Raw genomic sequence first — 57,671 nt, 5'->3', positions numbered from 1 at the left:
ATTAATGCGTGATACGCTGGATGGCGATCCCGTTCAAGCAGGCGAGAATGAGCTGCGGGAATTTGAAGCCATTATGGCCGCAAGGGAAGCGGTTGTACCGATTCTGCGCAAATTCGGCAGAGAGATGAAGAAAGCCGGCAGCGTCAGACAAATGTGCGAGGCCATGTACAGACTGCTGGTTACCATTGAAGCGCCGGATCGTATGGAGCGCTGGAGCCGCAAAGCCATTGCGGAAGGCATTCCCCTTCGGGCGAGAGAGCATCGGCAGCTGTGGGACGGCGTTATGGATTTGCTCGATCAGCTGACCGAAATGACGGGAAGCGAAGCGATGCCGCTAGAGCTGTTCACAGGTATGGTAGAGACAGGTCTTGAGAGTTTGAAGCTAGCATCCGTTCCGCCTTCACTTGATCAAGTACTGATCGGAAGCATGGATCGTACGCGCTCCGGCCAGATCACAATCTGTTATTTGCTTGGCGCGAATGACGGCGTCATGCCGCAGCGCATGCAGGAAGACGGCGTATTGACCGAGCAAGAACGCGAAACGTTGGAATACGGCGGTCTTGTCATGGCGCCTGGCGTACGGCGCAAGCTGCTCGATGAGCGGTTCATGATCTACAATGCGCTTACGACACCGAGCGAGCATCTGTGGATAAGCTGGCCGCAATCGGATGAAGAAGGGAAGAGCTTGCTTCCTTCGGAAATTATCCGCCATATTAAAGGACTTTTCCCCGGCATGATGGAGAAAGGAATCGCAGGCGAGCCTGTCCCGGCTATGCCAGAGTCTGAGCAGCAATCGTTTATGGCACATCCGGAACGAACGCTCTCCTATCTGATTACGCAATTGCGGCTTTGGAAGCATGGAGGCGACATTGCTCCGCTATGGTGGGAAGCTTACAACTGGTTTGCCGTTCGGCCGCAGTGGCAGGACAAGCTGCAGCGTCTTGTATCTTCCTTGCAATATACCAATGAAGAAGTGAAGCTCTCGGCGGAAACCGCTGAGCGATTATATGGAACGCTGCTGCGAGGAAGCGTGTCGCGGATGGAACGATTCGTTTCGTGTCCGTTTCAACATTTTGCGATACATGGACTGCGTCTTCGTGAGAGAACCCTCTACAAACTAGCCGCGCCGGACATCGGACAGCTGTTCCATGCTGCTCTAAACCGGCTGACGGAATCGCTGGGCGACAGCTGGGCTTCGCTCACACCGGAGCAGCTGCGTGAGGCATCGACGGAAATCGTAAACGAGCTGGCTATGAGGCTGCAATCACAAATTCTATTCAGCAGCAACCGTCATCAATATGTAGCGCGCAAGCTGCGCGATATTATTAGCCAAGCTGCGGTTATTCTTGGCGAGCATGCGAGGCGAGCACAGTTTAAACCGGTTGGACTTGAGATCGGCTTCGGGCCGCAAGGTCCTCTGCCGCCGGTTACGATTCCGCTGTCTGATGGCAAAATGCTGGAGATGGTCGGTCGAATTGACCGCGTTGACGCCGCGCAGACAACAGATGGACTGCTGCTGCGAGTTATCGACTACAAGTCTAGCGCGAAACAGCTTCGCTTAGAGGAAGTTGCCTATGGCATGGCGCTGCAAATGCTAACTTACCTGGACGTTCTGCTTACGCATGCGCCGGAATGGCTTGGTCAGCCTGCGAAAGCAGCCGGTGCGTTGTATTTCCACGTGCATAATCCGATGCTTTCTACCTCTAACGGTATGCCCCCTGCAAAGGCGCGCACGGAAATATTGAAGCGGTTCAAGCTTAAAGGGCTGGTACTCGCAGATGAGGAAACGGTCAGAATGATGGACGGAGCGCTGTCGACCGGTTATTCCGAGCTGTTGCCGCTTGCGCTGAAGCGTGACGGCGGCTTCTACAGCAGCTCTTCGGTCGTATCTGATGAGCAGTGGGGAACACTGCGTCGTTCGGTTAGAGGAACACTTCGCCGAATCGGTGATCGAATCGCTGGTGGAGATGTTTCGATTACTCCGTATCGACTGGGCAATAAGACGCCATGTCAATTTTGCGCGTATAAGCCGGTGTGTCATTTCGACCCATTGGTAGAAGGCAATTGCTATACAAGGTTGAACAAGCCGGGTAAAGATGAAGTCTGGGAGCTGCTTGCGAGCGGTGAGGATGCAGGCGATAACATGGATGTGCAAGAGGATACAGGGAAGGAGCAAGAGTAATGACGACAACGTTACCCGAGGGTTCGACAATTCCGCCAAAACCGATTGGCAGCACATGGACGGATGATCAGTGGAGAGCTATTGTGACAGGCGGCAGTAATATTCTGGTAGCTGCGGCAGCGGGCTCAGGTAAAACGGCGGTTCTGGTCGAACGGATTATCCGCAAAATATCGGCTGATACCGATGTCGATCGGCTGCTTGTTGCTACCTTTACGAAAGCAGCGGCCGCAGAGATGAAAGAGCGTATTCGAATTGCGCTTGAGAAAGAGCTGGATCGACATCCGGGTTCTGATCATCTGCGCCGACAGCTTGCCTTAATGGGGCGTGCCTCCATTACGACGCTGCATTCCTTCTGCCTCGATGTCATACGTCGCTACTATTCGCTCATCGGGCTCGATCCCGGATTTCGCATCGCTAATGAGACAGAAGCGGAGCTGCTTCGCATTGACGTGCTTGATGCCATATTCGAGGAGCGTTATGGGGAGCCGGAATCAGAGGAAGGTCAAGCATTCCTTCAACTGGTAGACAAGTTTGGCGGGGAACGCGGCGATGAACCGCTCTACGCGCTAGTAATGAAGCTCTATCACTTCTCGCAGAGTCATCCTTGGCCGAAGGTATGGCTGGAGGAAACAGCGAATGCATTCCAAGTTCAGGATGCGGAAGAGCTCAGTCAAACCGAATGGGTGACGAGCTTGACGGATGCCGTATCGTTGTCTCTGCAAGGCGCAGTTAGCCTGCTGGAACAAGCAGAAGCTTTATCCTACCAGCCCGGAGGTCCCGATGCTTATGGAGAGACGTTTCGAGATGATTTAGCGCTTGTTCGCTCGCTTCTTCATCGTGTTGAAGGTCAGCCATGGACGACATGGCATGAGGGATTTACGGCTGCAAGCTTCGGGAAACTGAAGAGCCAGCGCGGAGATGCATGTGATAAGGCGCTGCAGGAGCAGGCCAAAGATTTGCGTGACCGGGCCAAAACCATTATCGCCGATTTAACAGACGAGCTGTTTACTCGCACGCCGGAGGAGTTTGCTGCGGAGCTGGCTGAGATGGCACCGCTCATGAAGACACTGGCTTCGCTGGCTGATCAGTTCGGCAGCAGGTTCGAAGCGGCGAAGCTGGAGAAAGGTCTAATTGATTTTGGCGATATGGAACACTATTGCCTGCGAATATTGCGGGATGCTGAATCCACCGCCACATCGTTAGTCCCATCAGCTGCGGCTTTAGAGTATCAGCAGCAGTTTCAAGAAATATTGCTCGATGAATATCAAGATACGAATATGGTTCAGGAAGCGATCGTATCGCTGATCTCGCGTTCAGGCAGAGGGAACCGATTCATGGTTGGCGACGTTAAACAGAGCATCTATCGATTCCGCTTGGCGGAACCGGGATTGTTTCTGCGTAAATATAAGAGTTATGGCATGGCTGGTGAAGTGGACGCTGCAGCTTCGGAGATTGTACCTGACGAGCAAAGCAGCGGAGAGTTTGGCGTTCGGATCGATTTGGCGCGGAATTTCCGCAGTCGGCAGGAAGTCGTGGACGGCGTTAACAATGTGTTTCGCGCCATCATGCGCGAGAAAGCAGCGGAAATGGACTACGACGCACGTGCAGAGCTGGTGTGCGGCGCCACGTATCCGTCATCAAGCGAAGGTGGCCCAGCGGAGCGGTATTCGGTAGAGCTTGCCGTACTGGACCGTGGCAAAGGGGAAACGGCAGACCATTCCGCTGAAGCGCAAGAAGAGACAGACTCAGAAGGCGAAGGAATGTCGGCGGCTGATTCTGCGGAAGATTTGCAAACCGTTCAGCTTGAGGCGCGTTATATTGCAAGTCAAATTGTTCGGCTGAGAGGCATGCAGGCAGATGCCGCAAACGCAGAACCGTTCGAGGTGTACGACGGCAAGAAGGGGCGCAAGCGGCCGCTAGCTTGGCGAGACATCGTTATTTTGCTGCGGGCAGATAAGCAGTGGGCGCCGGTCATCATCGAGGAGCTCCAACATCATGGCATTCCTGCCTATGCAGAGCTCAGCAGCGGTTACTTTGAGGCGACAGAAGTCGAGACGATGCTCTCGCTTCTGCGCGTCATAGACAATCCTTATCAAGATATTCCGCTTGCAGGTACGCTTCGTTCACCGCTTGTCGGACTGACGGGGGAAGAGCTTGCACTTATTCGTATAGCAGCGGGTCGCGTTTCCTACTTTGAAGCGGTCAGGAATGCTGCGGATGATCCTAATATGCCTGAAGAAATGCAGCGGAAACTGCAAATTTTCTTAGCATCGCTTGAAGTGTGGCGGGGAGAGGCTCGGCAGGGATCACTGGCCGATTTACTATGGCGAATCTATCGCGAGACCGGCTATTACGACTTGGCAGGCGGCATGACAGGCGGCCTTCAGCGACAAGCGAATTTGCGCGCGCTTCACGACCGGGCCAGGCAGTATGAAGCGACAACGCTCAGAGGATTGTTCCGCTTTCTCAGATTTATTGATCGGATGCGCGAGAGCGGCGGTGACCTCGGAACGGCAAGAGCGCTCGGGGAGCAAGAAGATGTCGTGCGCATTATGTCTATCCACAAGAGTAAAGGGCTGGAGTTTCCGGTCGTCTTCGCCGCGGGTTTAGGCAAGCAGTTCAATAAACGTGATCTTAGCAGTCCGTTCCTCATGCACAAACAGCTGGGATTCGGGCCGCGTTATGTAGACACAGAGCTCAGAGTCAGTTATCCGACATTGCCGCACCTGGCGATCAAACAGCGTCTGGCAATGGAAACGTTGGCAGAAGAGATGCGGATCCTGTATGTAGCCTTAACACGGCCAAAGGAGAAAATGTTCCTTGTCGGAACGGTCGCAGACGCATCGAAGCAGCTGCAGCGCTGGGAGTCAGCACTGGATGCGGACGGCGGATTGGCGGATTTCCGTATCGCCGGGGCGTCGAGGTTTCTGGATTGGCTCGGACCGCTTGCAATGGGAGCGGGAATTCCGACGGTTATGGTGAGCGAGAAGGATGATTTCCCAACTGATGAAGTCGTAGAAGATGATGCAAAGATTATCTCTTTCCGAGATTGGCGGACTGCTGTCGTTCCGGCTTCAGTGCTAGGGCTTGAAGCGGCGGCCGGTACAGTGGAAGAAACCGAAGAGGCAGCAACAATCGCTGAGCGGATGCAGGCCGTTCAGGAGCTTGTTCCATTGCCTGAGTCGCCGGAGGCGGCAACCGAGATAGAAAGACGACTAGGCTGGCAGTATCCCTATACTGCGGCTACGATGACGGCAGCCAAAACATCCGTAACCGAGATGAAACGGCTGCATGCCGAAGCCGGCATGGATGAGGCGGCGTTTCTGCTGCCGGAGCTGGCGGGAGACGATGGCTTGGCCGGCTTTGGATCCGCGGAAGAAGCTGAACTTCATGAAGCCGTGTCTGAGGACGAGGCGCTACCATCACCACCTGGGATTGAGGAGCAGGTAGAGTTTCTTTTTGACTTGGAAACGGAAAGTTTGGTTCATGAAGAGCCGAAGGCAAGGCGTCAAGTAGATGAGACATTAGATAAGGGACAGCAAACCGGACATCGTGATTATACCTTCCGATTGCGCCGTCCGAAGTTCATGGAGGAAACGGCTTTAACGCCAGCCGAACGGGGGATGGTCAGCCATCTTGTCATGCAGCATATTCAGCTGGCGGATGAAATATCGGAAGATACGGTTCGTGATACGGTCGCAAGTCTTCGAGAACGAAATATGTTGTCTGCTCAGCAGGCGGCGGCTGTGGATATTACGGGTTCGGCGGCATTTTTTCTAAGTGATGTCGGCCTTAGACTGCTCCGGGCGCAATGGGTGCGACGTGAGACGCCGTTTAGCTGCACGTTTCCTGCGGATCGTGTGTATCCGAATGCATCTCATGTGCTGAGTGACGAACCGATCCTCATTCAAGGGGTTATCGACTGCTTGTTTCAAGATGAAGAAGGCAGACTTGTGCTGCTCGATTATAAGACAGACCGAATTACGATGAAACGATGGACGGAAGCGGCGGAGCGTCACCGTTTCCAGCTCACGCTGTATGCGGAAGCGATTCAGTCTATTATTGGACGCAAGATTGATGAATGTTATGTGTTTTTCTTCGATGGTGGAGAAGCGGTTAAATTGTTTTAAACAGAAGGGACGGGGAAACAAGCGATGCGTATACTGCATACGGCAGACTGGCACTTCGGGCGGTCGCTCGAAGGCCGCAGCCGACTAGAGGAACAAGCGGCTTTCGTTGATGAGCTTGCCTCTCTCGTCAAGGAAGAAGAGATTGATTTGGTGCTGCTTGCAGGTGATGTCTATGATTCAGTCAACCCGCCGGCAGCGGCGGAGCAGCTGTTCTACGAAGCGGTTGCCAGATTGGCCGAGGGTGGGAAGCGGACCGTTGCGGTTATCGCTGGCAATCACGATCATCCGGAGCGGGTGTCCGCATCTGCTCCGCTTGCAGCTCGAAGCGGCATTCGACTGGTCGGCATGCCGACAGACCAACCGATCATCGTCGATGTTGCCCGTACCGGGGAGCAAGCGGTTATTGCAGCATTGCCATATCCATCGGAATCCAGGCTGCGCGAGCTGCTAAGTGAAGCGACCGATGAGGCGCAGCTGCGCACGGCTTACTCGGAACGAGTAGGGCGACTAATGACGCAGCTTGGCGGTGCTTTTCGAAGCGACACGGTGAATTTGGCGATGAGCCACATCTATGTACTTGGCGGTTTGGAGACCGATTCCGAGCGTCCGATTCAAATCGGCGGTGCCTATACGGTTGATCCGTCCGCGCTCCGAATCGGCGCGCAATATGTAGCGCTTGGTCATTTGCATCGTCCACAGCGGGTAGCCGGGGATGAGACGATGCGTTACAGCGGTTCACCGCTTGCTTACAGCTTCTCAGAAGCAGGGCAAACGAAGTCGGTTACGGTATTCGATGCGGAGCCGGGTAAAGTGGTAGTGCCGCAGGAGATATTGCTTAGCTCAGGCAGACCGCTGGTGAGCTGGAACGCCAAGGGCGGTCTGGCCGAAGTGTACAGCTGGCTGGAAGAAGGACGCGATTCGCGTGCATGGATTGACCTTGATGTGTGGATGACCGAAGCGATGACGCTTCAGCATATCCAGCAGCTGCGTAAGCTGCATGACGGACTGATACATATTCGTCCCATCTATCCGGAGTCTGCCGAGGCGATGGAGTCAGGTGAGCGCTCACGTGAGCAATTGCCTGCCGAGGAGCTGTTCAGGCGATTTTTTGCCAAGCAGACCGGTGGCGGGGAGCCGGATGATCCAACCGTTCAGCTGTTCTTGGCACTTATTGCCGAAGAGGAAGATTTGCAGAGTGGCGCTATGCCGGCAGATCTTGATGGAGGTGAGAGCGCATGAAGCCGATATCCCTTCGATTAAGCGGATTACAGAGTTATCGGGAACCGCAGGAGGTCGACTTCGAACGGCTGACCGAAGCCGGCGTCTTCGGTATCTTCGGTCCGACCGGCAGCGGGAAATCCAGCATTCTTGACGCGATTACGTTAGCGCTCTATGGCAAAGTTGAACGAGCTGCGAACGGAACACAAGGCATTATGAATCAAGCGGAGAAAACGCTCGCGGTGTCGTTCACGTTCGAGCTCTCCGGTGCCGGCGAGAAGAAGCGTTTCCGTGTTGAGCGGCAATTTAAGCGCGGCGGTGACGTGTCCGTCAGCAATACGGTCAGTCGTTTCGTGGAGATTACCGAAGCCGGCGATGTCGTTCTGGCGGATAAGCTCGTTGATGTTACGCGCTGCGTGGAAGCGCAGATTGGTCTTCATATGCAGGACTTCACGCGCGCGGTTGTTCTCCCGCAAGGGAAGTTCGCCGAGTTTCTGTCGCTGACCGGCAAGGACCGACGCTCGATGCTGCAGCGCTTGTTCCGCTTGGAGCGTTTCGGCGACGGGTTAGCGCTGAAGCTCAGCCAGCGCATGAAAGCGGCGGAAGCCGCGCTGAATGAGGCGGCGGCCGAGCAGCTGGGCCTCGGCGACGCCTCGGCCGAAGCGGTGGCTGCCGCGGAGGCTCGCTACCGCGAAGCGGCAGCCGCAGCTGCGGCGGCGCGCGCCGCGCTGGCGGAAGCGGAGCGGCTGCACGCGGAGCGGCTGCATGTGCGCGAGCGCCTCAGCGCGCTGCAAGACAAAGAGGCGCTGCAAGCGCAGCTGCTCGCGGAAGCGCCGCGCGTCGCGGAGCTCGAGCGCGAGCTTGCGCGCCTCGCCGCCGCGGAGCGGCTCGCGCCCGCGCTCGGCGCAGCCGCCGCGGCCGAGGCGGCGCTGCGCGCTGCCGCCTCGCGCCGCGAGGCCGCCGGGCTGGCGCACGCTGCCCGGCTGGAAGCGGCCACGGCCGCAGCCGCCGCGCGCTCGGCGGCAGCCGCCGCGGCCGCGGCGGGCGAGCCGCGCCTGGCGCAGCGGCTCGAGCAGCTCGCGCAGGCGCAGCGGCTCGAAGGCGAAGCCGCCGCGCTTGCGCGGAGCGTCGCGGCCGGCGAGCTGAGCGCCCGCGACGCGGAAGAGCGCAGCCGCAGCCATGGCGAGCAGGCTGCCAAAGCGCAGGAGATGCTCGGCAAGGCTGCGGCCAAGCAGGGCGAGCTGCGCCGGGAGCTGAAGGCGGTGGAGCTCACCGCCGAGGATCGGGACAAGCGTAATGCGCTGAGCAAGCGGCTGCAGCAGCACAACCACCTTGCTGTGCTAGCTTCGACTGCGCAAGATGAACGGAACGCAGCGGCGGAGCTGCACAATCAAGCGAAGCAACGGATGGAAACGGCGCAAGCGGAGCAGCGTGAAGCTGAGAAGGAGCTGCTTGGACAGCTTCAGCAGTTGAAGCCGGTACATGCTTCGTTGACAGGCTTGAACCGCGAGCTGAGCGAGTGGAGCCGTTCGCTGCCGCAATGGTTGGAGCGTGTCCGTAGTGAGCAGCGTGAACAACACCGGCTGCAGCTTGCCGCGCAATTACGGGAGGGATTAATCCAAGGGGAGCCATGTCCGGTGTGCGGATCATGCGTCCACCCCAGTAATCACGGGACTGCCACCGAGGATGAAAACTCCGCCGGTGATACGGTCATTGCTGCATGGGAGCTGGTGATTCAACAAGCGCAGCAGCTGCAGCTGCGATTATCGCCCCTGCAAACCAAGGCTAGTTCAGCGATGGATAGATTGACGGATGCGATTGATTCCGGCTCGATGATGATAATGATGGATACGGCAATGCCAGAGGCTGCTGCTACAGCCGAGGTCACCGAAAGGCTTACATCGGATGCAACAGCAACAGCCTCAGCCGAAGCACTGGCCGCTCATCAATCGGCTTTTAAGGCAATTGCTGAGATGATAACCATGCATGAAAGCTGGCTTGCGAATGCGGAGAAAGGTTTTGCAAGCAGCCGATTGGGGTTTACAGATGCCAATCGCAGGAGTGAACAGATCTCCAACGACTACCGCACGCAAGCTGCACTCTCTGACCGCGCACAGGCTCAATATGTGCAATCCGCAAAGGAATTGATGCAGGAACAGGCTTTATGGCTGGAGCAGTTCGGAGCAGCATTGCAGCCGTCGCAAGGGGAAGAGCGTCTGCAAGAGCTGGAGCAGCGGGAAACGGCTGCCCTTGAATTGAGGAGCCGCCTCGAGCGGAGCGTCAGCTACATCGAGGAGACGACGAGGACCCAGCAAGAAAGCTCGAATCAGGCTCAGGCGGCACAGCTGGAATTCGCTGCTCTATCGGCAACGCTTGCTGGCCAACAGCAGCAGTTAGGAGAGAAGCGAAACCAACTGCAGGGGATAACCAACGGAGCTCCGGCGACTGGCTTAATTACGGAGGCAGAACAAGAACTGACTATGCTGCGCGCGAATCTTAAGCTGCTTACCGAGCGGCACGAAACCGCACAGGAAACGCTGTCGGAAGCGGCGCAGCAGCGAAGTGCTGCTGAAGAGGCGGAATTCGCGGCTGACAACAGAAATAAGGAAACGAGCACCGCTTGGCAGGAAGCCTTATCGGCCTCTCCGTTTGAGAGCAGCGAGGAAGTCACTGCTTTGCAGCCGATGCTTGTCCATCAAGCCCGAATCAAGGAAGATGTCGCTAAGTATCATGAAGCACAGCAGCAGCTTGCCGCGCAGGTTGAGCTGCTTCGGGATCAACTTCAGGGACGCAGCCAATCCGAAGAAGAGTGGGTAGAAGCGGTTACGCTGCTGGAGCAAGGCCGTTTGATGAATGAGAGCATGCTGCAAGCGGCAGCGAAAGCCGAACGGGATGTGGACGAGCTCAAAGCGAAACAGGAGCGGTGGAACGGCTTGGAAGCGAAACGTCTGGAGATGGAGCAGCTTTGCGGCAGGCTGAAGTCGCTGCAAACGGTGTTCCGCGGGAATGCATTCGTGGAGTATGTCGCAGAAGAGCAGCTGGTTCAAGTATGCCGAGCAGCTTCTGAACGGCTTAGCTTCTTGACGAAGCGCCGCTATGCGCTTGAAGTCGATTCCGGAGGCGGCTTTGTTATCCGAGATGATGCCAACGGCGGTATACGTCGACCGGTTTCGACGCTCTCCGGGGGTGAAACCTTCTTGGCCTCGCTGGCGTTGGCACTCGCATTGTCCGGTCAAATTCAGCTCCGCGGCAAATATCCGCTGCAGTTTTTCTTCCTGGACGAGGGATTCGGAACGCTGGATCCGGAGCTGCTGGATACGGTTATTACGGCGCTGGAGAAGCTGCAGAACGATACGCTGTCGGTAGGCGTAATCAGTCACGTACCGGAACTTCGGGCACGCTTGCCAAGAAGGCTTATCATTACGCCAGCCGAGCCTTCCGGCAGAGGCAGCAGCGTTGAACTCGAAACGATGTGACGGATCTGTTAACGTTGCTCCAATCCGGTTGCATTCCCATGCGGAAAACGCTAACTTAGTGGAGGGCCCTAACGAATAGGATAAACGTGGGTGCCAATCCTGATTTGAACAAACCTTTTGGAGGTAACACCGTGGAGGAGCACAAGCCCAAACGACCGATTTTTACGCCAGTCGTCCTTATCTTGCTTACATTTAGTTTAATTGGCAATGTGTTTCTATACAGCCGCACGATTCAACATGATAAGGATGCGCGCATCAGCCGTGGGACTTCGATTCTGCAGTCCGGCAATGACGCCAAGCTTTATTTTGATCAAGTGACGTCTGGAATTGAGGATTTGCTGAAGCATCAGGATATCCCGACCCGATTGGCGGCCAAGAGCTTGCTGATCGCCGCGTACCATAAGAGCTCTGCCATCGCGACCTTTATCAAAGAGGCGGAGACCGTGAACGGCACGCCGTTTCCTACGACCAACCGCAATGCGGCGACGTTCTTAGAACAATCGGAGAAGTCACTGCAGACGCTGGGCAATCACACGGGTCCGCTGACGGACGAGGAACGGATCTATTTGAAATCACTATTAGCCGTTAATCAAGCTTGCGCGGCTGAGATGGCAACTTTCAAGCATGATACGATCTCCGAAACGACCTCGCTGACGATTCTTGTCGATGATAAGTGGGTCAATTCGGCCAAGAAGCTGGTGGAATTTATGAACAAGCCGGCGAATGTTATGTTCGGCAAGTAGACGAAGCTCTCGCGCCACAAAGGCTGTTCCCCCATTGCGGACAACGCACAGGAGGAGCAGCCTTTTTCCATCCCTCACCCATTCCTCAATTCTTTATCCCCTTCGAAATAATCTCAACATCAACCTTCGTCTGAAAATCGGTTTTCGGATAATCAGTCTCCCAATCGATCGATTTCCAATAAACAGGCTGGAAAGCGATTAAGTCTCGCCCGATGCCAAGTGCATCAGAATTCGCGCGCTGAAGGACATGTCTGCCCGTATCTTTCTTCGCTCCTATATTTCTTAGAAGCCCTCAATCAGTCGATCCGCCTATTGTCCTGTATCGCGACGAATGGCTAGACTCTATTAAAAGCCGTTTCAATTTCTAACGGTTGTCAGCGAGCCTATTTCATGCAAAATTCGACTTTTGAAGCGCTAACGGTTGCTACAGAGGCTATATACAATGAAAGACTCGATTTCGATTAGAAAATGGCCATTTAAGCTCTGTGGCAACCTTTAGAAAATTAAAAAGGGCATTTTAGGCAAAATAGCCGCTGGTACAACCGTTACATTTTAGAGGTGGTTGTTGTTGAGTTCTTAGTCATGAGTTGACTCAGATAACATCGCTCCTGCCAATGCTAACAACGAAACGAGTTCGAAGCCAAAGTTTGCTCTTGAGCTGACTGCAGCAAACATACAAGCATGCCAAAATTAATATCGTGGATTTCTATGAATATGAAGGCGTGGTAAGTGTACTGAATCCATCATAAAAAAGATGACTCCGCAACTGGTTATTCAGTTGGAGTCATCTTTTTCGCTATTATAACACCTCTCTAAAGCTCCACAGCGTGTCTGCTTAGTCTTCGTTGCCTACACGTGCAATAACTCTTCTACCAGCCGCTCCGCTACCCGTCGACCGCTAGAGAAAGCCCGCTCGGCCAGCTCGCCTTTACCTTCGCAACCATCGCCGCAGAAATAGAAGGGCATACTTTCGATCCGGTTCGGCACCAGTCGGTTGCTTGCGATATTTTTTACGCTCTGTACCATTGCTTTCTTCGATACCCGTTTCACGGCAACGGCATCCCGCCAGTTCGGATAATGGCGATCGAATAAGGACTCCATCTGCTGCGTGCGCTCTTCCAAGTAAGCTTTACGGTCTTCATCGCCGCTGTTCTCATCGCTTAAGTAGGCAATGCCCTGCAGCAGCTGACCGCCCTCCGGCACGAGGGTATGGTCTGTGGCAGATACATCGGAAATAAACAGCTTATGGTTCATATCGCTGATATAGCTGAACGGCCTCGCTACAACGTGGTCCAATCCAATGTCGTACACCATGACTTCGGTTGCCGTATTATGCTCATATGGCGCTAGGAACGGCTCCCAAGGCGTTCCGCGCAGCAGCTTGACGACCTGTTGAATCGGCATCGCGAATATGACGCGATCGAAGGTTTCTTCCCGTGCCTTAGTTTTCAGCACGTACTTGCCTTGCTCATAACGGATGCCGTCAACGCCTTCCTGAAGCGCAATTGACCAACGCTCGGACAAATTGACTTTGTCGCGCAGCTGATTCGTAATAACCGCCCAGCTGCCCAGCACGTAATTTACAGGTCTGTGCGACAGAAACAAATTATGATAATAGTCACTAATAACGGTACCCGGTACACGGCGCGCATCCTCAGGCGTAATGAAGAAATTGCTGCACACCAGATGCTCCCACAGTTCTTTCACATCTTCAGCGGCACCTGATTCGGCTAAGTAATCACCGAGCGTTGCGTAATGTTTAATTTGGTGGATATTTGCCATAATGGCAGTAATTTCACCGACGAATCTGACCTTCTGCATGGCTGTCAACAGATCTGTTTTTACTAAATTAACAAAATCAAGCGGAGCAGGTGTCAGATGCTCGCCTTTCTCATACATTACTTTGCGTTTGTCCACCTGTTTGCTGCTGAAATCCAATTTCAGCTCGCGTTCCATGACCGACAGCGTATGCCTGTCCAAGCCATAAATCGCATGTGCCCCATAATTTAGCGTGAAGCCGGCCTTCTCATACGTAAATGCACGTCCGCCAAGCTGCGGACTCCGCTCGAATAGTACACCTGTGACGCCGGACTGCTCTGATAAGTATGCGGCTGCGGTCAAACCCGCAAGTCCCCCGCCGATTATGGCAACCTTCATTTCCGATCTCCTCCTAGTGACAAGCGGCCGGGTTCTTGCATGCAAATGTGCAGCATGACGAGCAGCTCGTCCAATCCTTCCCTTGGCAACTTATGTTCTTGTACATTATACGCCGCTTGTTTGAGGCCGATCTATCTCATTTCTGACTGAAAGACTTGCCGAATCGGCATCGGTTTTCTAAGGGACTCCAGCCCATTTTTAGCATGCACAGGCGCCATTTGCCTACGGGCGAATATCATGGTAGGAGAATGAAGGAGGTCATGATCCGCATGGAAAAGAAAGTTTCAACGTCGCCGGTAGGGAAAACCCCTAACCAGCCGATGTCCAATAAGTCGATGTCAAACAAATCAATGCCTAACAAATCGATGCCAAACAAGTCGATGCCTAATCAGCCCATGCCCAAGCAGTCAACGGCTGTGATGCCGGCTCACCACGACAACAAGCCAATGGTCATGCATGACATGAAGAAAATGTGCCAAGATCATATGCATCGATACGTGTTTGTGCAAACGCACGACGGCTGGTGCTGCGATGGAATCGTTGAACATATCGACGACGAATGCGTGTGCATTGCTGTACCGTATTGCGGTCCGCATATGGACCGTGGGTTCTTCCCGGGAGGAGGAGGCGGTTTCTTTCCCGGAGGTGGATTCTTCCCCGGAGGCGGATTCTTTCCGCGCCGCCGGTTCGTTCGGCAAGTGTTTCCGCTTGGCGCACTGCTTGGCTTATCGCTGCTTCCGTATTATTGGTAAGCAGGAGAATTGTTCCGTTTCTGTTACAGCCGGCGTTCCACGGGGCGCTGGCTTTTTGCATGTTCAAACCGTTATTCTGAATTGGACTTGCCCTTTATTATTCGCTATGATGGACGAAGAATCGTAAACTCGTGAAAAGGAGCAGAGTCATGGACTGTATATTTTGCAAGATTATAGAAGGTACCATTCCTTCAAACAAAGTGTTCGAGAATGAGCGCATACTTGCTTTCCACGACATTCAGCCGCAAGCACCTGTACATACGCTGATTATTCCGAAGAAACATATCCCGACGATGAATGATGTTACGGATGAGGATGACGCAGTAATGGCGGAATTATTCGCGGTTGCACGCCAGCTTGCTAAGGAACAGGGGATTGCGGAATCCGGCTACAGAGTTGTCAATAACTGTAACGGGGACAGTGGACAAATCGTGTTTCACCTTCACCTTCACCTGCTCGGAGGAGAGAAATTAAAGCCTCTGGGTTAAGTGTATAAAAATAGCACAGTCTTTCAAGTTGACACTGCCTTTCCTTATAACATATAATTTAGTTTGATGAACCGTGTTAACTTTTACTGGACGGTCTGATTCGGAGGGAGGGAAAACTGGTGTCTGAAACAAAAGTTCGCAAAAACGAGACGATCGATGCTGCACTCCGCCGCTTCAAACGTACCATCGCAAAGGATGGCGTATTGGCCGAGGTGAAGAAACGCAAGCATTATGAGAAGCCTAGCGTAAAGCGTAAGTTGAAGTCCGAGGCTGCGCGTAAGAGAAAGTTTTAGGAGGATCCTTCCACAATGAACCTTAGCGAACGATTAAACGACGATATGAAGCAAGCGATGAAGAGTCAGGAGAAATTCAAGCTCACTACAATTCGAATGATACGAGCATCTATCAAGAATTTGGAGATTGACTTGAAACGTCCGCTTGAAGACGCTGAAGTGCTTGATATCTTAAGTCGTGAGATCAAACAACGTAAAGATTCCCTCCAAGAATTTCAAAAAGCCGGCCGCGACGATCTCACGAAAGATGTCGCAGCAGAAATTGAAATTATTAGTGTATACCTGCCTCAGCAGCTGACCGAAGAAGAGATCAAGTTGATTGTTCAGCAGACCATCCAGGAAACCGGTGCTTCTTCCAAAGCCGAGATGGGGAAAGTCATGAGCGCACTTTTGCCTAAAACAAAAGGGCGTGCTGATGGTAAACTAGTAAACACATTTGTGCAGCAATTTCTGCAATAAACATAGGCTGACAGCCAAGCACTCCCCTTACGGGGAGTGTTTTTTCGTTATATCTGGCCTTACTCCAATCAAGACCTATTGACCATTTGCCTAAACTAGCCCAAAATTGAGGCTAACCTATAGAAACGAGGCATACTGCAGCATGTTGCGTAATTGGAAAGAAATTTTGGTTTTAGCTATTCCATCGCTTGTCTCTTTTGCAAGTATGACGATGACCGGTACCATTAACTTGATTTTGGTCGGACAGCTTGGCGCACTCATCATTGCTATCGTTGGCGTGTCCAACATCATCATGTATAACGCTTTCGCGCTGTTCTCCGGTATCGGACACACCGTCAATTATTTAGTCGCACAGAATCACGGTGCAGGTGATATGAAGAAAGGCATTCAGCGTACGTACATTGCCATGTACATGTGTCTTATTTTTGCGGTGCTGATTGCTGTAGTCGGTTGGATCGGTGCAGATGATATTTTGCGCTGGACCGGCGGCTCCAAGGAACTCGTTGAAACCGGTGATTTCTATTTGGAGCTGCGGTTTTATGCCATGTCCTTCGGTATTGTCAATTTCGCGTTCCATGGTTTTCTACGCGGAATAGGCGCAACCAAATTGTCCATGGTCGTTTCGCTGCTCGTCAACGTACCGATTATTCTGCTCACGTACACGCTCACCTTCGGCCATTGGGGAATGCCCGACCTCGGATTAACGGGAGCCGGTATAGCCATATTAATCGGTGAAGGTTTGCAAACGCTTATTTGCGTCTTTATCTTCTTCATTGTGCTTCACAAGAAGTACCAAACTCGCAGCCGGATTGCTTTCGCGATCCAATGGGTGGAAATGAAGCTTCTTATGATCGAGAGTGGAAAGCTTGGCATTCAAGAATTTTCACTTAGCATCTCGATGTACATCTTTACCGCATTCGTGGCAAGGCTCGGCGATCATGCGCTGGCCGCCAATGAAGTGGCATTAAGCATCATGTCCTTTGGATTCATGCCTGCATTTGCGTTCGGCTCGACCGCGACCATTCTTGTCGGTCAGCATGTCGGCAAAGGCACGCCGCTCAAGGGACGCCGAGTCGGTACCGATACCGCGATATTAGGCTCGATCTTTCTTATATTGCTCGGCACGGTCGAATTTATTTTCGCCAAACAGATTACGCATCTCTACACGAGTGATCCCGAGGTCTATAAACTTGCAGCGTATTTGATTCAGGTGTCTGCATTCCTGCAAATCTTCGATGGACTTCTGAACTTCTATGCAGGCGGTCTTCGCGGAATTGGCGATACAACGTTCCTGCTTCGCGTATCCTTCGTCGTAAGTTGGTTTATTTTCGTTCCGCTTGCCTATGTGTTCATCTTCGTCTTTCACTGGGGCAGTATGGGGGCGTGGCTTGCACTCTACGCATTCCTCATGGTATTCGGCATAGCTGTGATGGTGAGGTTCTATCGAACAGATTGGACCGCTGTGCGCCTGAAGGAAGCCAGCCACTAATAACTGAAACGAATTGGTGTCATGTACGTAACATTAACTTAGGAATTAAGCTTGTTAATGTACAAGGAGGGACTGGCGTGCAGCAAGCCCATAGGTGGAGATTGAAATTGGTGCTGCCTGCTCTATTGGCGCTGCTTTACATGTTGGCGATGGCTATTCCGGCCTTTGCCGCAGCAGGGGACTCAGACAGCGCAACAGTAGGCTCAACCGTTTACGTCGTGAAAGTGAAGCAGACCGTTGAATCCGGATTGCAGAAGACACTTGAGCGGGCTTATCAAGAGGCTGAAGAAGCTAAGGCTAAACGCATGCTGCTCGTTCTCAATACACTTGGAGGGCGGCTGGACAGTGCTCTCGAGATCGGGGAACTAATCAGAACGAGTAAAGTGCCAACCACGGTATATGTGCAGGGGAAAGCCGTTTCGGCGGGGACATACATTGCACTAAACGCAGACCAGATTATCATGCAGCCCGGCAGTACGATTGGTGCGGCAGCGGTTGTTGATGAATCGGGTGAGTTGATCACGAATCCGAAGACGCTTTCCTTCTGGACCGAAGAGATGAAAGCGGCAGCACTGCTGAATGATCGCGATCCTAATATTGCGGCAGCTATGGTGAATCCGAATCTGGAGCTTGAATTAAGCTCTCTCGGGCGGACGAAAGCCAAGGGCGATATTCTTACGTTATCAGCCGGGGATGCGCTTAAAGTAGGCTATGCGGAGTATACAACGGAGACAGTTGACGACGCGCTCGCGAAGTTGAACCTGCCGCAGCCGAACATTGTGAATTACGAAGTTAGTGCAATGGAGCGGGTCGGACAATTCTTAACCCTGCCAATCGTAATGACGCTGCTGCTTATTATTGGAATAGCAGGCGTTACGATTGAGCTGATGATGCCGGGGTTCGGAGCTCCGGGTATTATCGGAGTCATCGGTTTCGGATTGTATTTCTTCGGCCATTACATTGTCGGTTTTGCAGGACTTGAGGATGTGATCCTGTTTATCATCGGGATCTTGCTGCTTGTATCTGAACTGTTTGTACCGAGCTTCGGGATACTGGGCATACTTGGTTCCATATCGTTGATTGCCAGTGTGCTGATGGCAGCGCCGAATCCGAAGTCAGCCGGTTTATCGCTCATCGTGGCTGTCATCGTCGCAGGCATTATCGTGTACATCATGGCCAAACGATTTGCACATCGCGGAATATGGAATAAATTCATACTTCGCGATCAGCTGACAACGGCTGAAGGGTATGTCTCTACAGCAAGCAAAGTATCGTATCTGGGGATGAATGGCAAGACGCTTACACCACTGCGTCCTGCAGGAACCATTCGTATTGGCGACAGCCGGATTGACGTTGTCACATCAGGCGAATTCATTCCATCCGGTGCCGATGTCACGGTCATTAAAGTCGAAGGCGCGAGAGTTGTAGTCGCCCAGATTGATGAGAAGAACTAATTAATTGGAGGGGTTTACATGACACTGGATCCAACTGTAACGATTGTAATTATTGTAGTGCTTGCGGTCATCGCATTATCCGTATTTCTAACCTTCTTTCCAATTATGCTTTGGATCTCTGCACTTGCGTCTGGTGTGCGAGTCGGGATTATTACGCTCGTTGCGATGCGCTTGCGCCGCGTTGTCCCCAGCCGAATCGTCAACCCGTTAATTAAAGCGACGAAAGCCGGTCTTGGGCTTACGATTAATCAACTGGAGAGCCACTTCTTGGCGGGCGGTAATGTTGACCGTGTCGTCAACTCCTTGATTGCTGCACAACGCGCGAACATTGATCTGGAGTTTGAACGTGCTGCGGCAATTGACCTCGCAGGCCGTGATGTACTGCAAGCGGTTCAAATGAGCGTTAACCCACGTGTTATCGAGACGCCTACGGTTGCGGCAGTAGCTAAGAACGGGATTGAAGTGAAAGTTAAAGCGCGTGTTACGGTTCGTGCGAACATTGAGCGTTTGGTTGGCGGTGCCGGTGAAGAAACCATCATTGCGCGTGTCGGTGAAGGGATTGTAACAACAGTCGGTTCTTCTAACTCTCATAAGGACGTTCTGGAGAATCCGGATCTGATCTCGCGTACAGTACTTGGCAAAGGTCTTGATGCCGGAACGGCCTTCGAAATCTTGTCGATCGATATTGCGGATGTTGATGTAGGCAAGAACATCGGTGCGCATTTGCAAACGGAGCAAGCGGAAGCGGACAAACGGATTGCACAAGCGAAAGCCGAGGAGCGCAGAGCGATGGCTGTTGCGCATGAACAGGAAATGAAAGCGCGAGTTGTAGAAATGCGTGCACTCGTTGTGGAATCCGAGTCTCAAGTACCGCTAGCTATGGCTGAAGCGCTTAAGCAAGGCAAGATTGGCGTACTCGATTATATGAATTTCAAGAATATTGAAGCGGATACCAGCATGCGTAATTCAATTGGTAAAACAGACTCATCGTCGCCGGAAAAAGAAGAACGTTAATCGCTGACCCATTCTTGAGATGAAAACGATAATCTGAAGGGGGTGAGCGTTTGAATGAACTGATCAAGCTGTTGGTTTCCAACATCTACGTCGTCATTGTGCTCGTAGGTTTCCTGCTCACGCTCGTTAACAAAATGAGAAATAATAAGCCGGGCAATCCGACGACCAATCGAATGCCTACGTTTGGAGGAGAGCCTCCTCTAAGACGGCCGACTGCGCCTCCCGTGGTCACTCGGCCGGCGCAGCCGCAAAGACAGTCTGTCCAGCAGAGAGCCGTAGAGCCGCCTACTGAGCCGCGACAAGGCGTATATAAGTCGAAGTTCGATACAACCGGTGAAGAAGGCGTCAGTTCGGAATATGCGGATTCTGATTTGCTGCGGCGTACCGTGCCGCCGGTTCGCGGGAATGACAGAGCGCCGCTTCCGAAAGCCGCTCACATCGAGCAGAAGAAGCAAGCGGATACCTTCCGCGTTCCGCAAGGCGATGAGCTGCGCCGTGCATTTATATTGGCAGAAGTGCTTGGTGAACCGCGTTCGAAACGGCCGCTGCGCAGATAACGGAATCGAAAGCAAATGGCTGTATGAAGCTGAATCAAGCAGAACCGACCCGATTGGGTCGGTTTTTTTGTGTTTGATCGGAGTGAACGGCGCCATATTCCTCATATTTGGGGCCGCTCTCGCATAATTTGGTACAGTACGGGAAGGGGGCTTCTGCCTGCATGCGCCGATTAAATCGCAAACTGCGTAAGATGGCTGCGGATCTGCTTGATCTGCCGCCGGATGTCGTAATGGATTTGCCACGATTAACGATGATCGGCGACCGCCAATTATACATCGAGAATCACCGCGGCGTACTGCATTTCTCCAGTGACAAGCTGAGGCTTGCGCTCAGCAAAGGAGAATTGGAAGTAACGGGCAGCGAGCTGGTTATTCGAACGATTTGGACAGAAGAAGTTTTCATAGAAGGGGTTATTAAACATATCGAAGTGCGAGAATAGGGGGCAATTGTAATGAAAGCGACATGGATGCAGTGGCTCCGCGGATTTGTGTCAATTCGCGTGCGCGGCGGGGCTATAGAAAACCTGGTGAATGCTGCGCTCGCGAAAGGGCTGCAATTGTGGTCCATTCGTCATACAAACGACCGCGAGCTCGTTTGCTATCTGCAGGTCAATGATTTCTTCCGGCTTCGCCCGATTCTGAAAGAGACAGGCTGTCGCATCCACGTCACTTCACGGCAAGGACTGCCTTTCTGGCTGCTGCGAGTACGGAGACGTGCTTTTTTTGCGGCGGGGCTCGTCCTTTTCTTCGTTGGGATGTATTTGCTCTCCTCGCTCGTCTGGTCGATTGATGTGAAGGGGAATGACCGCTTATCGGAGGAGCAGATTCTTCAGGTGGCCAAGCAGGAGGGGCTGTACCCGTTTCAGTGGTCGTTCCGGCTTGATGATGCCTCCGTATTGTCCAAGCGTCTCGCTCAGCAGCTGCCTGGGGCGGCTTGGGTTGGCGTAGAGAAGCGCGGGACCCGCATAACGATACAAGTGGTGGAAACTTCGATTCCATCGCCTAAAGTTGCTCAGAATCCACGGCATCTCGTCGCATCAACTGATGCGGTTGTCACCAAAATATTAGCGGAGACCGGGAAGCCGGTCGTGAAGCGTAATATGAGGGTGAAGCAAGGCGATATCCTGATCTCCGGCTTGTTGGGGGACGAGAATAATACCGCTTCTGTGGTCGCGAAAGGCGTCGTGAAGGGAGTCGTATGGCATGAATATGATATCGTTTCTCCGCTTGAGCGGAAGATGAAGGTATATACAGGTGAGAAGAAGATCGTCTGGTATGCTGTCGTAGCCGGAAGGGCGCTTAAGGTTAGCGGGTTTGGCAAACCGCCTTTTGCCATGTATGAGAGCATCAAGCAGGAAGAGAAGGCAGCTTGGCGGACGATGAATCTGCCGTTCGGCAGAATGAAAGAAACGATTATGGAAGTACGAATGGAGCACCAAACCGTCGGCGTGGAAGAGGCCAAAGCGGAAGGCATTCAGCAGGCGAGAGCGGATTTACTAGCGAAGGTAGGGCCTGATGCAGAGGTGCTTGCGGAAAACATTTTGCATGAAAAGACGGAGAATGGTAAAGTTTATATGAAAGTGCTTTTTGAGGTGGATCAGTCGATTGCGATAGAGAGACCGTTAGTTCAGATGCAAGGGGATTGAGTATTTTTGCAAAATGAATTCAAAGTAGCCAAAATTCCACTTGCAAACGCAGCGGAAGGACTAGCACTGCTTGGTCCGCAGGATAAATTTCTGCGATTAGTCCAGCAGCAGACATCAGCGGACATTATGTCTCGCGATGCGGAAATTTCCATTTCGGGGCCAACCTCCGAGGTGGATTCTATGGAACAGCTTTATACGGTTTTGCAGCAGCTTATAAGAGGCGGATATTCGCCGACAGAGCGCGACATCGCATACGCCTTGGATCTGTCCAAGACGATGCAGGCCGAGCAATTGCTAGACCTCTTCAAAGCGGAGATAACGACCACGTTTCGCGGTAAACCGATTCGGGTAAAAACGATTGGTCAACGTCATTACGTCAAAACGATCAAGAAGATGGATATCGTTTTCGGTATCGGTCCTGCAGGTACGGGCAAAACGTACTTGGCAGTCGTGCTTGCCGTAGCGGCATTGAAGGAAGGCTCGGTCAAGCGGATCGTGCTGACGCGTCCTGCCGTTGAAGCGGGCGAGAATCTCGGGTTCCTGCCGGGCGATTTGCAAGAGAAGGTTGATCCGTATTTGCGGCCGCTCTATGATGCGCTTCATGATGTGCTTGGTCCGGACCAAACGACCAAGGCGTTCGAACGTGGTCTCATTGAAGTGGCACCGCTCGCCTACATGCGCGGACGGACTCTTGAGGATTCATTTATAATTTTGGACGAAGCGCAGAACACGACACCGGAGCAGATGAAGATGTTTCTGACGAGGCTTGGGTTCGGCTCCAAGATGGTTATTACCGGAGATGTCACCCAAATCGACCTGCCGCGCGGCAAGCGCTCAGGACTCATCGAAGCACAGCGCATCTTAGCGAACATCCCGGAGATCGGCTTTATCTTATTCACAGAACAGGACGTAGTACGTCACAGCCTCGTCCAAAAAATCATAACAGCCTACAATATCGACGCTGAAGTGCAAACTAATGAATCAACAGGCAAACCTTATGACCGCAGGTCATAAAGCGCCACTCAGTAGGTAAGCCTGTGACCGCATGTCACAAGCGACTCCCAGCACAACAGTAACGCTAATGCTAATCGCTCGAAAGCAGCAGCGTTCCACCCGGGGCACCAAGCCGGGTAAGAACGTCGCATGAAAAGTGTGTCCGCGCGTAAGCGGACGAAAGCGAGCCAACGTCGAAGTATGGTCGAAGACGGCCCAGGCGGCAGGCACGGTACATTCCGGGTCCAGGGACGGCGTCCCTGGGGTCCCCCTTGGATAAGGGGGAGTTAGGGGGATGTATCGGGGGATGTATCGGCATTTGAATTAAGATCCCATTGAAAGAATATCATCGTGCATATAGGGTCCAGGGACAGTGTCCATGGGGATCTCTTACTGTAAGGGTTCCAGGGACAAAGTCCCTGGATTTCTCCTTACGAAGGAGATCCAGGGGGATGTGTAGTTTCTAGGAGGATATCAACCATGGTAAATCAACAAGCCAACCCGGATGAGTCTAAGTGGACGTCATCATCGTCCTCCGGATGGAGTGGATGGAAGCACAGCTCGGCTGTTCGCTGGGTATTGCTGCTTCTGTTTGTTTTGCTATTTTATTTCTCTCTTGCCCCACACGTGCTCCCCAAGACGTACAATATCGAGTTAGGCAAAGCCAGTGACCGCGACATTGAAGCGCCGGTGGACATTAAGGATGAGAAGGCAACGCTTCAGGCGCAGGAGCTTGCTGCCGATCGAGTGGAGCCGATTTATTCGATTGTGGCCCTCCGCAGCGAAGCACTGCTGGAGCAGATTTTCGCGCGAATGGAGCAGCTGAATCAAGACGATCAAGTCACGTTGGAAAATAAGGTGTCCATCTATCGCAATGAAATTCCGCAATTATATACGGAATACGTCGATCAATTTGTTCAGAATAACAAAGGGAATGGCACCTATAACGATACATTGCTTGATGAAATGGCAGTTGTGGTGAAATCGCAGGCTTATCGGATTCCGGAGGAAACTTATTATAAACTGCCTTCGCTCTCCGCGATTCAACTGAGCGACATGCATCTGGTTGGCGTGAATATTGTCCGCAAGCTGATGAGCGATTCGCTCCGTGAAGCGGAGACGGCAAGAACGAAAGTTGCAGAGCTCGTCAATGCGAGTACGCTTACCGAACGCAAAACGAGGGAGATCGTGCAGGAGCTTGCCAGATACGCGATCATGCCGAATAAGTTTCTTGATACGCAAGCAACCAATGATGCGAAAGTGGCGGCCAAAGAAAATACGACTCCTGTTGTGGTAAAGCAAGGCGATATCATCGTTCATAAAGGCGAGATCATCTCGAAGGAACTCTATGACCGCCTTTCCTCTATCGGTGTGCTTCAAACGAAGAAGTCTTATTGGCCGCAGCTTGGCTTGCTGCTGCTATCTGTACTCTTTCTGATCGTGATCTACAGTTATCTGGAGCGAGCGGCCGGATTGAGCAGCGGATCGACGAATATGAAATACAGCAATGCTCAGCTCTCGATGCTGCTCTTGATCTTCTTGCTCAATATTCTCGCCATGCACATCGTGGAACTGACACAAACGCAGGAAATGCCGTATGTCGGCTACTTAGCGCCTACTGCGATGGGTGCCATGCTGATTGTGTTGCTGCTGGACATTCAGCTGGCTGTCGTGAGCTCGTTTCTATTTGCCATTATGGGCAGTGTTATTTTCAACATGGAATCGGGTCAGCTGTTTGACTTTAATTACGGATTCACGACTGCTGTCATTTCGTTCGCCGCTATCTTCGCGATCCATCGCGCAAGCCAGCGTTCGACGATTTTGAAGGCCGGTATTATGGTCAGCTTGTTCGGCTCGGCCTCTGTTCTGGCTATTCTATTGCTTGGTGAGCTTCCTCCCAAATCGGAAATTATCATGACGGTCGCTTTTGCGTTTGCCAGCGGGCTGTTGACGGCGATACTGGTAGTGGGATTAATGCCGTTCTTTGAAGTGACGTTCGGAATTCTGTCTGCCCTGAAGCTCGTGGAGCTGTCCAATCCGAACCATCCGCTTCTGCGTAAGCTGCTGACGGAGACGCCCGGAACGTACCATCACAGCGTGATGGTCGGCAATTTATCGGAAGCGGCGGCAGAGTCGATTGGCGCGAACGGTCTCTTATGCCGAGTAGGCTCGTTCTATCATGATATCGGAAAGACGAAGCGACCTAGTTATTTTATCGAAAATCAGACAAACTATGAAAATCCGCATGATTCCATTGAGCCTAAATTAAGTAAATCGATTATAATCGCCCATGCGCGCGACGGCGTGGAGATGCTTCGCAATCATAAGCTGCCGAAGCCGATCCGTGATATTGCCGAGCAGCACCACGGTACGACTTGTCTGAAATACTTTTATCACAAGGCTTACAAATTGTCTGAGGAAGCGGGTTTGGAGCCTGATTTTACAGAGGAAGACTTCAGGTATCCGGGGCCAAAAGCACAGTCGAAGGAAGCGGCGATCGTCGGCATCGCGGATTGCGTGGAAGCGGCAGTACGAAGCCTGCGAAGCCCAACCGTGGAGCAGGTAGAATCCATGATTCACAAGATTATTAAAAGCCGGCTGGACGATGATCAGTTCAATGAATGCGATTTGACGCTCAAGGAGCTGGAGAAGATCGCACAGACGTTGAAAGAAACAGTTATCGGGATTTTCCACTCGCGCATTGAATATCCGGAAGATGTTAAACAAAAGGAGCGTCTGGCATGAGCTTGAAGTTGGAATGGAGCAATGATCAAGAGAAAGTCGAAATTTCCGAATCCTTTATCGGGGTACTGGAGCAGCTGCTGCAGCTGGCTGCCGAAGCAGAGGGCATGACCGAAGGGGAAGTAACGCTCTCCATTGTGGATGATGAAGAAATTCATCAATTGAACCGTGAATATCGCAATATCGACCGTCCAACAGACGTGCTTTCCTTCGCCATGCAGGAGGAAACTGACGAAGAGCTTGAAATCATCTACGAGGTAGACGACGAGAGCGAGACGGTGCCGTTCGAAGGGATGCTTGGCGATATTATTATTTCGGCGGAACGGGCTAAACTACAAAGTGAAGAATATGGCCATTCCTTGGAGCGTGAGCTCGGATTTCTATTCGTGCATGGCTTCCTTCATTTGATTGGGTATGATCACCAAGATGAGGCAAGCGAAGCTGTTATGACGGAGAAGCAGGAAGCCGTCCTCCGCCAAGCAGGTCTGACTCGTTAATGAAACGACTGCTGCGCAGCTTCTATTATGCGGGTTCAGGTATCCTATCAGCAGTTCGCACCCAAGCCAATATGCAAATTCATGTGGTTTGCGCAATAGTTGTTAATGTGGCGGGACTGATGGTCGGACTGACTCGAATAGAATGGGTTGTTATTATTGCGGCCCAAGCTGTTGTAATGGCAGCCGAACTGATGAATACGGCAGTTGAGCATGTCGTTGACCTGGCTAGTCCTAGCCGGCATCCGCTTGCCAAGGCTGCCAAGGATACAGCAGCCGGCGGTGTGCTGGTTGCTGCAATTGGGGCCGTTATTATCGGCCTGTTTGTATTTATTCCGCATCTATGGCCTTAATGAGAGGAGCTTTAAGGATGACATCAACATCAATCGGGGAATTATCGCCGATTTGGCAGCAGCTCATGCAGCAAGCCATAGAAGCTCGCAGTCGGGCTTATGTGCCTTATTCTGGTTTTCAAGTCGGAGCGGCGCTGCTGGATGCCGAAGGCGGCGTGCATTTTGGCTGTAACGTAGAGAATGCGGCTTATAGTCCGACAAACTGCGCGGAACGTACGGCATTGTTTCGGGCTATTGCAGACGGGCATCAAGCTGGCTCATTCGAAGCGATTGCGGTCGTTGGAGATACGGATACACCAATTACGCCTTGCGGCGTGTGCAGACAAGTAATGGTGGAGCTTTGCCCGCCGGACATGCCTGTCATTATGAGCAATATGAAGGGAGAATGGCGTGTATCGACAGTAGCGGAGCTGCTGCCGGGTGCCTTCTCATCGGATGCATTAACGAAAGCGTAAGAATTCGCAACGTTCTGGAAGGGGATAAAGGTACAGCTTATGAATTCATCATCGTCAGGTTCAAAAGGATCTAAAGGATCCAAGGAGAAATACCATTCCGGGTTTGTCGCCATTATTGGAAGACCAAACGTCGGCAAATCGACCTTAATTAACGAGGTCATCGGCCAGAAAATCGCCATCATGTCAGACAAGCCGCAGACAACGCGGAACAAAATTCATGGCGTCTACACAAAGGACAATTCCCAAATTGTATTCCTGGATACGCCAGGGATACACAAACCGACTTCCAAGCTAGGGGACTTCATGGTGAAGTCCGCTGTAGGCACGCTTGGCGAAGTTGACGCAGCCCTATTCCTCATCGATGCTTCAGAGGGAATTGGAGGAGGAGACCGTTTCATTATTGAGGCACTTAAGAAAATTAAGACGCCGGTGTTCCTCATCATGAACAAAATTGACAAAATTGAGCCGGAAGCGCTGCTGCCGCTCATTGTGCAATATAAAGATCTGTATGATTTTGCAGAAATTATTCCGATCTCTGCGCTGAAAGGCAATAACGTGGATACTCTTCTTAGAGTGCTCAGCGGTTATTTGCCTGAAGGGCCACAATATTATCCTGCCGATCAAGTAACGGATCATCCGGAGCAATTCGTATGTGCGGAGCTTGTCCGTGAGAAAATTCTTCATCTGACGCGCGAAGAGGTACCGCATTCCATCGCCGTTGCGATTGAAACGATGAAGGTGCAAGAGAACGGCGTCGTAAATATCGGAGCTGTTATCTATGTCGAACGTGATTCTCAGAAGGGGATCGTCATCGGCAAGCAAGGCGCATTGCTCAAGCAAGTTGGCAAAGAAGCGCGCCGCGACATCGAAACGCTGCTCGGCTCACGCGTTTTTCTGGAGCTATGGGTGAAGGTGAAGAAAGATTGGCGTAACCAAGAGCGAGTGCTGAAGGATCTTGGTTTCAGAAACGATTAGCTATTTTCCTTTCTCCGGGAAAATGTCCGTAATTTGTCTGGCATAGCGTCATCATCTTCATCGCATCCTAATCCGTGAGCAACATTCTTGAGCGCGGAAAGGATGAATACGAATGCGAGACTTTTCGTGGAAGTATTTTACGCTGACCGGGGATGTGGAAGCTTTCATGCTTTACAGGGAGATGGACGAGCAGGCAGTTTCTCCGGAAGCTGTCGGCTGCGAGGAAGAGGGAGAACCAGCGCCCGAAACGGATTCCGTTTAGGACGCGCAGGTTGGGGGAGAAGCGATATGCAGTACCGAGTCGAAGGCATTGTCATCCGGAGCATGGACTATGGGGAAGGCAACAAAATTATCACGCTGCTGACGAACACGCACGGCAAGATCGGAATTGTCGTGCGTGGCGCCAAAAAACTAAAGAGCAGGCATGGATCGCTCGTGCAATTATTTACGCATGGCGAATATCTATTCTTCCGAAACAGCGGCCTGGGTACGTTAACGCATGGTGAGATTATTGAATCTCACCATGTTTTGCGTGAACAGCTGGATAAAACTGCCTATTCTTCTTATGCCGTGGAATTAGTAGATCGCGCGCTGCAGGAAGAGGACTTGGGTTCATTCATGTATGAGCAGTTAAAGGCTTGCCTGATAGCGATTGGCGAAGGGAAGGATTTACTGATTACGATCCAGCTCTTCGAGATGAAAATTCTTGCGGCAGCCGGATACGCTCCGGATCTTAGTGCATGTATCTCATGTGGTAATGAGAGCGGTCCCATGGCACTAAGTGTAAGAGGCGGAGGCATCATCTGCGGAAGATGCCGCTACAAAGACACTTCTGCAATCGAGCTTAGCGAAGGTGCTCTTAAGCTGCTGCGATTATTCTGGCAGCTCGATATGCGCAGACTTGGCAACATTCAAGTGAAGGACGAGACGAAGCAGCAATTGAAGCACATCATGCGTTCGCTAATGGACACTCATATTGGCTTGCAGCTGAAATCCCGCTCTTTTCTGGATCAAATGGATCGTTATTCGCTGTAATTAGGCAAATTAGGCAGGAGGTACAGTTTCGATATGGCTTCGCAGTCGACACCGAGAATTTGGTCGCTGACATGGCCGATTATGATTGAGATGATGCTGCAATTCATGCTCGGAACAGCAGACACCTTGATGGTTAGCCGAATATCGGATGATGCCGTCGCTGTTGTCGGGATATCGAATATGTTCTTTAATGCAGTCATTATTTTATTCACACTTGTGACGAGCGGGGCCGGCATTCTTATCGCACAGAAGCTGGGCGGGGGCAAGCCGGACGAAGCGCGCAAAATCGGCATTATGTCAGTTTCCATCACTGTATTATTGGGCATTATCATTAGTGTTTTACTTATTTATGGGACCCCGTTATTCACAACAGCCTTGCATGTGCCGGACAATTTGCAGGGTCTGTCTTATACCTACATGTCGATCGTCGGCGGCGGAATGGTCATCACTGCGCTGAATTTATCCATGAGCACTGCTGTCAGAAATACCGGAAATACCCGTTCTCCCATGTATATTGCGCTTGGTATGAATGTCCTGCATGTTGTACTGAACTACGCATTTATATTCGGGGCGTTCGGTCTGCCGGAGCTTGGACTAATGGGGGTTGGAATTTCGACCGTTATTAGCCGAACGGTAGCCTTCTTCTTCCAGCAGCATTTGTTCCGGCATGCCTTTGGAGCACCGGTCTTGCTTCGTGAATTCGGCCGCTTTCATACGAAGCTGCTCAAAGAAGTCATTAAGATCGGCTGGCCAATCAGTGTGAACGGTGCTTCATGGACATTCTCGCAGGTTGTTATTTTCAGTATCATTGCCTCCATGGGTGAACAACCGCTTGCGGCTCGTACATATATGAACACCATGGAGTCATTCGCCTTCACATTCGGTTGGTCGCTCGCGCTTGCTGCCCAAATCCAAATCGCGCATTTGTATGGAGCGAAGAAACTAAGGCAAGCATACTATAGTGCATATCGAGCCTTAGGCTTCGGGGTTATCGTTGTCCTTGCGAATACAGCCCTTCTGCTGTTGTTCCGAACATCGATCATTTCCACATTTACCAAGGATCCTTGGATTATCGAAATGGCAGTGTCCCTCCTTTGGCTTAATTTAGCACTGCAGCCCGGCAAAATGCTGAATATGGCACTTGGTCAGTCACTTGGTGCTGTAGGCGACAGCCGTACGGTTATGACTTACTCGTTGCCGAGCATGTGGATCATTGCGGTTGGGGTTTCTTATATACTTGCAGTCCCGATGCAATGGGGGCTCTATGGCATTTATATAGGGATGATCAGCGACGAATATCTGCGCGGAGCGTTATGTTATTTGAGGTGGCGCAAGCATCGCAAGAAGCTGTTGTTTGCTGAAGCATTCCGTGAAGATAGGAAGCTCGGCACCGGCGGAAATAGCAGTGATGCTGTGCCGCTGTAGGTGAATAAAGTTTCTCGTTGACACAAGTGGTTAGAATTGCTAAGATAGGATATTATGAAATATGAACGATGATGGAGAAAGTAATCACGTACAGTCGTCAGACAAGCGAGCCGGGGGCAGTGGGAGCCTGGTCGGACGTTCGCGATGAAAGGCACTCCGGAGTTTATGCAAGCTTAGAAAAGAGGGTTTTCAAGCATCCGTGCGGATTAGCGCTTGAAGACCAAGTAGGGTGGAACCGCGGGAGCGTAATAGCTTTCGTCCCTATGTCTGATATCAGACGTAGAGGCGAAGGCTTTTTTATATGCCTTTACATACGTATCGTTCAGACGCCATGCACGGCAAACAATTCGATAGGAGATGAATGACATGAACTTTCAAAACATGATTCTGACGCTGCAGCAGTTCTGGGCGGAACAAAATTGCATTCTCGTTCAGCCATACGACACCGAGAAGGGTGCAGGCACGATGAACCCGATGACATTCCTTCGTTCGATCGGCCCTGAGCCATGGAACGTTGCGTATGTGGAGCCGTCCAGAAGACCGGCAGACGGCCGTTATGGCGAGAACCCGAACCGTCTATATCAACATCATCAGTTCCAAGTCATCCTTAAGCCATCCCCGGACAACATTCAAGAGCTGTATCTGGAAAGCTTGAAGCGCCTAGGCGTGGATCCGCTTCACCATGATATTCGTTTTGTTGAAGACAACTGGGAATCGCCTACACTTGGCGCTTGGGGTCTTGGCTGGGAAGTTTGGCTGAACGGCATGGAAATTACGCAGTTCACGTATTTCCAACAAGTCGGCGGCATTGATGCCAACCCGGTAGCGGTTGAAATCACGTACGGTATGGAGCGTCTGGCTTCGTACATTCAGGAGAAAGAAAATGTGTTCGATCTGGAGTGGGTAGACGGCGTAACCTATGGTGATGTCTTCCTGCAGCCGGAGTTCGAGCATTCGAAATATACATTCGAAACTTCCGACACGGCAATGCTCTTCTCGCTCTTCAACATGTACGAGGAAGAAGCGAAGAAAACGATGGAGCATAAGCTTGTTTTCCCGGCTTACGATTATGTGCTTAAATGCTCACATACATTCAACTTGCTTGATGCAAGAGGGGCAATCAGCGTAACGGAGCGGACCGGTTACATTATGCGCGTTCGTAACCTGGCACGTGCATGCGCGGCGACTTACCTGGAAGAACGCGAACGCCTCGGATTCCCGATGTTGAAGAAAGGAGTGAACGATAATGGCTAAAGACCTTTTGCTTGAAATCGGCTTAGAAGAGGTACCGGCACGTTTCGTCCGCGGTGCGATGAATCAATTGAAAGAAAAGATGGCCAAATGGCTGGAAACGTCCCGTATTGGTCATGGTGCTGTGGAAGCTTATGCGACTCCGCGCCGCCTTACCGTCCTCGTTCGCGATGTAGAAGAGAAGCAGGCGGACGTAAGTGAAGAAGTGAAAGGTCCTTCCCGCAAAATCGCACTGAACGAGCAGGGCGAATGGAGCAAAGCGGCACTGGGCTTCGCTCGCAGCCAAGGCGTGGCACCTGAGGATTTCTTCTTCAAGGAGCTTGCAGGCGTAGAGTATATCTACGCGAACAAGAGCAGCATCGGTACAGTAACAAGCGATGTGCTCCCGGAAGGTTTGGTTTCGCTTATCACCTCGATGTCATTCCCGAAGAACATGCGCTGGGGCAACTACGATCTTCGTTTCGTGCGTCCGATTCGCTGGCTGGTAGCATTATTCGGCGAGGATATCGTTCCGATCGAAATTACGGCTGTACAGAGCGGCAGAACGACTCGCGGCCATCGTTTCTTGGGCAGCGAAGCCGTCATTGCAGAGCCTTCGCAATATGTGGAGCGTCTGAGAGAGGAGAAGGTTCTCGTAGATACCGCTGAGCGTGAAGCGCTGATCGTTTCGCAAATAAATGCACTTGCAGCCGAGAAGGGTTGGCAAATTGGCATTAAAGAAGATTTACTCGAGGAAGTGGTATTCCTCGTTGAAACTCCGAATGTCTTGTTCGGTACGTTTGATCCGTCGTTCTTGAACATTCCACAGGAAGTGCTTATTACTTCGATGCGCGAGCATCAGCGTTACTTCCCGGTATTGGACGACAACGGCAAGCTGCTGCCATTCTTCGTAACGGTTCGCAACGGCGATCGCACTTCGATCGAAAATGTTGCTAAAGGAAATGAGAAGGTGCTGCGCGCACGTCTGTCGGATGCGAAGTTCTTCTATGCTGAAGATCAGAAGCTCGCCATCTCCGATGCGCTTGCGAAGCTTACATCGATCGTCTACCATGAGGAGCTAGGTACAGTTGCAGATAAAGTCGCTCGCATCGTAGCTACTACCGAGAAGCTATCGCAGGCACTGAGCACGGATGCTCAAACTGCAACGGATGCGGCTCGGACTGCAGCGATTTGCAAATTCGACTTGGTGACACAGATGGTCTACGAATTCCCTGAGCTTCAAGGCATCATGGGCGAAGATTATGCACGTAAAGCCGGTGAGAGCGAGTCGGTTGCCAGAGCGATTAATGAGCATTATCAGCCGCGTTTTGCCGGTGACAGAGCACCTGCTTCATTGGTAGGAGCGCTGGTGAGCCTCGCGGACAAAATCGATACCATTGTCGGCTGTTTCTCCATTGGAATCCTGCCAACAGGTTCGCAAGATCCCTATGCACTGCGTCGTCAAGCTGCCGGTATCGTCCAAATCGTGCTTGCTCACGGTCTGAAGCTGCCGCTTAGCACACTATTTGATCTGTCGCTTGAAGTTCATGCTGCGCGTTCGTTGAAACGTGATGCGGCTGAAATACGTAAAGACTTGTATGAATTTTTCTCGCTCCGCGTGAAGAACGTGCTGTCGGAGCAAAGCGTTCGGTACGACGTAGTCGATGCAATAATGGCGGTTGGTTACAATGATTTGCGTCAGACGGTTGACCGTGCAGCTGCTGTAATGGCTGCTGCTGCAGGAGATCGCCGCGAAGAGTTTAAAACTGTGGTTGATTCGCTTAACCGAGTTTGCAACCTTGCTGCGAAAGCAACGTCTAAGGAAATAAGTGAAAGCTTGTTCGTGGACGAGGCGGAAGGCGCTCTATATCGTGCTTGGTCAGAGGTTCGTGACGACATAGCCGTTCAGGTGGAAGAAGGTCGTACAGCAGAGGCGCTTGCAAAACTTGCCAGCCTGAAGACGCCGATCAACGTATACTTCGATAAAGTCATGGTAATGGCTGAGGACGAAGCTGTGCGGGCTAACCGTCTTGCAACACTTGCTGCCATTGCGAGCAGTGTCGTGAAAGTAGCGGATTTTTCGAAGCTTGTTTGGTAAGTGTTTTTCCGCAGGAAAAGACACTACTTTGGACTAACTTGTTTTTCCGCAGGAAAAGACACTACCTTGGACTAACTTGTTTTTCCGCAGAAAAGACTCGGGAGGGGAAGAAATGGCTACAGATTCGCAGCCTGAAGTGATTATTTACGTCGTTTCCGATTCCGCCGGTGACACCGGCGAGCTTGTCGTCCGGGCTGCGATAGCCCAATTTCATCCCATTAACGCCGATATCCGCAGAGCGCCGTTCGTCCATGACGAAGCGTCGCTCGAGCGGTTCGTGCTGCAAGCTAAGGAGCATGGTGCTATCATGCTCTATACGCTTGTGCTTCCGGGGCTGCGTGACCGAATGGTGGAGTTTGCCCGCATTCACGAGGTAACCGCCATCGATTTGCTTGGCTCGCTAATCACGAGTCTCGAAAGCAAAACAAACCGCAAATCTAGGCAAGAACCCGGACTCAATCATGTGCTCGACGAGGATTATTTCCGCAAAGTGGAAGCTGTTGAATTCGCCGTCAAGTACGATGATATGCGTGATACGACCGGTATTCTGAAGGCGGACATTGTGCTCGTCGGTGTTTCGCGCACATCCAAGACACCACTTTCTATGTATTTGGCGCATAAGCAGTTCAAGGTGGCTAATGTTCCGCTCATGCCGGAGCTTGACCCGCCTGATGAACTGTTCCAAATTCCCAAAGAGAAAGTAGTCGGTCTTACCATTGATATCAATTATTTGAATGGCATTCGCAAAGAACGATTGAAAGCATTGGGGTTGCCGGACAGCGCTGCATATGCAACGACAGCCCGGATCGAGCGAGAGCTGAAATATGCGGCGCAAATCACAGATCGCATCGGTTGTTTAGTCATTGATGTCTCCCATCGAGCTGTCGAAGAAACAGCAAGTCTGATTTTGGAATATATAGAATCCAATTGATGCAAGGGTGGGTGCAGGATTTTTTGGTTATTTGCCGTATATAATAGTACGGTAGTTACAAGAAGATGCGGTGATGCAACGAATGACAGCCATACCAACGATTGTAGTAGATGCTGATGCGTGTCCGGTTAAGCGGGAAATTGTCGAAGTGGCGCGAAAATTTGCGGTTCCTGTTCTGATGGTGGCTTCTCATGATCATCGGCTCCAAGAAGAAGAAGGTGTTGCGATTATGCAGGTCGATCGAAGTGACCAGTCTGTCGATTTGTATATCGTCAACCATATTCGGCGCGGCGATATTGTCGTCACGCAGGATTTTGGACTGGCTACCATTGTATTGTCGAGAGGCGCGATTGCACTATCTCCGCGCGGTCAACAATATGATGACAGCAACATCGATTATCTAATGGAGCGCAGGCACGAGCTGGCGAAGAGACGTCGAAGCGGCGGAAGAACGAAAGGGCCAAAGGCGATGTCTAACGATGACCGTGCTTATTTTCTGCAAAACCTGACAAAAGTTTTGCAAACTCGGCAGGAGAATGCCAAGCCGTAGCGAATAGTATTACTTGTCATTTAGGATGAAGGTGAAGGTGTATGGCTTACGGGAAAATACCGGATTCTGTCATTGAAGCGGTGCTTAAGCATCACGATATAGTAGAAACGGTAGGAAAGTACGTTCACCTCTCGAAGCACGGGAAATACATGAAGGGGCTTTGCCCGTTTCATTCAGAGAAATCCCCGTCGTTTACCGTCACCCCGGAGAAGGGTATTTTTTACTGCTACGGGTGCGGTAAAGGCGGCAACGCCATTAAGTTTATTGAGGAGATTGAGGAGTATTCGTTCCCGGAAGCTATTCGTGTAATGGCCGAGGAAGCGAATATACCCATCACCTGGTCAGGGTCGCAGGAACGTCAACAATCCGCTGATGGGGGAGATCGCGACACTCTGATTGAAGCGCATGAGCTGTCCGTTAAGTTGTATCATTATTTATTAATGAATACGACGCATGGGCAGACTGCTCTGCAATATTTACGCAATCGTGGGGTAACGGATAAGCAAATCGATCATTTTATGATTGGGTATGCGCCTCCGGAATGGGACACACTTACGCGTTTTCTCGAGAAGCGGGAATACGATCTCGCGCTGATGGAGAAAGGCGGACTGCTTATTGCCAAGCAGGACAAGAGCGGCTACATTGACCGGTTTCGTGATCGAATCATGTTTCCGATCTGGAACCGTGATGGCAAGGTTATCGCCTTGGCAGGCAGAATGCTCGGTGAAGGTCAACCGAAATATTTGAACTCACCGGAGACCATGCTGTTTAACAAGAGCCGTAACCTGTATAACTTTCATCATGCCCGAACAGCTATGCGTAAGAGCAGGCGAATTGTTCTGTTTGAAGGTTATATGGATGTCATCAAGGCGTGGAGCGCAGGCGTGCATAACGGTGTAGCCTCTATGGGTACGGCACTGACAGAAGAGCATGCCTCGATATTGCAGCGCAATGTTGAAGAGGCGGTGCTCTGTTATGATGGCGATAATGCTGGACAAGCTGCGGTGCTGAAGACAATCCCGCTTTTGGAGCGAGTGGGTTTGCGCGTTCAGGTTGCAATGCTGCCCAGAGGCATGGATCCGGATGAGTACATTGAGAAGCATGGAGCAGATGCGTTCATGCGAGAAACGATTGAACATCCGGTATCTGCAACGAAATTTAGACTACTATATGCTAAGAAAAACCATATACTCCTAGAAGAAGAGGGACAGAAGAACTACCTGCTCGAAGCGGTCGGCATCATTGCCGTGCTCGATTCTCCGACAGAGCGGGAGTTTTATTTGAAAGAGCTGTCCCGTGAGTTCGATATGTCTCTGGATTCATTGAAGCAGGACTGCTTTGATCGACGGCAGCAGCTGCAAAAAATGAAACCGCAAAGGGATAATAACGACAATTCGTGGAATAATGGTAGGAATGAAAACCGCGAGAACCGTCGTACGTCCTCTGCACCGCCTGTTTTGCCTGCTTATCAGGTCGCTGAACGCAAGCTGCTTGCGCAGATGCTGCAGGATGCTGATACAGCAAACACGGTGCATCAGAAGCTCGGAGAGGCTTTTAATGTAGAGGATCACGCAGCGCTTGCTGCTTACTTATATGCTTACTATGCGCAAGGACATGATCCGGATGTTAGTCGGTTTATCGCTTCGCTCCAAGATAGCCGACTTGAACGGACAGCTGCTTCAATATTGATGACGGACGATGATATTCCGTTCGATGAGCATTTGCTTGTTGATTATGTGAATGAAATCTTGAAGGTGCCAAAGTTTCGGGAAATCGAACAGCTGAAAGAAGCGATGGTACGCGCGGAACGTTCCGGGGACATGTTGAAAGCAGCACAAATTGCAATTGAAATGAATGCCCTAGAGAGACAGCTAAAAGGTCGGCAGGATGATCGTTTCTAGGGAGGAGGGAGTCGGATTATGGCGAATGATCAACATACTGAATTGGATACTGAACAGAAGCTGGAACTCGTCAAGGAACAGCTGATTGAACATGGGAAGAAAAGATCCTCCTTAACGTACAAAGAGATTATGGAGAAGCTCTCACCTTTCGATCAGGATCCGGAACAAATCGATGAGTTTTTCGAGCAACTCGATGATATCGGCATTGAAGTGGTGAATGAGAACGATGATCTTCCGATTAGCAATCGGGATGACCAAGAGCGTGAACATGACGACTTCAACTTCGATGATGATCTGGCGCTCCCGCCCGGCATCAAAATCAACGATCCGGTTCGCATGTATTTGAAAGAAATCGGACGTGTACCGCTGCTATCGGCAGATGATGAAGTCGAGCTCGCTAAGCGGATTGAGAATGGGGACGAAGAAGCGAAGCGCAGACTAGCTGAAGCGAACCTCAGACTCGTGGTCAGTATCGCCAAACGTTATGTTGGACGCGGCATGCTGTTTCTGGATCTCATTCAAGAAGGCAACATGGGTCTAATCAAAGCGGTTGAGAAGTTTGACCATACCAAGGGCTACAAGTTCAGTACTTATGCTACTTGGTGGATCAGACAAGCGATTACGCGTGCGATTGCAGACCAAGCACGTACGATCCGGATTCCGGTTCATATGGTCGAAACGATTAATAAACTTGTTCGGGTTTCCCGTCAGTTGCTGCAGGAACTTGGACGTGAGCCAAGCCCGGAAGAAATTGCGGCTGAAATGGATTTGAGCACCGAGAAAGTGCGTGAAATCATGAAGATCGCACAGGAGCCGGTATCGCTTGAAACGCCGATCGGGGAAGAAGATGATTCACATCTTGGCGACTTCATCGAGGATCAAGAGGCACTCGCGCCGGCAGATGCCGCGGCATACGAGCTGCTGAAGGAACAGCTGGAGGACGTGCTGGATACGCTCACGGAGCGTGAAGAGAACGTACTGAGACTTCGTTTCGGACTTGATGACGGTCGTACACGTACGCTGGAGGAAGTCGGCAAAGTATTCGGCGTTACACGTGAGCGGATTCGTCAGATTGAAGCGAAAGCACTTCGCAAGCTTCGTCATCCATCGAGAAGCAAACGTTTGAAAGATTTTCTCGAATAACAACCAGGACCTTTCTGCTTGAAGCAGCAAGGTCTTTTTTCCACCTTGTGAAATCGATAGGTGTCACTTCTAAGAATCCACCATGAGAGGAATCACTGTGACGTTATGGATCAAGAGCGCCGCAAGACTATCGTAAGAGAGATCGAGCATTGGCAGCGCAGTAAACTGCTTCCCGAGCAATATTGTGATTTTCTGCTCAACTTGTATTTGGAAGAAGGGGAGAAGCGCGCTCCGACTACCTTTGCGGGTCGAGCAGCGGTTGCAGTGAAAGGAGCGTCTGTTAAACAGTGGCTCCTGACATTTGGTATTTTTTCCTTGATCTGTTTTGTTTTTCTTTATTTTACTGTTTTTCATCCGCTATTGCAAATTGCGCTGTCGATTACCGGCGTCTACATCTTGCTCTTCATTGGACAACGATATCGTGCCAAAAACGAGTCTGTAGGAATAGGATTAATCGGGACCGGGATGCTGCTTATGTTGGGTGCAGGCTTATACATGCTGCAGTTACATGCGCTCGAAGCATGGGGATGGAAAGCCGGACTTCTTGCTTTCTGTTCGTTATTTTGGATCGCATTTGGTATTGGAGGCCGAATTCCGCTGTTGCATTTATGCGGCTGGATGGCTTCCTTCCTCGTATATGCATGGCTGTTGTCAAACAATACGGAATCGCCCAAATGGTTCGAAATCCAGCTGTACTGGCTGCCGGCTTCGTTCGTATTTGGCTGGTGCAGCTGGTTCTTCCATCGCTGGTCAAGACCGGTGGCATCGATACTGTTTGTTGCCGGTGCGCTCGTCTGGTTCATGCCTGAGCTGTACGCTGCTGTGTTCGCAGATGCGGAGTTTGGATTACAGCTTCAATTAATGGTCAAAATTATGGCGGGGGGAGCACTGCTCTTCTCCCTTCGAAAACAATGGATTGCGTGGGTTGCATGAGATGATAAAGTTGTCTAAACGTTTACAGCAAATTGCAGATCTGGTCTCGGCACAAGCACGAGTTGCAGATATTGGTTCCGACCATGCGCTGCTGCCGGTGTACCTGCTGCAAAGCGGTAAATGTCCATCCGCTATCGCGGGAGAGTTGAATACAGGGCCGTTTCAAGCTGCTAAGAGACAGGTAGCCGAAGCGGGTCTGACGAAGAAGATTGAGGTTCGACAAGGCGATGGACTAGCTGTTCTTGCCCCAGGTGAAGCAGACACGGTTACGATTGCCGGAATGGGCGGCAGCTTGATGGCAGACATCTTGGAGGCTGGTCGTCAGGCCGGCAAACTTGAAGGCGTTCGTGAGCTGGTGCTTCAGCCGAATGTCGGCGAAGAGATCGTTCGGAAGTGGCTCGTGCAGCACGGTTATGTCCTGCAGGATGAAATGATTCTGGAAGAGGATGGCCGTATCTATGAAGTACTGCATGCGCTGCATGAGCAACATAGCCCAACTTCGATTACTAATGAAGGCGTATATCATGCGTCGTTCCTGGAAATTCCGTCTATGACAGAGGCCGCGAAGCAGGAATGGCTCTACCGGATGGGTCCCTATTTGCTGCGACAGCCGAGCGATTGGCTTCACAACAAATGGCAGCATGAGCACGGGAAGCTCGATCGGATTTGCCGTCAATTGGGGCAGTCGGATCTCGCGGAATCGCGTGAGAAGGAAGCACAGCTGCGCGGTGAAATGAAAGGGATTGAGGAGGTGCTGTCATGTTTGCGAACGGCCAAACCGTCATCCAGCTAATCGAGCAGCTGGCTCCCAAACATATCGCAATGGAGAACGATAAAATCGGTCTTCAGCTCGGAACTCTGCAGAAGGTAGTCAGTAAGGTGCTTGTCGCACTCGATGTTACCGACGTGGTAGTGGATGAAGCCATTGCACTCGGCGCAGAACTGATCATCGCCCATCATGCGATAATTTATAGACCCCTTGCGAAGCTGGATACTTCAACTCCGGCAGGCAAGCTGTACGAGAAGCTAATCAAGAACGATATCGCCGTTTATATCGCGCATACCAATCTTGATGTAGCGGACGGCGGAATTAATGACTGGATGGCTGATCTGCTCGGATTGCCGGCCGAAGGCCGCGCTTCCCTTGAAGATGTTCATTCAGACAAGCTGTTCAAGCTGGTCGTCTTTGTTCCGAAAACGCATCACGAACAAGTGCTTCAAGCGATTTGGAATGCCGGGGCAGGAGAAATCGGCGGCTATAGCCAGTGCAGCTTTAATATCGAAGGCGTCGGCACCTTCCTGCCCGGTGATACTGCCGAACCGTTTATCGGGGAGAAGGGCAAGCTTGAGCGCGTACAGGAAATCCGCGTGGAAACGATTGTACCTGCAAGCGTGCAGCGTAAAGTTGTACAAGCCATGCTGAAGGCGCATCCCTACGAGGAAGTGGCTTATGATTTGTATCCTGTCGATATGAAAGGCCGCGTATTCGGACTCGGCCGCGTAGGCAAGCTGCCTGCGGCAGTGAAGCTTCGTGAGCTTGCTGAACGGGCAAAAGCCGTATTCGAGATTCCGGCACTGCGCGTCGTTGGCGATCTGGATCGCGATGTACGCAAAGTGGCGGTACTTGGCGGCTCCGGTGCCAGATATGTACGCCATGCGTTGTTTGCCGGCGCTGATGTGCTTGTAACGGGTGATATGGATTACCATACAGCGCATGATGCAGCGATGGCAGGGCTGTCGATTATCGACCCCGGCCACAATATTGAGAAGCTGATGAAGCCTCGCGTTGCCGATTGGCTGCGCCGAGAGCTCCAGCAGCGGAAATATGCGACTGAGGCGATTGCCTCACAGGTGGAGACAGAACCGTTCCAATTCCTGTAATCATAAATCGTCGCCTGGATGGAAATGAATCAGACCTTGAGCTTTTCCTTCGATCAGCGTATACTGTGTTGTACACGGAAAGTTTGACAGACAATCGCTGGCGGCCTTGTTGCCGCGAGAGGAAAGTCCGGGCTCCGTAGGGCAAAGATGCTGGATAACGTCCAGTCGGCGCGAGCCGAAGGATAGTGCCACAGAAATGGACCGCCGATGGCCGGATGCAAATCCGGTACAGGTAAGGGTGGAACCGTGGTGTAAGAGACCACGAGCGCCATTGGTGACAATGGGGCTGGTAAACCCCATCTGGAGCAAGACCGAGAGAACGCAGCAGCCTAGAGCTGCACCTCTGCCCGGGGAGCGTTCGGGTTGGTCGCTTGAGCTGATTAGCAATGATCGGCCTAGATAGATGATTGTCGCTTCAAACGTGGGAGGGTAGTTCCCGTCACACCACAAGAGGCACAGAACCCGGCTTACGGCAAGCTTTCCACATGCTCAAGAAACCCGCAAGGCTTATGCCTTGCGGGCTTCTTCGTTTTCGACGAAGACCGTCTGACGCTAAACAGGTCAGACGGTTTTCATCCTATTTATTCATATTTGCTCGCGATCTGAGCCAAGCGCCGTTCAACCTGCTGCGGAAATTGCTGCAGCGATACTTTCGACTGCTGCGCGGCTTTCAGCGCATTGACGACGTCGATTTGGCCGTAGCCGAAGTACTTATCCTTGCCTTTGTCGCCGAGATCCTTGGCAGACTTTCGCATGATATCCATGACTTCAACATTGGTCAGATCCGGATTGATCGACCGAATGAGCCCGGCAAGTGCGGCTACATGCGGACTTGCCATTGAAGTGCCGGAGAGCGCAGCATATTGGCTGCCCGGATAGGTGCTGGCGATGCTGAAGCCCGGTGCGGCTACATCGATATAACTTCCGTAGTTGGAGAATGTCGAGCGTGTGCCGTCCGAATTTGTGGAAGCTACTGCGAACACCTCGGGATATGCAGCTGGATAGCCGGGGCGCTCCGTATTATCATTGCCGCTAGCCGCTATTAGCACAACACCTTTGTCATAGGCGTATTTGATCGCATCGTGCAGAAACTGAGCTTCTGCATAGTTGCCCAAACTCATATTAATGACTTTGGCCCCATGATCAGTTGCCCATATGACGCCTTCCGCGACCGTGTAAGTAGAGCCTGCGCCGCTGCTGTCCAGCACTTTGACCGGTAACACTTTGTTGTACCAGGTCATGCCCGCGACGCCTTCTCCGTTATTGACTGCGGCAGCGATGATCCCTGCGACATGTGTGCCGTGACCGACATCGTCATCCGGCGGCGCATCTGGGATGACCAGATTGGTGCCTTTTGCAAGCTTGCCTTTCAGATCGGGATGATCCATTTGCACGCCGGTATCCAGTACCGCAATAACGACATTATTGCTGCCTTTCGAAACATTCCAGCCTTTCTCCGTTTCGATGACAGGCAGATTCCATTGATATTCCGAATAAAGCGCATCGTTAGGGATAATATCCGATGCCTCATTAGTCATATATAAGTAGTGAGGCTCGGCATACACGACGTGCCAGCTCGTTTTGAAGTAACGCATCATCGATTCCGCATCCATCACTCTGGAGCGGAAAACATACGTATACCCAAGCTTTTTCATGGAGAGAGCGGTAATATCCTGTTTGATTTGAGCTAATTGATCTACCGTTGGCGGTTGACGGAACTTTACCACAACCTCGTTCATATGGTAGTGACTGGCATTGCCGTTGTCTTCACCGCTTCTAACCGTAATATCTTCCGTAGAGTTCGGTTTGACAGACTCGATCTTGTATTTGCCTTCAGCCGGATAAGGGACAAGCCGCAAATTGCGCTGTTGGTGGCCTTGTACTTTCGTTACGATGTCCTGCAGCAGAATAGCCGCAATGCCGTCGCCTCTGTGCAACGTATCAGGCTCACCGATGATCATGTATCGATGTCCGTTTAATTGAAGCGGAGAGGAGGAATAAGCCTTCCCTGCAATGACATGCTGCTTCGCTTTCATCATTTCTTCATTGAGCTGGGATAAAGCAGGTTTGCTGCCTTTCGTGATGGAATGACTTTGATGTCTCCACCAGACGTAAATCATCTGTTTATGCATCTTCATTAAGTGCGTGAGATGATGCTCATTCGTTGCTGCCGAGGCTTCATGCTTCATCAGCTTCTGGAAATTCTTCGCGCACTCCGCATGGCATAGAACTGCCGTAGCATCCATATCATGCTTTACCGTTGCCAGCTTGAGCTGACGCTCACGGTGCGCGGACATGGTGCGCATTTCGGGTTTCTTTTCTTTATTGTCGGGACTTGGCGAGCTGAACCAAGGTGTGAGCGGAATGAGCAATGCGGCAGCTGCCAGAATACAAAACCAGCCGACCCATTTGCGCCTCGTCATGGTGAATACCCCCTTGAATAACTGTACTTGCTAGGTTTGACTGGAAGCCCAATGGGCTGCTTGTCTTAGGGTGACGTCGTGCAGGTGAAAATATACGGGGGCGATTCGGCAATCCGGAGTACCATCTGTTTGCTATTTGTGGTACGATGTTGATGATTTAAGTATTGTTTGCGATGATGAAAGGGGATCTACCATAATGCCTTCGACTAACGTAAAAGCGATTAGCGAATCAACGAGAGACAAATTAAAACTTGCGGTCGGCCATTTGGAGACGTTTCTGAACCAGTATGCGCTTCCACAGCTAACAGAAGAAGATCAAGGAAGCGATTCCGAGCTTTTCTATAAAGGTTTGCTGGCAGACCTCAGACACATGCTTGTATTCTCCGAAGTTGCTTACGAAAAATTGGGTGTGGCGATAAGACGTCCTAATTTCGATATTGATTTTGCAGAACGTGGTCTATACGAAGCGTATCATCAATGTGTAAATGCATTTTTCTACCCTAAGAACGAATGTTATTCCGAGGATGGCCGTTACGCTTACACTGGACAAGATGCGATCCGTTTCCGTAAGAAGCCGGTACGTGCCGCTCGTGATATCGTACTTACTGTATCGAAAATTTATGAAGAGCTCCGCGATGATCTATCCTACTATGAGAGCGACTACATGACTCAGCGCCGTATGCAGGGTCAAAAATAAGGAAAGCATACATCACCCCCGGTACGGGCAACTTGATACCGGGGGTGATTTTTATGCCGAATGGCGTAAGCTGCAGTGTTGCCAACTGTTCGTTCTGGAAAGAAGGAAATCAGTGCAATGCCGCGAAAATTGAAATCGACATCGACAGTCAGGCGAACAATCATTTCGGATCTGAATTTGCTGAAGAGGGCTTTGGAGGTAACCATCAGGATACCGCAACGAATCAGGCAGCTACCTGCTGCCATACCTTTAAAGCGAAGGAGTGAGGCTTGATGGAACGCGAATCAGAAGGGCAGTTCTCCCATAGCCCGCATGATGACTCATCGACTAATCCTTTGTATCATCCAGACATGAAGGCTTACAACGAAGAAATGTCTGCCGAAATTGCTGTACCGCGTCAGGCGATCCATTCCTATCCAACCCGCGAAAGCAATCATCTCACGAATGATGCAGTTCGTGAAACGAAGTCTGCCGGCCGTGCTACAGGCTGGGCAGCGCTTATATTAGCGGCATTGTCATGGGTGGTATGGCCTGTAGTGCTCGGTGCTACGGCAATCATTGTCGGTTTCATTGCTTACAGGCAGGGTGCTCGAGGTCTTGGCGTTTGGTCCATTACGCTAGGATTTATAGCCGCTGCTGCTTACTTGGTCCTTGTTCCCCTTTATTACGCGATAACCTAATGGATCTGAAGCCGGTCAGAGATTAATCTCTGCCGGCTTCTTTCATGAAAACACATCATAAATTAATAAACTGCCTTATATTAGCCGGGACTAATTGCTTACTGGCGGATCCTGCAAAAAAGTTGTAAAATAGTGTTATCTAATGTCGAATTGCCAAAGTGAATGTGGAGGTACACCATGAGCATTGATCCGCGAATAATGAAATCATTGCTGCAATTGCAGATGATGCCTAGTCTGGATCTGAACGGTAATGAGAATGTCCTATCTTCTGCGAGCGGCCAAGACGGTTCCTCCATGTTCGATTCATTGCTTCAGCAATACATGGCGGGCGGGACAGGCACTTCGGCGCTTGCTGACATGACTGCACAGCCAGGAATGATCTCACTCGAGGCGCTGAGCGGTTTAGTCCCTATGATTCAATCTGCAGCAGCTCAAAGCTCTACTGACGGCGACAGCAGACCATCAGAATTTGATGCCTATATTCATGCTGCCGCATCCAAATATGGTATTGATCCAACACTTATTAAAGCGGTCATACATACGGAATCCTCCTATAATCCAAACGCGGAATCCTCTGCCGGGGCGAAGGGGCTTATGCAGCTAATGGATGGCACCGCTCGTGGTCTTGGCGTTACGAATTCCTTTGATCCGCAGCAAAATATTGAAGGCGGAACTAAATTCCTTGCTTATCTCATGCGTAAGTATGAAGGTAATGAACAAACGGTCTTAGCTGCTTATAATGCCGGTCCGGGCAGAGTAGACCGTGCGGGAATTAAGAGCAATGAAGACTTTGCGGCGATGATGTCATTGCTGCCTCATGAGACACAGCGCTATGTAGCCAAAGTACAACGCTCCAAAGATCAATACGACAGTTCCATTTAAGCATGCCGACGAAGCCGCAGAAGAACTTTAACGGCTGGAGAGAATAAGAGATCACGGAGATCGTTGTGATTAGGGACAAGAAGCCATGTACCCTTCACAGCATTTTCGCTGATCTTTTTCGTTTGTTGTCAGAAGGATGAGAGGAAGCTGGATAAGATGTATTATTTTGATCACTGTGCTTCTACGCCTCCGCATGAAGAAGTCATCAGAACGATGGCAGAAGTCATGGCGAAGCATTATGCGAATCCGTCGTCGCTTCACAGAAGCGGCCAGGAAGCGGGTAATTTGCTGGAACGTGCAAGAGGGGCGATTGCTTCGATATTTCCGGGTACGGAAACAAAGGAATGGATATTTACCTCAAGTGGTACGGAGAGCAATAATATGGCTATTATGGGAGCGGCGAGAAGCGGTAAGAAACGCGGCAATCATTTGATTACAACGGTTGTGGAGCATCCCTCTGTATATGAAGCATTCAAAGCGCTGGAGCGTGAAGGCTTTGAAGTGACGTATTTACCGGTGGATTCGTTTGGCGTTGTATCTGTATCCGACCTTGAAGCTGCATTGACGAAAGAGACCATACTGGTAAGCGTCATGCATGTAAATAATGAAGTAGGAGCGATTCAGCCGATCAGGGAAATCGGTGAGCTGCTGAAAGGACATAAAGGTGTTTGGTTCCACGTGGATGGGGTTCAAAGTGTCGGTAAACTTACGGTTGATCTTGTCGGCTCTGGCATTGATATGTTCTCGGCTTCGGCACATAAAGTGAATGGCCCACGAGGTGTTGGTTTATTATACGTCCGGCAAGTCGTGGCGTTAGAGCCTTTATTAAGAGGGGGCAGCCAGGAGCGCGACCTTCGTCCGGGTACGGAGAACGTTCCGGCAATTGTTGCTTCCGCAAAGGCGTTCCGCCTTGCCGTAGAGAGCAGCTCCGCAAGAGCAGGGCACATGTACAAGCTGAGGGAACGGCTTATTGCATCCATCAAGGAGATGCCAGAGCTGCTCATAAACGGCAGTACCGATTGTAAGCTTGGCAGCGGTGCAGCGCCGCATATCGTGCATTTCTCATACCCCGGCATGAAGCCTGAGGTTATCATTCATATGCTCGAGAAGCAGGAAATTATGGCATCGACCAAATCTGCGTGTTCATCCAAGAGCGATGAGCCAAGCCGCGTACTTCAGGCCATGCATACTTCATATGAACGAGCAGTGAGCGGAATTCGCATTAGTTTCGGGGATGAGCATGGCGAGAAAGAGCTGGATTGGCTCTGCCAGAAGCTGCGTTTGGTCGTTCAGCAGCTAAAGCCGCTCGAGAGGAAGGGGTAAACGCATCATGAATCCGGATATGATCCTAATTCGTTTCGGCGAATTTACGATGAAAGGGAAGAACCGCGACCGTTTCGATAAACGAATGGTTGAACAAGTAAGGCGAGCATTGGCAAGTTTTGTTCGTGCTGAAATTACGCGTACTTACGGAAGAATCTATATCACATTAAATGGCGAGCCTTATGAGGAAATGGCAGTAAAACTTAAAGATATTTTCGGAATTGCGACTTTCAGTCCTATTCGAAAGGTTGCGAATGAACTGGAGGCCATTCGCTCTGCCGCACTGGAAGTTATGGGGGCGCTTCCGTCGCAGCCCGCGACATTCAAAGTGTCGACAAAGCGGGTGGAGAAACAGTTTCCGCATGATACGCAAGAAATGAATCATTTGGTCGGCGGTCATGTGCTGCGTGAAACACCTGGGCTAAAGGTGAATGTTAAGGAACCTGAAGTTGAACTTCGCGTTGAAATTCAACCGGAAGGCACTTACGTCTTCAGCAGCGTCGTACAAGCCGCTGGAGGCTACCCTTACGGCACGAACGGTAAAGCGATGCTGCTGCTCTCCGGCGGGATTGACAGCCCTGTAGCGGGCTATCTGGCGATGAGACAGGGTCTGGAGATCGAGGCGGTGCATTTTCACAGCTATCCGTTCACGAGCGATAAAGCGAAGGAGAAAGTAATTGACTTGGTTAGACGACTGTCACACTACAGCGGAGTGCCCATCAAGCTTCATTTGGTTTCGTTTACCGAGATTCAAACGGCACTGGCGCAGTCCGGACAAGATCCACTGATCATTACGCTGATGCGCCGCTCGATGCTCCGAATCGCGGAGTTGATCGCGGAACAGGTTGGTGGATTCGGTCTCGTGTCGGGAGACAGCTTAGGCCAAGTAGCTAGCCAGACGCTCGGCAGCATGAATGTTATCGGCCGTTCCACGCAGCTCCCGCTGCTTAGACCGCTCATTACGATGGATAAGAATGAAATCATTCGAATTGCCCGTAAGATTGATACGTTCGAGACATCGATTCTGCCTTATGAGGATTGTTGTACGTTGTTTGTTCCGAAATCACCAAGCACCAATCCGAATTTGGCCATAGTCGAGAAAACCGAGCAGGCGATTGCCGGGCTTGATGCGATGATTGCGGAGGCAGTTTCAAGCGTAGAAGTGATGCGTATTACGCCGGAGGTTCGGAATGCAGTTGAAACGGCAGGCGAGGATCGTTGGTTCTAAATAAAAAAGCAAGGAACCCCAGATTAATGGGATTCCCTGCTTTTTTCCATTCCGGTTTCCTGTTTGCGTGAAGCGTTCTTCCAAAGACCTGCTACGATAATAACGATGACGATCAATATCAGGAACGACCACTCAAAAGCGGGGTTATTCTTGAAGAATTCTTCGAGCTTAATTTCGTGCGTAATCATTTTGGCTGCCGTATAAGCCAACACTCCGGATCCTACGTAAACTATCCATGGGATCTTGTTGATCAGCTTAATAAACAGCGTACTGCCCCAAACTACGATTGGAATGCTGATGATAAGTCCAAGCAGAACCAGTAGTACACTGCCATGAGCCGCACCTGCGACCGCGATGACATTGTCTAAACCCATAGCTGCATCGGCTATAATGATTGTACGTACAGATTGCCATAAGGTGTTGCCTGCCGTGATATTGTCATGTGCTTCATTATCAACCAGCAGCTTGTAAGCAATCCAGAGCAGCAAAATGCCGCCTGCCAGCATGAGCCACGGAACATTGAGCAAGTATACAACTAATGTGGTAGCGATGGCTCGAATACCGACGGCACCGACTGTCCCCCATATGACGGCTTTTTTTTGCTGTTCCTTAGGCAGTTTTCGAGCTGCAAGCCCGATTACGATGGCGTTATCGCCGGCAAGAATGAGGTCGATAAAGACGATGGTAACCAGTGCAGAAAGAAATTCAAGTGAGAAAAAGTCCATTGCCTTTCTGTCCTCCTTTTCTTTAGAGCGCTATGATGTTTATCGTTCTTACGTTTAAAAACAGAGAAGGATTCAAAAATTCATAAACATAAGCTGTCCACTTGGGACATACACGTCATAGACGAGTACTTTCCTAACGTAGGAAGAAGCTCCATCGCCAAAGGACGGCCTAAGCCGTTTCTTCTTGAGGAGGCGTAATTTGTGGACAGCTTAATTATTTTCGTTCAAATTATGTTTATCAATTTGCTCTTGAGCGGTGATAATGCCGTAGTAATCGCTTTGGCGAGCCAGCAGCTTCCGAAAGCTCAGCGGCGCAAGGCCGTAACATGGGGTGCTGCTGCCGCCGTATTACTGCGCTGTTTGCTGACGCTAATTGCGCTGACGCTGCTGCAGGTACCGTACCTTCAGGCTGTCGGCAGCATCTTGTTGTTCATGATTGCCATCAAGCTGGTAACGGACGCATCGTCACATGCCGAGGAATTTCACAACATGCGCAAGGTAACCTCACTTTCCAGTGCAATCCGAACCATAGTGATCGCTGATTTTATTATGAGTTTGGACAATGTCTTGGCCATTGCCGCAGTGGCAGAAGGGGAGCCCGTACTTATTGTACTCGGGATTGCCCTTAGCATACCTATGATTATTTGGGGGAGTCAGCTACTTAGTACCATGATTCGCAAATTTCCTTCTTTTGTTTACATCGGAGGGGGACTACTCGGTTATGCGGCAGGTGAAATGCTGGTGCACGATCCAGCGATTCACCCGTTATTCACGAATGAATTATCGGTTCTGTTAACGGCAATTCCGGTTCTTTGCATCCCTTTGGTCATTATTGTGGCATTGCTGCGAATAAAAAGATAAGGTAAACTATATTTTTAGAGTAAATGTAGCAGTAACACTGGTTTTTTGCCTGCTGTTCCAGTACACTAGTAGATGTTAAAAAAGTGCCAGAGAGAAAGGAACATAGGCATGTCGAAAAACCAATACACCATCGGTCTTTTGTTTTTGATCGCGGGTGCTGTTATTTTACTCGGAAAGCTTGGACTGTTTGGGTTTATCGGCACAAACTTCTGGCCGCTTTTCGTTCTGATTCCCGGCATATTGCTGCACGTGCTGTTTTTTGGACGACTGCTTCCTCCGATTGTTCTAATCCCGGGAGCGATTCTGACAATTAACGCCTTTATTTTTTTCTTTTGCATTGCGTTCGGATGGAGCAACATGCACTACTTATGGCCTTTATTCATTTTTGCGGTTTCCATCGGTTTATACGAATATCATTTGTTTGATACGTACCATCCGAAGTTTCCACGAACACTTGCCATTATCCTTGCTCTTGTTTCAGCGTCGTTTTTTGGCATCATGCTAGTGTGGGGCTGGGGCTTATACCTTATCGCCATCGCATTTCTCGCGCTTGGTGCTTGGCTCGTTGCGGGACGTAAAGCTCGCTGGTAAAGGTTCAATTGTTTAACACGTTTGTCGCAAGCCCGCACACAGCAGACTAATAAATAAAAAAAAGTTGGAGTGGATTCTTAACATGCAAGCCAGAGAGAACATCAGGAATATCGCAATTATTGCGCACGTTGACCATGGTAAAACTACGCTAGTCGACAAATTGCTTCAACAATCCGGCACGTACCGTGACAATGAAACGGTTCAAGAACGCGCCATGGATTCCAATGATTTGGAACGGGAACGCGGCATTACCATCTTGGCTAAGAACACGGCAGTAAACTACAAGGAGTTTCTAATCAACATCGTGGATACTCCTGGACATGCCGATTTCGGCGGTGAAGTAGAGCGGATCATGAAGATGGTTGACGGCGTTCTTCTGGTCGTTGATGCATTCGAAGGCTGTATGCCGCAAACGAAATTCGTACTTCGTAAAGCACTGGAAAGCAATTTGACTCCGATTGTTGTTTTGAACAAAATCGACCGTCCGAATGCAAGCCCGGAGCAAGTCGTTGACGAAGTATTGGATCTGTTCATCGAGCTTGGTGCCAGTGATGAGCAGCTTGAATTCCCGGTTGTATACGCATCTGCATTGATGGGTACGGCTAGCTTGAATGTTGACAAACAAGACGAGAACATGCAGGCGCTTTATGAGACAATCATCGAGCAAATTCCGGCTCCGACAGAAAGCGTAGACGAGCCGCTTCAATTCCTCGTTACGTTGCTTGATTACAACGAGTACCTGGGCCGTATCGCAGTTGGTCGTGTAAACCGCGGTATCATCCGTCAAGGCCAATCCGTAGCTGTTATCAACCGCGAAGGTGTGACGAAACAAGCGCGTATTGAGAAGCTGTTTGGTTTCCAAGGTCTGAAACGTGTTGAGGTTGAAGAAGCAGGCGCAGGCGATATCGTAGCCATTGCCGGTATTCGTGAAATCAACATCGGTGAAACCATTGCAGATCCTGCTAACCCAGAGGCGCTGCCGGTTCTGAAGATCGATGAGCCGACATTGCAAATGACATTCCTTGTTAACAATAGTCCATTCGCAGGTCGCGAAGGCAAATGGGTAACTTCCCGTAAGCTGCGCGAGCGTCTGTTCAAAGAGCTTGAAACAGATGTGGCTCTTCGTGTAGAAGAAACAGACAGCCCGGATGCATTCGTTGTTTCCGGCCGTGGTGAGCTTCACTTGGGTATCTTGATCGAGAACATGCGTCGTGAAGGCTTCGAGCTTCAAGTTTCCAAACCTGAAGTTATTATCAAGGAAATTGACGGTCAGAAGAATGAGCCTTACGAGCGTTTGCTTATCGACGTACCGGAAGAAAGCACTGGCGCAGTTATGGAGAGCCTTGGTTCCCGTAAAGCCGAGATGGTCAACATGATCAATAACGGTACAGGTCAAGTACGTATTGAATTCATCATTCCTGCACGCGGTTTGATCGGATACCGTACGAACTTCTTGACACTGACTCGCGGTTACGGCATCATGAACCACGCATTCGATAGCTACGGTCCGCTTGCTGGCTCATCCGTCGGTGGACGTCATCAAGGTGTTCTTATTTCCAGTGAGAATGGCGTAACTACTTTCTATGGCATGATGGGCGTAGAAGATCGCGGCGTTCTGTTCATGGAGCCGGGTACAGATGTATACGAAGGTATGATTGTCGGCGAGCACAACCGCGATAACGACATCATCGTTAACATCTGTAAAGAAAAAGCACTGACAAACGTTCGTTCCGCTGGTAAAGACGACACCGTTCGTTTGAAAACACCAATCTTGTTCTCCCTTGAGCAAGCGCTGGAATATCTGAACGACGATGAATATTGCGAAGTAACGCCGAAGTCGATTCGTCTTCGTAAGAAGCTTCTCAATAAGAGCGAGCGCGAGCGCGCCGAGAAACAACGTAAGACAGCACAAGCTGGCGTTTAAGAGGTATACAATCGCCATTGATGGCACTAGATGACAGGCAGGGTTAGCAGCGCTCTCTTCATGCAGAAGAGTTCGTTGTTGCCCTGCCGTTTCTCGTCCGTGACCATATGGAAGTCATTTCAAGTCATTCGGGAGGTAGAAGCATCATGCAGAACTGGTTTCACGCTCATCCTATTTTGACCTATCTTATCATTCTGGCTTTGACCATTTATATTTTTAACGCTGTATTTCGTGTACAACGTTTGCCGATCCTCAAAGAAATACTCGTGCATCTCGTGATGGCGGGCGGATCGTTTGTGCTGTTCGTACTGCAATTCGATAAATTGCCAATTATCCAGTGCATGTCCGTTGCCGTGTTTATGATGGCTCTGCTTCGGGGTAGACAATTCTATGACAAGCTTAAAGGAAAACGCGGTGGAAGCAGCAGTTCGGATACGGGAGGGGCTTAACTTGCGGTTTGAGGATGCCTTGTTCAATTGGCTTCAAATTCAGCTGGTAGCAGAAGCAAGACCGGAAGACCGTGCTGCAATCGACACCCGAGATTTCTTCCTCGAGATTCTGACAGAGGATCACGGTATATCGAATCTGCACATACATACGGTAGATGATACGATGATCCATTTGAGGTTTGACAAGGATAATAAGAGCAAGCTGCAAATGTTTCCCCGAGAAGCCGGAGAACAGCTGCTTCAAGATATCAACGAGAATCCGAAATATAACTGACGAAGGTGGAAGTCATGACTAGGGGATCCGATTTGTCTCCACGTAAGGATAAGCGCAAGAAGAGATATTGGCTGCGCCGAGTGATGGTACTGTTTCTGGCCTTACTGATTGGCGTTGCAGGGTACCTGGGCTATTTATATAAGGTTTCGAAGGATGTACTGGGTGAAATTACGACGGATGCCGATCCGGCCGTAACGGTTTCTGCGAACCAGTCGGTTAAGGTGAAGCCGGTATCGATTATGCTGCTAGGCGTAGATACGCGGAAGGAAACAGGCAGCTTGAATACAGATGTCATGATGATTGCGACGTTTAACCCGAATACGAAGTCCGCAGTCGTTGTGTCCATTCCTCGTGATTCCAAGATTGAGCTCTCTGGCTACAATAGCCGCAAAGCAAATGCGTATTATTCAAGATTCCTCGCAGGCGCAAGAAATGACGGCTTGAAGGGGAAAGACGCGGAGAGGCAAGCGAAGCAGGATTTGCGCAAAATGTTCAGCAAATATTTTGATATCCCGATTGACTATACGGCAACGATCAACTTTCAAGGCTTCGTTGATGTCGTAGACGCGCTTGGCGGCGTCGATGTTGATGTGGACATGGACATGCGTTACGTCGACAATGCGGATGGCACGAGCATTGATTTGAAGAAGGGCCCTCAGAAGCTTAAAGGTGATGATGCGCTTGATTTCGTCCGTTACCGCAAGTCCAATGACGGTACGAATATGTCGAGCGACTTTGACCGCAATCGCCGTGAAAGTCAGGTGCTTGGTGAAATCGCGGATAAACTCAAATCCTTCTCCAGCGTACCCAAAATGGCTAATGTCATTAAGGCGGTAGGCAACAATATGCGTATGGATATTCCTAGTGACGAAGTAGAAAATATGATGAAAACGTACTTCGGCATAAGCAAAAGCGATATCACGTTTATCCCGCTCGAAGGGGAATGGCGCTCACCATATGTACATCTGAATGAAGCTAAACTTCAGGAAGCAAAATCGGCGCTGGCATCCAAATTGGCGGAATGAATGTGGTAGTACGACGTATGCTATGGTATAATAAAACCATCGAAGCACTTACACAATAGGCAAGGAGGACTGCGGATGACTGAACTTGTCACCGTACTTACTGACGAGTTGCTAAGTGGCCTGGAGAAAGAACCGTTTGTTCTGTTACACACAATTGATGCAGACAGCGGAGTTCCGACTTCCAGCGTAATATCGTGGATTTATGCGGTCAACCGCTCCACGCTGCGTTTTGCCATTGATGGTCGCTCGCGCCTAACGGTGAATATGACTTCGAAAGTGGATGTAAGCGTTACTGTGTTTGCGCCGGGTACTGTTCAAACGATCTACGGCACGGCACGGCTAGGTCTTGAGGACGTGCCATTCAAATTGGTATGTTTCGACATCGATATTGCTTCGGTACGCGATGCGATGTTTTACGGCGCACGCTTGTCCGCAAGACCCGAGTATGAGAAAACTTACGACAGAAGAGCTGCAGACAAACTGGATGGACAGGTGTTTGCTGCCATGAAGAAAGCCTAGTGAGGAATCACTAGGCTTTTTGTGTTCTTATACCGACTCTCACGGTGCCGGTGTCTTCGTAGGTCTAGAGCTTTTGTTTCATTTTTTGCTTATCCGTCTTAGCTGGATCCGGTTGCTCCGGTTGGATATCTCGCGGAACTTGAGGGACGATCCGCCCTATGATGTCGGCCATCTCTTCGGCAAATCCGGCAATGGGCCTGCCGCGCTTCATGTCGGCCTGTACTTCTTTAAGGCGGGTCCCAATGTCGATATCGGCGGTCACGATGGCATCAATGCCATAGGGGTCTTTGCGGAAAGCTTCTGCAACCGCATATTTGATCGTTCCAACACGGGATCGTTCCAAGTTTCCTGCTACATCAATGCCAACGATCGCTGTATTTTTAAACACGACACAGTGAGCGGCTTTCACGCCGGGTACATGCCGCGCCAGATCCTCTAAATGAGCTGCGACTTGTTTAGGGCTGCTGATTTGCTTCTTCTGCGGAGCGCTCTGCTGTGCACGAACGCGTTTATCATTCTGTGGAGAGGGTGATGTCTCATTGCGGGCGACAGTATTACAGCCTGTTGCCAGCAAGCAAAGGATCATAGCGGGCACCAGCCACTTTCTCATTTTCGCCACCTGACCTTTCTAGAGTCTGCAAAGTTTGTTCAAGCATAGTTTGCCTAGATGCAGGCCGCGCTATGTACGCCTTTGAATGAAATTCCAACGCCAGGAGGGCTCACGATGAAAAAGATATTCGTGCTCGACACCAATGTACTCTTACATGATCCGCAAGCGATCTTCGCTTTCGACGACAACGAGATCATTATACCCGCGGTGGTGTTGGAAGAAATTGATTCAAAGAAAAGATTGGCTGATGAGCTTGGCCGAAATGCACGGCATGTGTCCCGGCTGCTGGACCAAATGCGGATGACGGGACGATTGCACGAAGGAATTGAACTTGATAACGGGGGCGTTCTCAAGGTAGAACTGAATCATCGCAGCTTTATGCGTGTACAGGAAATGTTCGGTGAAATGTCTAACGACAATCGAATCCTTGCGGTGGCGCTCAATTATCATCTTGAAGAGCAGGACAAAGGAGACCCGCGTCCTGTTATCATTGTCAGTAAAGATGTACTCGTCCGCATTAAAGCGGATGTATTGGGGCTTGAAGCTCAAGATTATTTATCCGATCAGGTGGTTGCACCATCGGATGTGTATGCAGGTTATTTAACGCTTAAAGTGCATCCTTCGGTAATTGATGAATTTTATACTTACCGGTTTCTTACGATCAAGAATCTTCTGCTCAATTCACGACTGCATCCGAATGAATTTGTCATCCTGCGAGATGAGATGGGGACGTCTAAATCCGCGCTGCTCAAAGTCAGCCAAGACGGTGCAAGACTGGAGCCGCTCTATCTAAGCAATGATCCGGTGTGGGGGATTACCGCCCGTAATGCGCAGCAGCGCATGGCACTGGAGCTATTGCTCAGTGACGACATTCCACTCGTGACGCTGACCGGTAAAGCCGGTACAGGCAAGACGCTCCTGGCGCTTGCTGCAGGTCTGATGAAGGTGGAGGATGAGCACAAATACAAGAAGCTGCTGATCGCAAGACCGGTCGTTCCAATGGGGAAGGATATCGGATATTTACCGGGTGAGAAGGAAGAGAAGCTGCGTCCGTGGATGCAGCCGATTTATGATAATTTGGAGTATTTGTTTGATACGAAGAAGTCGGGCGATATTGATAAAATATTAATGGGGCTCGGCAGCATTCAGGTAGAGGCGCTCACTTATATTCGGGGGCGTTCGATACCGGGGCAATTCATCATCATCGATGAAGCGCAAAACTTGACTAAGCATGAGGTCAAAACGATCGTTTCGCGTGTCGGGGAAGGAAGTAAAATCGTCCTGATGGGCGATCCGGAGCAGATCGACCATCCTTATCTGGATTCGATCAGCAATGGCCTCACGCATATTGTGGAACGCTTCAAGCAAGAGAGCGTCAGCGGTCATATGACGCTCGAGAAAGGGGAACGTTCGAGACTCGCCCAACTGGCGGCGGATCTGCTCTAGTCGGTCGCTTCCAGCACCGTTTCGGAGCTGCAGCGATAGGCTCGTGCAATCCCCTCCATAAGTGAAACCTGATGACGGTCAATGGCGAGCAGCCTGCGGCCGTCATTTTGTATGTGGGTGGCAATGGCATGCTCGTCCGCTTGTTCAGCGGCTGAAGCAAGCTCAGCGTCAGGCGAAGTGCCGGGGATTAAGCAAACGATAGATGCCAGCAGTAAATCGAGATATCGATTGCCAGATGGCGTAATGAGTCCATAGTCCGTGAAGTTGCGGCTGTTAAGCGACCATGACTCTTCAAGCCGGACCCATTGTCCTTGCTCGCAATCAGCCTTATAGGAGTATGCAAATGCTTCAACAGCGTCCGCGTCTGCTTGGCTGTTAACGAAGAGCAAGGTGTCATCACGATCCAGCAAGGTGATCGTCGTGTCGGAAATGGCTAGCACCATTTGCTCGAAGTCGGTTGGCAGCATGTCCTTCGGTAATTGCAGGTCTACACTGTAAATCGGTTGCACGGATGCATCCTCCTCGCGAAGGGTAGTTTTCTCCAAGTATGACGGATTCTGTGGCGCGAAGCAATTTGCAAATGAGTCGATAGACGCAATTGACAGGCGACAAAAAAGCGCTTTCTTGCTAAAATAAAGATTAGCTAAAATTTATGTTAGCAGTGAGAGTTTGACTGCGTCAAACGTCAGAGGTGAGAGTTTGTCTACGACAAACTCCCTATTAGCATTAGAGGTGAGAGTTTGTCTCCGACAAACTCCCTATTAGCATTAGAGGTGAGAGTTTGTCTCCGACAAACTCCCTATTAGCATTAGAGGTG

The 57,671-nt window shown here is 50.8% G+C and carries 53 protein-coding genes and 1 other RNA gene (1 of these 54 running past the window's edge); 48 read left to right on the top strand and 6 right to left on the bottom strand.

Annotation, left to right across the window (positions count from 1 at the left end):
• The 5 genes from addB to AC0YN4_RS28330 form a co-directional block, all read left to right on the top strand.
• Positions 1-2,182, top strand: the 3' portion of a protein-coding gene (gene addB, locus AC0YN4_RS28350; RefSeq protein ID WP_475837335.1) for a helicase-exonuclease AddAB subunit AddB. It extends 1,358 nt beyond the left edge of the window; only the last 2,182 of its 3,540 coding nucleotides appear in the window; the start codon falls outside the window, past its left edge; the stop codon is at positions 2,180-2,182.
• Complete coding sequence (gene addA, locus AC0YN4_RS28345; protein WP_475837334.1) at positions 2,182-6,312, top strand: helicase-exonuclease AddAB subunit AddA; 4,131 nt, start codon at positions 2,182-2,184, stop codon at positions 6,310-6,312. The genes addB and addA overlap by 1 nt, the downstream gene beginning before the upstream one ends.
• A 24-nt stretch (positions 6,313-6,336) precedes the next feature.
• Positions 6,337-7,551: an exonuclease SbcCD subunit D gene (locus tag AC0YN4_RS28340; RefSeq protein ID WP_475837333.1), complete on the top strand. Its 1,215-nt coding sequence runs from the start codon at positions 6,337-6,339 to the stop codon at positions 7,549-7,551.
• Positions 7,548-11,006 carry an AAA family ATPase gene (locus tag AC0YN4_RS28335; RefSeq protein WP_475837332.1) on the top strand — a complete coding sequence of 1,153 codons (3,459 nt, stop codon included), beginning with the start codon at positions 7,548-7,550 and terminating at the stop codon, positions 11,004-11,006. The genes AC0YN4_RS28340 and AC0YN4_RS28335 overlap by 4 nt, the downstream gene beginning before the upstream one ends.
• Positions 11,007-11,137: 131 nt before the next feature.
• On the top strand, positions 11,138-11,749 hold the full coding sequence (locus AC0YN4_RS28330) for a hypothetical protein (RefSeq protein ID WP_475779151.1): 612 nt from the start codon (positions 11,138-11,140) through the stop codon (positions 11,747-11,749).
• A gap of 85 nt (positions 11,750-11,834) precedes the next feature.
• On the opposite strand, the gene AC0YN4_RS28325 is transcribed toward AC0YN4_RS28330, so the two are convergent.
• The gene (locus AC0YN4_RS28325; RefSeq protein WP_475837379.1) at positions 11,835-12,026 is read right to left on the bottom strand and encodes a Ger(x)C family spore germination C-terminal domain-containing protein; all 192 of its coding nucleotides are present in this window, start codon (positions 12,024-12,026) and stop codon (positions 11,835-11,837) included.
• Positions 12,027-12,598: 572 nt separating this feature from the next.
• A complete protein-coding gene (locus AC0YN4_RS28320) occupies positions 12,599-13,906 on the bottom strand; it encodes an FAD-dependent oxidoreductase (protein ID WP_475837331.1) in 1,308 nt (435 codons plus the stop codon).
• Positions 13,907-14,175: 269 nt separating this feature from the next.
• On the opposite strand from AC0YN4_RS28320, the gene AC0YN4_RS28315 reads away from it, so the two are divergent.
• The 29 genes from AC0YN4_RS28315 (at position 14,176) to rnpB (ending at position 41,682) form a co-directional block, all read left to right on the top strand.
• The gene (locus tag AC0YN4_RS28315; protein WP_475779154.1) at positions 14,176-14,658 is read left to right on the top strand and encodes a hypothetical protein; all 483 of its coding nucleotides are present in this window, start codon (positions 14,176-14,178) and stop codon (positions 14,656-14,658) included.
• A gap of 149 nt (positions 14,659-14,807) precedes the next feature.
• Positions 14,808-15,146: a histidine triad nucleotide-binding protein gene (locus AC0YN4_RS28310; protein WP_475779155.1), complete on the top strand. Its 339-nt coding sequence runs from the start codon at positions 14,808-14,810 to the stop codon at positions 15,144-15,146.
• A 119-nt stretch (positions 15,147-15,265) separates the two neighbouring features.
• A complete protein-coding gene (rpsU, locus tag AC0YN4_RS28305; protein WP_090573672.1) occupies positions 15,266-15,439 on the top strand; it encodes a 30S ribosomal protein S21 in 174 nt (57 codons plus the stop codon).
• Between the two features lie 15 nt (positions 15,440-15,454).
• Complete coding sequence (locus AC0YN4_RS28300; RefSeq protein WP_090979935.1) at positions 15,455-15,898, top strand: GatB/YqeY domain-containing protein; 444 nt, start codon at positions 15,455-15,457, stop codon at positions 15,896-15,898.
• 142 nt (positions 15,899-16,040) lie between these two features.
• The gene (locus tag AC0YN4_RS28295) at positions 16,041-17,387 is read left to right on the top strand and encodes an MATE family efflux transporter (RefSeq protein WP_475779156.1); all 1,347 of its coding nucleotides are present in this window, start codon (positions 16,041-16,043) and stop codon (positions 17,385-17,387) included.
• A 77-nt stretch (positions 17,388-17,464) separates the two neighbouring features.
• On the top strand, positions 17,465-18,841 hold the full coding sequence (locus tag AC0YN4_RS28290) for an NfeD family protein (protein ID WP_475837330.1): 1,377 nt from the start codon (positions 17,465-17,467) through the stop codon (positions 18,839-18,841).
• Positions 18,842-18,859: 18 nt separating this feature from the next.
• On the top strand, positions 18,860-19,855 hold the full coding sequence (floA, locus tag AC0YN4_RS28285) for a flotillin-like protein FloA (protein ID WP_475779158.1): 996 nt from the start codon (positions 18,860-18,862) through the stop codon (positions 19,853-19,855).
• Positions 19,856-19,905: 50 nt separating this feature from the next.
• The gene (locus tag AC0YN4_RS28280) at positions 19,906-20,412 is read left to right on the top strand and encodes a hypothetical protein (protein ID WP_475837329.1); all 507 of its coding nucleotides are present in this window, start codon (positions 19,906-19,908) and stop codon (positions 20,410-20,412) included.
• 161 nt (positions 20,413-20,573) lie between these two features.
• A complete protein-coding gene (gene yqfC, locus AC0YN4_RS28275; protein ID WP_090979929.1) occupies positions 20,574-20,852 on the top strand; it encodes a sporulation protein YqfC in 279 nt (92 codons plus the stop codon).
• 12 nt (positions 20,853-20,864) lie between these two features.
• Positions 20,865-22,058: a sporulation protein YqfD gene (yqfD, locus tag AC0YN4_RS28270; protein WP_475837328.1), complete on the top strand. Its 1,194-nt coding sequence runs from the start codon at positions 20,865-20,867 to the stop codon at positions 22,056-22,058.
• Positions 22,059-22,064: 6 nt separating this feature from the next.
• Positions 22,065-23,072, top strand: a complete 1,008-nt coding sequence (locus AC0YN4_RS28265) for a PhoH family protein (RefSeq protein WP_475779161.1) — start codon at positions 22,065-22,067, stop codon at positions 23,070-23,072.
• 459 nt (positions 23,073-23,531) lie between these two features.
• On the top strand, positions 23,532-25,796 hold the full coding sequence (locus AC0YN4_RS28260) for an HD family phosphohydrolase (protein WP_475779162.1): 2,265 nt from the start codon (positions 23,532-23,534) through the stop codon (positions 25,794-25,796).
• Positions 25,793-26,290: an rRNA maturation RNase YbeY gene (gene ybeY / locus AC0YN4_RS28255; protein WP_090979921.1), complete on the top strand. Its 498-nt coding sequence runs from the start codon at positions 25,793-25,795 to the stop codon at positions 26,288-26,290. Before AC0YN4_RS28260 ends, ybeY begins: the two co-directional genes overlap by 4 nt.
• Positions 26,290-26,640 (top strand): diacylglycerol kinase, encoded by a 351-nt coding sequence (locus AC0YN4_RS28250; protein ID WP_475779163.1) that lies wholly within the window; start codon positions 26,290-26,292, stop codon positions 26,638-26,640. Before ybeY ends, AC0YN4_RS28250 begins: the two co-directional genes overlap by 1 nt.
• A 17-nt stretch (positions 26,641-26,657) precedes the next feature.
• The gene (cdd, locus tag AC0YN4_RS28245; RefSeq protein ID WP_475779164.1) at positions 26,658-27,095 is read left to right on the top strand and encodes a cytidine deaminase; all 438 of its coding nucleotides are present in this window, start codon (positions 26,658-26,660) and stop codon (positions 27,093-27,095) included.
• A 39-nt stretch (positions 27,096-27,134) separates the two neighbouring features.
• Complete coding sequence (gene era / locus AC0YN4_RS28240) at positions 27,135-28,070, top strand: GTPase Era (RefSeq protein WP_475779165.1); 936 nt, start codon at positions 27,135-27,137, stop codon at positions 28,068-28,070.
• A 112-nt stretch (positions 28,071-28,182) separates the two neighbouring features.
• Positions 28,183-28,332 (top strand): YqzL family protein, encoded by a 150-nt coding sequence (locus tag AC0YN4_RS28235; protein ID WP_475779166.1) that lies wholly within the window; start codon positions 28,183-28,185, stop codon positions 28,330-28,332.
• Between the two features lie 26 nt (positions 28,333-28,358).
• On the top strand, positions 28,359-29,105 hold the full coding sequence (recO, locus tag AC0YN4_RS28230) for a DNA repair protein RecO (RefSeq protein WP_475779167.1): 747 nt from the start codon (positions 28,359-28,361) through the stop codon (positions 29,103-29,105).
• A 33-nt stretch (positions 29,106-29,138) separates the two neighbouring features.
• Positions 29,139-30,530, top strand: coding sequence for an MATE family efflux transporter (locus AC0YN4_RS28225; protein WP_475837327.1), 1,392 nt, complete (start codon positions 29,139-29,141; stop codon positions 30,528-30,530).
• A gap of 366 nt (positions 30,531-30,896) precedes the next feature.
• On the top strand, positions 30,897-31,784 hold the full coding sequence (gene glyQ / locus AC0YN4_RS28220) for a glycine--tRNA ligase subunit alpha (RefSeq protein ID WP_090979907.1): 888 nt from the start codon (positions 30,897-30,899) through the stop codon (positions 31,782-31,784).
• Positions 31,777-33,858: a glycine--tRNA ligase subunit beta gene (glyS, locus tag AC0YN4_RS28215; protein ID WP_475837326.1), complete on the top strand. Its 2,082-nt coding sequence runs from the start codon at positions 31,777-31,779 to the stop codon at positions 33,856-33,858. The genes glyQ and glyS overlap by 8 nt, the downstream gene beginning before the upstream one ends.
• Positions 33,859-33,970: 112 nt before the next feature.
• Complete coding sequence (locus tag AC0YN4_RS28210; protein ID WP_475779170.1) at positions 33,971-34,789, top strand: pyruvate, water dikinase regulatory protein; 819 nt, start codon at positions 33,971-33,973, stop codon at positions 34,787-34,789.
• A gap of 82 nt (positions 34,790-34,871) precedes the next feature.
• Positions 34,872-35,339, top strand: coding sequence for a YaiI/YqxD family protein (locus AC0YN4_RS28205; RefSeq protein ID WP_090980160.1), 468 nt, complete (start codon positions 34,872-34,874; stop codon positions 35,337-35,339).
• A 41-nt stretch (positions 35,340-35,380) separates the two neighbouring features.
• Positions 35,381-37,240, top strand: a complete 1,860-nt coding sequence (dnaG, locus tag AC0YN4_RS28200; RefSeq protein WP_475779171.1) for a DNA primase — start codon at positions 35,381-35,383, stop codon at positions 37,238-37,240.
• An 18-nt stretch (positions 37,241-37,258) separates the two neighbouring features.
• Positions 37,259-38,383 (top strand): RNA polymerase sigma factor RpoD, encoded by a 1,125-nt coding sequence (gene rpoD / locus AC0YN4_RS28195; RefSeq protein WP_090979899.1) that lies wholly within the window; start codon positions 37,259-37,261, stop codon positions 38,381-38,383.
• A 105-nt stretch (positions 38,384-38,488) separates the two neighbouring features.
• Positions 38,489-39,316 carry a hypothetical protein gene (locus tag AC0YN4_RS28190; protein WP_475837325.1) on the top strand — a complete coding sequence of 276 codons (828 nt, stop codon included), beginning with the start codon at positions 38,489-38,491 and terminating at the stop codon, positions 39,314-39,316.
• Position 39,317: 1 nt separating this feature from the next.
• On the top strand, positions 39,318-40,109 hold the full coding sequence (locus tag AC0YN4_RS28185; RefSeq protein ID WP_475837324.1) for a tRNA (adenine(22)-N(1))-methyltransferase: 792 nt from the start codon (positions 39,318-39,320) through the stop codon (positions 40,107-40,109).
• Positions 40,076-41,197, top strand: a complete 1,122-nt coding sequence (locus tag AC0YN4_RS28180) for a Nif3-like dinuclear metal center hexameric protein (protein WP_475837323.1) — start codon at positions 40,076-40,078, stop codon at positions 41,195-41,197. Before AC0YN4_RS28185 ends, AC0YN4_RS28180 begins: the two co-directional genes overlap by 34 nt.
• A gap of 78 nt (positions 41,198-41,275) precedes the next feature.
• An RNA gene (gene rnpB / locus AC0YN4_RS28175) (RNase P RNA component class A) lies at positions 41,276-41,682 on the top strand.
• Positions 41,683-41,778: 96 nt separating this feature from the next.
• On the opposite strand, the gene AC0YN4_RS28170 is transcribed toward rnpB, so the two are convergent.
• Positions 41,779-43,620 carry a S8 family peptidase gene (locus AC0YN4_RS28170; RefSeq protein ID WP_475779175.1) on the bottom strand — a complete coding sequence of 614 codons (1,842 nt, stop codon included), beginning with the start codon at positions 43,618-43,620 and terminating at the stop codon, positions 41,779-41,781.
• Positions 43,621-43,816: 196 nt separating this feature from the next.
• Here AC0YN4_RS28170 and AC0YN4_RS28165 point away from each other — a divergent pair, with 196 nt between their 5' ends.
• The 6 genes from AC0YN4_RS28165 (at position 43,817) to thiI (ending at position 48,430) form a co-directional block, all read left to right on the top strand.
• Entirely contained in the window at positions 43,817-44,317 is a 501-nt protein-coding gene (locus AC0YN4_RS28165; protein WP_090979890.1) for a YpuI family protein, read from the top strand.
• A gap of 53 nt (positions 44,318-44,370) precedes the next feature.
• Positions 44,371-44,583, top strand: coding sequence for a DUF1540 domain-containing protein (locus AC0YN4_RS28160; protein ID WP_475837322.1), 213 nt, complete (start codon positions 44,371-44,373; stop codon positions 44,581-44,583).
• A gap of 6 nt (positions 44,584-44,589) precedes the next feature.
• Positions 44,590-44,997 (top strand): hypothetical protein, encoded by a 408-nt coding sequence (locus tag AC0YN4_RS28155; protein ID WP_475779177.1) that lies wholly within the window; start codon positions 44,590-44,592, stop codon positions 44,995-44,997.
• 177 nt (positions 44,998-45,174) lie between these two features.
• Complete coding sequence (locus AC0YN4_RS28150; protein ID WP_475837321.1) at positions 45,175-45,879, top strand: lytic transglycosylase domain-containing protein; 705 nt, start codon at positions 45,175-45,177, stop codon at positions 45,877-45,879.
• A gap of 156 nt (positions 45,880-46,035) precedes the next feature.
• A complete protein-coding gene (locus AC0YN4_RS28145) occupies positions 46,036-47,202 on the top strand; it encodes a cysteine desulfurase family protein (protein ID WP_475779179.1) in 1,167 nt (388 codons plus the stop codon).
• 7 nt (positions 47,203-47,209) lie between these two features.
• Entirely contained in the window at positions 47,210-48,430 is a 1,221-nt protein-coding gene (thiI, locus tag AC0YN4_RS28140; RefSeq protein ID WP_475837320.1) for a tRNA uracil 4-sulfurtransferase ThiI, read from the top strand.
• Between the two features lie 23 nt (positions 48,431-48,453).
• Here thiI and AC0YN4_RS28135 read toward each other — a convergent pair whose 3' ends face one another.
• Positions 48,454-49,155 (bottom strand): TerC family protein, encoded by a 702-nt coding sequence (locus AC0YN4_RS28135; RefSeq protein WP_475779181.1) that lies wholly within the window; start codon positions 49,153-49,155, stop codon positions 48,454-48,456.
• Between the two features lie 201 nt (positions 49,156-49,356).
• On the opposite strand from AC0YN4_RS28135, the gene AC0YN4_RS28130 reads away from it, so the two are divergent.
• The 7 genes from AC0YN4_RS28130 (at position 49,357) to AC0YN4_RS28100 (ending at position 54,798) form a co-directional block, all read left to right on the top strand.
• Complete coding sequence (locus tag AC0YN4_RS28130) at positions 49,357-50,016, top strand: TerC family protein (protein ID WP_475779182.1); 660 nt, start codon at positions 49,357-49,359, stop codon at positions 50,014-50,016.
• Between the two features lie 138 nt (positions 50,017-50,154).
• Positions 50,155-50,607: a hypothetical protein gene (locus AC0YN4_RS28125; protein ID WP_475837319.1), complete on the top strand. Its 453-nt coding sequence runs from the start codon at positions 50,155-50,157 to the stop codon at positions 50,605-50,607.
• Between the two features lie 82 nt (positions 50,608-50,689).
• Positions 50,690-52,531: a translational GTPase TypA gene (typA, locus tag AC0YN4_RS28120; protein WP_475837318.1), complete on the top strand. Its 1,842-nt coding sequence runs from the start codon at positions 50,690-50,692 to the stop codon at positions 52,529-52,531.
• 146 nt (positions 52,532-52,677) lie between these two features.
• Complete coding sequence (locus AC0YN4_RS28115) at positions 52,678-52,980, top strand: YlaH-like family protein (RefSeq protein WP_090979869.1); 303 nt, start codon at positions 52,678-52,680, stop codon at positions 52,978-52,980.
• A 1-nt stretch (position 52,981) separates the two neighbouring features.
• Complete coding sequence (locus tag AC0YN4_RS28110; RefSeq protein WP_475779184.1) at positions 52,982-53,254, top strand: hypothetical protein; 273 nt, start codon at positions 52,982-52,984, stop codon at positions 53,252-53,254.
• A 14-nt stretch (positions 53,255-53,268) separates the two neighbouring features.
• Positions 53,269-54,279: an LCP family protein gene (locus tag AC0YN4_RS28105; RefSeq protein WP_475779185.1), complete on the top strand. Its 1,011-nt coding sequence runs from the start codon at positions 53,269-53,271 to the stop codon at positions 54,277-54,279.
• 75 nt (positions 54,280-54,354) lie between these two features.
• A complete protein-coding gene (locus AC0YN4_RS28100) occupies positions 54,355-54,798 on the top strand; it encodes a PNPOx family protein (protein ID WP_475837317.1) in 444 nt (147 codons plus the stop codon).
• A gap of 64 nt (positions 54,799-54,862) precedes the next feature.
• Here the strand turns inward: AC0YN4_RS28100 and AC0YN4_RS28095 are convergent, their stop codons facing one another.
• Complete coding sequence (locus tag AC0YN4_RS28095; RefSeq protein WP_475779187.1) at positions 54,863-55,408, bottom strand: YhcN/YlaJ family sporulation lipoprotein; 546 nt, start codon at positions 55,406-55,408, stop codon at positions 54,863-54,865.
• Positions 55,409-55,522: 114 nt separating this feature from the next.
• Between AC0YN4_RS28095 and AC0YN4_RS28090 the strand changes: the two genes are divergently transcribed.
• The gene (locus AC0YN4_RS28090; RefSeq protein WP_090979859.1) at positions 55,523-56,854 is read left to right on the top strand and encodes a PhoH family protein; all 1,332 of its coding nucleotides are present in this window, start codon (positions 55,523-55,525) and stop codon (positions 56,852-56,854) included.
• Here the strand turns inward: AC0YN4_RS28090 and AC0YN4_RS28085 are convergent.
• Entirely contained in the window at positions 56,851-57,363 is a 513-nt protein-coding gene (locus AC0YN4_RS28085; RefSeq protein WP_475779188.1) for a hypothetical protein, read from the bottom strand. The two genes, AC0YN4_RS28090 and AC0YN4_RS28085, sit on opposite strands and share 4 nt — an antisense overlap.
• Positions 57,364-57,671: the final 308 nt, after the last annotated feature.

This window comes from Paenibacillus sp. J22R3, assembly GCF_056269305.1.
Note: the sequence above shows the minus strand (reverse complement) of the source record. Positions and strands in the feature narration are given on the sequence as shown.

What these genes read in the sequence shown, in the direction of transcription:
- AC0YN4_RS28320 (WP_475837331.1), bottom strand. Translation starts at nt 13,906, where the DNA reads ATGAAGGTTGCCATAATCGGCGGGGGACTTGCGGGTTTGACCGCAGCC.
- AC0YN4_RS28300 (WP_090979935.1), top strand. Translation starts at nt 15,455, where the DNA reads ATGAACCTTAGCGAACGATTAAACGACGATATGAAGCAAGCGATGAAG.
- cdd (WP_475779164.1), top strand. Translation starts at nt 26,658, where the DNA reads ATGACATCAACATCAATCGGGGAATTATCGCCGATTTGGCAGCAGCTC.
- AC0YN4_RS28095 (WP_475779187.1), bottom strand. Translation starts at nt 55,408, where the DNA reads ATGAGAAAGTGGCTGGTGCCCGCTATGATCCTTTGCTTGCTGGCAACA.
- AC0YN4_RS28260 (WP_475779162.1), top strand. Translation starts at nt 23,532, where the DNA reads ATGGTAAATCAACAAGCCAACCCGGATGAGTCTAAGTGGACGTCATCA.
- AC0YN4_RS28295 (WP_475779156.1), top strand. Translation starts at nt 16,041, where the DNA reads ATGTTGCGTAATTGGAAAGAAATTTTGGTTTTAGCTATTCCATCGCTT.
- dnaG (WP_475779171.1), top strand. Translation starts at nt 35,381, where the DNA reads ATGGCTTACGGGAAAATACCGGATTCTGTCATTGAAGCGGTGCTTAAG.
- AC0YN4_RS28205 (WP_090980160.1), top strand. Translation starts at nt 34,872, where the DNA reads ATGACAGCCATACCAACGATTGTAGTAGATGCTGATGCGTGTCCGGTT.
- AC0YN4_RS28225 (WP_475837327.1), top strand. Translation starts at nt 29,139, where the DNA reads ATGGCTTCGCAGTCGACACCGAGAATTTGGTCGCTGACATGGCCGATT.
- AC0YN4_RS28105 (WP_475779185.1), top strand. Translation starts at nt 53,269, where the DNA reads ATGACTAGGGGATCCGATTTGTCTCCACGTAAGGATAAGCGCAAGAAG.
- AC0YN4_RS28100 (WP_475837317.1), top strand. Translation starts at nt 54,355, where the DNA reads ATGACTGAACTTGTCACCGTACTTACTGACGAGTTGCTAAGTGGCCTG.
- ybeY (WP_090979921.1), top strand. Translation starts at nt 25,793, where the DNA reads ATGAGCTTGAAGTTGGAATGGAGCAATGATCAAGAGAAAGTCGAAATT.
- AC0YN4_RS28335 (WP_475837332.1), top strand. Translation starts at nt 7,548, where the DNA reads ATGAAGCCGATATCCCTTCGATTAAGCGGATTACAGAGTTATCGGGAA.
- rpoD (WP_090979899.1), top strand. Translation starts at nt 37,259, where the DNA reads ATGGCGAATGATCAACATACTGAATTGGATACTGAACAGAAGCTGGAA.
- AC0YN4_RS28250 (WP_475779163.1), top strand. Translation starts at nt 26,290, where the DNA reads ATGAAACGACTGCTGCGCAGCTTCTATTATGCGGGTTCAGGTATCCTA.
- AC0YN4_RS28310 (WP_475779155.1), top strand. Translation starts at nt 14,808, where the DNA reads ATGGACTGTATATTTTGCAAGATTATAGAAGGTACCATTCCTTCAAAC.
- AC0YN4_RS28170 (WP_475779175.1), bottom strand. Translation starts at nt 43,620, where the DNA reads ATGACGAGGCGCAAATGGGTCGGCTGGTTTTGTATTCTGGCAGCTGCC.
- AC0YN4_RS28160 (WP_475837322.1), top strand. Translation starts at nt 44,371, where the DNA reads ATGCCGAATGGCGTAAGCTGCAGTGTTGCCAACTGTTCGTTCTGGAAA.
- AC0YN4_RS28135 (WP_475779181.1), bottom strand. Translation starts at nt 49,155, where the DNA reads ATGGACTTTTTCTCACTTGAATTTCTTTCTGCACTGGTTACCATCGTC.
- AC0YN4_RS28210 (WP_475779170.1), top strand. Translation starts at nt 33,971, where the DNA reads ATGGCTACAGATTCGCAGCCTGAAGTGATTATTTACGTCGTTTCCGAT.
- AC0YN4_RS28185 (WP_475837324.1), top strand. Translation starts at nt 39,318, where the DNA reads ATGATAAAGTTGTCTAAACGTTTACAGCAAATTGCAGATCTGGTCTCG.
- glyS (WP_475837326.1), top strand. Translation starts at nt 31,777, where the DNA reads ATGGCTAAAGACCTTTTGCTTGAAATCGGCTTAGAAGAGGTACCGGCA.
- typA (WP_475837318.1), top strand. Translation starts at nt 50,690, where the DNA reads ATGCAAGCCAGAGAGAACATCAGGAATATCGCAATTATTGCGCACGTT.
- AC0YN4_RS28150 (WP_475837321.1), top strand. Translation starts at nt 45,175, where the DNA reads ATGAGCATTGATCCGCGAATAATGAAATCATTGCTGCAATTGCAGATG.
- AC0YN4_RS28190 (WP_475837325.1), top strand. Translation starts at nt 38,489, where the DNA reads ATGGATCAAGAGCGCCGCAAGACTATCGTAAGAGAGATCGAGCATTGG.
- addA (WP_475837334.1), top strand. Translation starts at nt 2,182, where the DNA reads ATGACGACAACGTTACCCGAGGGTTCGACAATTCCGCCAAAACCGATT.
- AC0YN4_RS28145 (WP_475779179.1), top strand. Translation starts at nt 46,036, where the DNA reads ATGTATTATTTTGATCACTGTGCTTCTACGCCTCCGCATGAAGAAGTC.
- yqfD (WP_475837328.1), top strand. Translation starts at nt 20,865, where the DNA reads ATGAAAGCGACATGGATGCAGTGGCTCCGCGGATTTGTGTCAATTCGC.
- AC0YN4_RS28235 (WP_475779166.1), top strand. Translation starts at nt 28,183, where the DNA reads ATGCGAGACTTTTCGTGGAAGTATTTTACGCTGACCGGGGATGTGGAA.
- AC0YN4_RS28090 (WP_090979859.1), top strand. Translation starts at nt 55,523, where the DNA reads ATGAAAAAGATATTCGTGCTCGACACCAATGTACTCTTACATGATCCG.
- recO (WP_475779167.1), top strand. Translation starts at nt 28,359, where the DNA reads ATGCAGTACCGAGTCGAAGGCATTGTCATCCGGAGCATGGACTATGGG.
- era (WP_475779165.1), top strand. Translation starts at nt 27,135, where the DNA reads ATGAATTCATCATCGTCAGGTTCAAAAGGATCTAAAGGATCCAAGGAG.
- AC0YN4_RS28115 (WP_090979869.1), top strand. Translation starts at nt 52,678, where the DNA reads ATGCAGAACTGGTTTCACGCTCATCCTATTTTGACCTATCTTATCATT.
- floA (WP_475779158.1), top strand. Translation starts at nt 18,860, where the DNA reads ATGACACTGGATCCAACTGTAACGATTGTAATTATTGTAGTGCTTGCG.
- yqfC (WP_090979929.1), top strand. Translation starts at nt 20,574, where the DNA reads ATGCGCCGATTAAATCGCAAACTGCGTAAGATGGCTGCGGATCTGCTT.
- thiI (WP_475837320.1), top strand. Translation starts at nt 47,210, where the DNA reads ATGAATCCGGATATGATCCTAATTCGTTTCGGCGAATTTACGATGAAA.
- AC0YN4_RS28315 (WP_475779154.1), top strand. Translation starts at nt 14,176, where the DNA reads ATGGAAAAGAAAGTTTCAACGTCGCCGGTAGGGAAAACCCCTAACCAG.
- glyQ (WP_090979907.1), top strand. Translation starts at nt 30,897, where the DNA reads ATGAACTTTCAAAACATGATTCTGACGCTGCAGCAGTTCTGGGCGGAA.
- AC0YN4_RS28340 (WP_475837333.1), top strand. Translation starts at nt 6,337, where the DNA reads ATGCGTATACTGCATACGGCAGACTGGCACTTCGGGCGGTCGCTCGAA.
- AC0YN4_RS28165 (WP_090979890.1), top strand. Translation starts at nt 43,817, where the DNA reads ATGCCTTCGACTAACGTAAAAGCGATTAGCGAATCAACGAGAGACAAA.
- AC0YN4_RS28155 (WP_475779177.1), top strand. Translation starts at nt 44,590, where the DNA reads ATGGAACGCGAATCAGAAGGGCAGTTCTCCCATAGCCCGCATGATGAC.
- AC0YN4_RS28180 (WP_475837323.1), top strand. Translation starts at nt 40,076, where the DNA reads ATGTTTGCGAACGGCCAAACCGTCATCCAGCTAATCGAGCAGCTGGCT.